At 58.6% G+C, this 57671-nt stretch carries 44 protein-coding genes, 1 other RNA gene and 1 riboswitch (1 of these 46 running past the window's edge); of the genes, 9 read left to right on the top strand and 36 right to left on the bottom strand.

The features are described 5' to 3' along the window. The 3 genes from B5E84_RS03550 to B5E84_RS03540 all read right to left on the bottom strand — a co-directional run. On the bottom strand, positions 1-543 hold the 5' portion of the coding sequence (locus B5E84_RS03550) for a TIGR03915 family putative DNA repair protein (RefSeq protein WP_162612801.1). The gene continues 246 nt to the left of window position 1, outside the view; only the first 543 of its 789 coding nucleotides appear in the window; the start codon lies at positions 541-543; the stop codon falls past the left edge of the window. Next, positions 543-1889: a putative DNA modification/repair radical SAM protein gene (locus B5E84_RS03545; RefSeq protein WP_087219357.1), complete on the bottom strand. Its 1347-nt coding sequence runs from the start codon at positions 1887-1889 to the stop codon at positions 543-545. The genes B5E84_RS03550 and B5E84_RS03545 overlap by 1 nt, the downstream gene beginning before the upstream one ends. Before the next feature lie 200 nt (positions 1890-2089). After that, positions 2090-2968 (bottom strand): LysR family transcriptional regulator, encoded by an 879-nt coding sequence (locus tag B5E84_RS03540; protein WP_087219355.1) that lies wholly within the window; start codon positions 2966-2968, stop codon positions 2090-2092. Between the two features lie 413 nt (positions 2969-3381). On the opposite strand from B5E84_RS03540, the gene B5E84_RS03535 reads away from it, so the two are divergent. After that, positions 3382-4116, top strand: coding sequence for a chromate transporter (locus B5E84_RS03535; protein WP_087219352.1), 735 nt, complete (start codon positions 3382-3384; stop codon positions 4114-4116). Then, the gene (locus B5E84_RS03530) at positions 4113-4679 is read left to right on the top strand and encodes a chromate transporter (RefSeq protein ID WP_087219349.1); all 567 of its coding nucleotides are present in this window, start codon (positions 4113-4115) and stop codon (positions 4677-4679) included. Before B5E84_RS03535 ends, B5E84_RS03530 begins: the two co-directional genes overlap by 4 nt. Positions 4680-4781: 102 nt before the next feature. Here the strand turns inward: B5E84_RS03530 and B5E84_RS03525 are convergent, their stop codons facing one another. The 12 genes from B5E84_RS03525 to B5E84_RS03470 all read right to left on the bottom strand — a co-directional run bounded on the left by B5E84_RS03525 (position 4782) and on the right by B5E84_RS03470 (position 22831). Beyond that, a complete protein-coding gene (locus B5E84_RS03525; RefSeq protein WP_087219346.1) occupies positions 4782-5735 on the bottom strand; it encodes a DUF1848 domain-containing protein in 954 nt (317 codons plus the stop codon). Beyond that, positions 5732-6367 (bottom strand): RNA polymerase sporulation sigma factor SigK, encoded by a 636-nt coding sequence (gene sigK / locus B5E84_RS03520; protein WP_087219343.1) that lies wholly within the window; start codon positions 6365-6367, stop codon positions 5732-5734. The genes B5E84_RS03525 and sigK overlap by 4 nt, the downstream gene beginning before the upstream one ends. 60 nt (positions 6368-6427) lie before the next feature. Then, positions 6428-7879: an Asp-tRNA(Asn)/Glu-tRNA(Gln) amidotransferase subunit GatB gene (gatB, locus tag B5E84_RS03515; RefSeq protein ID WP_087219341.1), complete on the bottom strand. Its 1452-nt coding sequence runs from the start codon at positions 7877-7879 to the stop codon at positions 6428-6430. Next, complete coding sequence (gene gatA / locus B5E84_RS03510; protein WP_087219338.1) at positions 7863-9401, bottom strand: Asp-tRNA(Asn)/Glu-tRNA(Gln) amidotransferase subunit GatA; 1539 nt, start codon at positions 9399-9401, stop codon at positions 7863-7865. Before gatA ends, gatB begins: the two co-directional genes overlap by 17 nt. Positions 9402-9412: 11 nt before the next feature. Further along, positions 9413-9706: an Asp-tRNA(Asn)/Glu-tRNA(Gln) amidotransferase subunit GatC gene (gene gatC, locus B5E84_RS03505; RefSeq protein WP_087219335.1), complete on the bottom strand. Its 294-nt coding sequence runs from the start codon at positions 9704-9706 to the stop codon at positions 9413-9415. 12 nt (positions 9707-9718) lie between these two features. Further along, the gene (aspS, locus tag B5E84_RS03500; RefSeq protein ID WP_087219332.1) at positions 9719-11047 is read right to left on the bottom strand and encodes an aspartate--tRNA(Asn) ligase; all 1329 of its coding nucleotides are present in this window, start codon (positions 11045-11047) and stop codon (positions 9719-9721) included. Between the two features lie 664 nt (positions 11048-11711). Next, positions 11712-12920 (bottom strand): LL-diaminopimelate aminotransferase, encoded by a 1209-nt coding sequence (locus tag B5E84_RS03495; RefSeq protein WP_087219329.1) that lies wholly within the window; start codon positions 12918-12920, stop codon positions 11712-11714. 11 nt (positions 12921-12931) lie between these two features. Then, on the bottom strand, positions 12932-13585 hold the full coding sequence (locus B5E84_RS03490; RefSeq protein WP_087219326.1) for an ANTAR domain-containing response regulator: 654 nt from the start codon (positions 13583-13585) through the stop codon (positions 12932-12934). Positions 13586-13609: 24 nt separating this feature from the next. Further along, positions 13610-14893 carry a glutamine synthetase family protein gene (locus B5E84_RS03485; protein WP_087219324.1) on the bottom strand — a complete coding sequence of 428 codons (1284 nt, stop codon included), beginning with the start codon at positions 14891-14893 and terminating at the stop codon, positions 13610-13612. Beyond that, the gene (locus tag B5E84_RS03480; protein ID WP_087219321.1) at positions 14883-16586 is read right to left on the bottom strand and encodes a glutamate synthase subunit beta; all 1704 of its coding nucleotides are present in this window, start codon (positions 16584-16586) and stop codon (positions 14883-14885) included. The genes B5E84_RS03485 and B5E84_RS03480 overlap by 11 nt, the downstream gene beginning before the upstream one ends. A gap of 3 nt (positions 16587-16589) precedes the next feature. Next, positions 16590-21200, bottom strand: a complete 4611-nt coding sequence (gltB, locus tag B5E84_RS03475) for a glutamate synthase large subunit (protein ID WP_087219318.1) — start codon at positions 21198-21200, stop codon at positions 16590-16592. Beyond that, complete coding sequence (locus tag B5E84_RS03470; RefSeq protein ID WP_087219316.1) at positions 21200-22831, bottom strand: CTP synthase; 1632 nt, start codon at positions 22829-22831, stop codon at positions 21200-21202. The genes gltB and B5E84_RS03470 overlap by 1 nt, the downstream gene beginning before the upstream one ends. Positions 22832-23695: 864 nt before the next feature. On the opposite strand from B5E84_RS03470, the gene B5E84_RS03465 reads away from it, so the two are divergent. Both B5E84_RS03465 and purF read left to right on the top strand, forming a co-directional pair. Beyond that, positions 23696-25789 (top strand): glutamine synthetase III family protein, encoded by a 2094-nt coding sequence (locus B5E84_RS03465; protein ID WP_087219314.1) that lies wholly within the window; start codon positions 23696-23698, stop codon positions 25787-25789. 192 nt (positions 25790-25981) lie between these two features. Continuing rightward, positions 25982-27451 carry an amidophosphoribosyltransferase gene (purF, locus tag B5E84_RS03460; protein ID WP_087219312.1) on the top strand — a complete coding sequence of 490 codons (1470 nt, stop codon included), beginning with the start codon at positions 25982-25984 and terminating at the stop codon, positions 27449-27451. Positions 27452-27611: 160 nt separating this feature from the next. Here purF and B5E84_RS03455 read toward each other — a convergent pair whose 3' ends face one another. The 3 genes from B5E84_RS03455 to B5E84_RS03445 all read right to left on the bottom strand — a co-directional run bounded on the left by B5E84_RS03455 (position 27612) and on the right by B5E84_RS03445 (position 30741). Continuing rightward, complete coding sequence (locus tag B5E84_RS03455; protein WP_087219308.1) at positions 27612-29051, bottom strand: amidohydrolase; 1440 nt, start codon at positions 29049-29051, stop codon at positions 27612-27614. Between the two features lie 79 nt (positions 29052-29130). Beyond that, positions 29131-29796: an amino acid ABC transporter permease gene (locus B5E84_RS03450; RefSeq protein ID WP_087219305.1), complete on the bottom strand. Its 666-nt coding sequence runs from the start codon at positions 29794-29796 to the stop codon at positions 29131-29133. 15 nt (positions 29797-29811) lie between these two features. Beyond that, entirely contained in the window at positions 29812-30741 is a 930-nt protein-coding gene (locus tag B5E84_RS03445; RefSeq protein WP_087219302.1) for a substrate-binding periplasmic protein, read from the bottom strand. Between the two features lie 581 nt (positions 30742-31322). On the opposite strand from B5E84_RS03445, the gene tnpA reads away from it, so the two are divergent. Together tnpA and B5E84_RS03435 are read left to right on the top strand one after the other, a co-directional pair. Further along, the gene (gene tnpA, locus B5E84_RS03440; RefSeq protein ID WP_087219299.1) at positions 31323-31796 is read left to right on the top strand and encodes an IS200/IS605 family transposase; all 474 of its coding nucleotides are present in this window, start codon (positions 31323-31325) and stop codon (positions 31794-31796) included. A gap of 324 nt (positions 31797-32120) precedes the next feature. Then, positions 32121-33347, top strand: coding sequence for an MFS transporter (locus B5E84_RS03435; protein ID WP_087219296.1), 1227 nt, complete (start codon positions 32121-32123; stop codon positions 33345-33347). Between the two features lie 113 nt (positions 33348-33460). On the opposite strand, the gene B5E84_RS03430 is transcribed toward B5E84_RS03435, so the two are convergent. The 6 genes from B5E84_RS03430 to B5E84_RS03405 form a co-directional block, all read right to left on the bottom strand. After that, entirely contained in the window at positions 33461-34639 is a 1179-nt protein-coding gene (locus B5E84_RS03430) for a phosphoribosylaminoimidazolecarboxamide formyltransferase (protein WP_087219293.1), read from the bottom strand. A 14-nt stretch (positions 34640-34653) separates the two neighbouring features. Further along, complete coding sequence (locus tag B5E84_RS03425; RefSeq protein WP_087219290.1) at positions 34654-35367, bottom strand: IMP cyclohydrolase; 714 nt, start codon at positions 35365-35367, stop codon at positions 34654-34656. 115 nt (positions 35368-35482) lie between these two features. Continuing rightward, a riboswitch (ZMP/ZTP riboswitch) is annotated at positions 35483-35564 on the bottom strand. A 66-nt stretch (positions 35565-35630) separates the two neighbouring features. Continuing rightward, on the bottom strand, positions 35631-36344 hold the full coding sequence (locus tag B5E84_RS03420; protein WP_087219286.1) for a hypothetical protein: 714 nt from the start codon (positions 36342-36344) through the stop codon (positions 35631-35633). Between the two features lie 32 nt (positions 36345-36376). Beyond that, a complete protein-coding gene (locus B5E84_RS03415; protein ID WP_087219283.1) occupies positions 36377-37741 on the bottom strand; it encodes an ABC transporter permease in 1365 nt (454 codons plus the stop codon). Further along, the gene (locus tag B5E84_RS03410; protein WP_087219281.1) at positions 37728-39563 is read right to left on the bottom strand and encodes a COG1361 S-layer family protein; all 1836 of its coding nucleotides are present in this window, start codon (positions 39561-39563) and stop codon (positions 37728-37730) included. The genes B5E84_RS03415 and B5E84_RS03410 overlap by 14 nt, the downstream gene beginning before the upstream one ends. Continuing rightward, positions 39564-40310 carry an ABC transporter ATP-binding protein gene (locus B5E84_RS03405; RefSeq protein WP_242963253.1) on the bottom strand — a complete coding sequence of 249 codons (747 nt, stop codon included), beginning with the start codon at positions 40308-40310 and terminating at the stop codon, positions 39564-39566. A gap of 673 nt (positions 40311-40983) precedes the next feature. Here B5E84_RS03405 and pyrB point away from each other — a divergent pair. From pyrB to B5E84_RS03390, 3 genes are read left to right on the top strand one after another with little or no spacing between them, the layout of a single operon-like run. Next, positions 40984-41907 (top strand): aspartate carbamoyltransferase, encoded by a 924-nt coding sequence (gene pyrB, locus B5E84_RS03400; RefSeq protein WP_087219275.1) that lies wholly within the window; start codon positions 40984-40986, stop codon positions 41905-41907. After that, positions 41901-42335 (top strand): aspartate carbamoyltransferase regulatory subunit, encoded by a 435-nt coding sequence (locus tag B5E84_RS03395; protein WP_087219272.1) that lies wholly within the window; start codon positions 41901-41903, stop codon positions 42333-42335. Before pyrB ends, B5E84_RS03395 begins: the two co-directional genes overlap by 7 nt. A 34-nt stretch (positions 42336-42369) precedes the next feature. After that, entirely contained in the window at positions 42370-42687 is a 318-nt protein-coding gene (locus B5E84_RS03390; protein ID WP_087219269.1) for a hypothetical protein, read from the top strand. Between the two features lie 326 nt (positions 42688-43013). Here B5E84_RS03390 and B5E84_RS03385 read toward each other — a convergent pair whose 3' ends face one another. The 12 genes from B5E84_RS03385 to B5E84_RS03330 form a co-directional block, all read right to left on the bottom strand. Next, positions 43014-43865: a patatin-like phospholipase family protein gene (locus B5E84_RS03385; RefSeq protein ID WP_087219266.1), complete on the bottom strand. Its 852-nt coding sequence runs from the start codon at positions 43863-43865 to the stop codon at positions 43014-43016. 14 nt (positions 43866-43879) lie between these two features. Then, the gene (hflC, locus tag B5E84_RS03380; protein WP_087219263.1) at positions 43880-44767 is read right to left on the bottom strand and encodes a protease modulator HflC; all 888 of its coding nucleotides are present in this window, start codon (positions 44765-44767) and stop codon (positions 43880-43882) included. Positions 44768-44779: 12 nt separating this feature from the next. Then, on the bottom strand, positions 44780-45889 hold the full coding sequence (gene hflK, locus B5E84_RS03375; RefSeq protein WP_087219260.1) for an FtsH protease activity modulator HflK: 1110 nt from the start codon (positions 45887-45889) through the stop codon (positions 44780-44782). A 245-nt stretch (positions 45890-46134) separates the two neighbouring features. Continuing rightward, an RNA gene (gene rnpB / locus B5E84_RS03370) (RNase P RNA component class A) lies at positions 46135-46482 on the bottom strand. A 36-nt stretch (positions 46483-46518) separates the two neighbouring features. After that, entirely contained in the window at positions 46519-48177 is a 1659-nt protein-coding gene (locus B5E84_RS03365) for a nucleoside kinase (protein ID WP_087219257.1), read from the bottom strand. Positions 48178-48210: 33 nt separating this feature from the next. Then, positions 48211-49017, bottom strand: a complete 807-nt coding sequence (locus B5E84_RS03360) for a Nif3-like dinuclear metal center hexameric protein (RefSeq protein ID WP_087219254.1) — start codon at positions 49015-49017, stop codon at positions 48211-48213. Beyond that, a complete protein-coding gene (locus B5E84_RS03355) occupies positions 48971-49705 on the bottom strand; it encodes a tRNA (adenine(22)-N(1))-methyltransferase (protein ID WP_087219251.1) in 735 nt (244 codons plus the stop codon). Before B5E84_RS03355 ends, B5E84_RS03360 begins: the two co-directional genes overlap by 47 nt. Before the next feature lie 13 nt (positions 49706-49718). Beyond that, on the bottom strand, positions 49719-50867 hold the full coding sequence (rpoD, locus tag B5E84_RS03350) for an RNA polymerase sigma factor RpoD (protein WP_087219248.1): 1149 nt from the start codon (positions 50865-50867) through the stop codon (positions 49719-49721). Positions 50868-50905: 38 nt separating this feature from the next. Further along, positions 50906-52675, bottom strand: coding sequence for a DNA primase (gene dnaG / locus B5E84_RS03345; protein ID WP_087219245.1), 1770 nt, complete (start codon positions 52673-52675; stop codon positions 50906-50908). Between the two features lie 10 nt (positions 52676-52685). Beyond that, a complete protein-coding gene (locus tag B5E84_RS03340; protein ID WP_087219242.1) occupies positions 52686-53690 on the bottom strand; it encodes a deoxyguanosinetriphosphate triphosphohydrolase in 1005 nt (334 codons plus the stop codon). A 196-nt stretch (positions 53691-53886) separates the two neighbouring features. Beyond that, positions 53887-55587, bottom strand: coding sequence for a S8 family peptidase (locus B5E84_RS03335; RefSeq protein WP_087219239.1), 1701 nt, complete (start codon positions 55585-55587; stop codon positions 53887-53889). Positions 55588-55745: 158 nt separating this feature from the next. Further along, on the bottom strand, positions 55746-57671 hold a 1926-nt coding region (locus B5E84_RS03330), incomplete at its 5' end, for a doubled motif LPXTG anchor domain-containing protein (protein WP_087219235.1).

The raw sequence follows: 57671 nt of genomic DNA, 5'->3' as shown, positions 1-57671 counted from the left end.
CGCCTTGTCCCGCTTTTCATCCCAGAGCATCCAGTTTTCCCCGGACAGCCGGTCCTCAAAATGCTCCGCCACTATGGCCAGCACGTCGTTCTTCGGGCCAATGCTCCCCGCCAGGATCCCCTCCGGCAGCCTGGCAAACCGCACAAATCCCGTGAGCAGATGGGCCTCATTCCCCACCGCCCGATCATACTCCACCATCTGAAACACCGACGGAAGACTCAGCATATGCACGATCTTCGGCCCCTGGCGGAACCCGTCCACCAGAAAGCGGTACATCCAGTCCGCCTTCTCTCCGTCTCCAGATAAGGAAGCCGTCCACAGCAGGCGGCAGGCCTCCCCGGAAATCCGCTCCCGCACAGTGCCCATCACCGACTCCGCTTTCCGTTTCTCCGGCTGCACCTCCAGATACCGGCAGAACAGCTCCGGCTCCCGCTGTCCCTTTAGCTCCAGCCTCTGCTCCCTGCTGGGCCGCCCGCTGGTCCCGGCGTCATAGATCCCGGACAGGATGGAGCAGAAATCGTCCTCACACACATAGACATCCATCACATCACCCCCCATACCGCTCCGCTCACATCCTCCGCCGTGGGCGGGACGGTGATGTGAAAATCGTCAAACAGGGACATCTGCCGGTAGGCATTTCCCTCCCCGATCTCCCAGGCCCTCCGCCTCTCCTCCCCCGCCAGGCTGGCGGCGATGGCATCCTGATCCTGGCGGAAGGGCATCATCACCCTGCCGCTGCAAGTGATAAAGTACATGGCCCGCTTTAGCACCACCCCGAACCGTTTCAAATCGGGGAAATCCAGGGCAGCGTGGCGCCTGGCCTCCACAATCCGCCTGGCGGACTTCACCCCCATCCCCGGCACCCGCAGAAGGGTATAGTAATCCGCCCGGTTCACCTCCACCGGAAACTGCTCCAAATGGCGCACAGCCCAGTCGCACTTCGGGTCTAACAGCACATTGAAATTCGGGCGGTCTTCCGACAGCAGCTCTCCCGCCTGAAACCCGTAATAGCGCAGCAGCCAGTCCGCCTGATACAGACGGTGTTCCCGCAGCAGAGGCGGGCCGCCGGGCAGGGCCGGCAGCAGACTGTCATCATTGACCCGGACGAAGGCGGAGTAAAAAACTCGTTTCAGTCCATAGCTCTGGTACAGGGCCTCCGCCACCGACAGCATCTGGTAATCGCTCTCCGGCGTAGCTCCCACAATCATCTGAGTGCTCTGTCCCGCCGGCACAAAGGCACTGTCCCGGCGGTAAGGGATCAGCTCCTGTTTCCCGGCCTCTATCCCCCGCTGAATCTGCCGCATGGGCAAGAGAATCTTCTCCCGCGTCTTTCCCGGCGCCAGAGTGCGCAGCCCTTCCGCCGTGGGCAGCTCCAGATTGACACTCATACGGTCTGCCAGAAACCCGGCCTGCTCAATCAGGGCAGGGTCTGCCCCCGGTATGGCTTTTACGTGGATATAGCCCCGGAAATGGTGCTCATGGCGCAGTTTCCACAGAGTCCGGCAGATCAGCTCCATAGTATAGTCGGGGCTGTGGAGGATCCCGGAGCTCAAAAACAGTCCTTCGATATAATTCCTCCGGTAAAACTCCATGGTGAGAGTGCAGACCTCCTCCGGCGTGAAGGAGGTGCGTACCACGTCATTGGAGCGGCGGTTCACACAGTAGCGGCAGTCGTAGATACACTCGTTGGTAAAGAGAATCTTCAGCAGGGAAATGCAGCGTCCGTCCGCGGAAAAGCTGTGACAGATCCCCGCCGGGACCGCGCTCCCCATGGTTCCCTTTTTCCCCTTCCGATCCGCACCGCTGGACGTGCAGGCCACGTCGTACTTGGCCGCGTCCGTGAGAATCTCCAGCTTTTCCCTCAGTGTGAGATGTTCCTGTATCAGCATTCCTCTCCGCCTCCCGTCTGTGCTTGCAGAATATCGAACATTTGTTCTTGATTCGTATTCTACCACAGAGAAACGGAATATGCAAGCATTTTTTCGAACTTATGTTCCTTTTTCTGTGAAACCCCCGGATGGCGGCGGTATAGATGGGCGCGCTCGCGCACAGATATACCGGCATCAGACGGATTTGTCTTAAATGCCCGCTACCCCTCACACTTTTTCAACAATTCCAACAGCCGCCCCATCTGAGGGCTCATGGACTTCTCCCGGATCCAGGCCGCCTTCATCCGGTTCTCCATGGAAAGCCCCGTCACCGCCACCTCCCGCAGCGTTCCCGCCTGTAAAGCCGGTTCCGCCACCGGCACCGGCAGGACGGCCGCTCCCAGTCCCTTCTCCGCCATCCGCACCAGAGCCTGGGAATTGACGCTGATGCAGGCTGGTTCCGCCGTCAGGCCCAGGCCGTAAAGGGCATGGTCGAACACGTCCCGCACGGCGCTCCCCGCCTCCCGCAGCAAAAGCCGGTGGCCCAAAAGCTCCTCCGGCCCGCAGGTTCCTGGTTTTCCCAGAGGATAATCCGGCGACACGAACACCCCCACCCGGTAGGAGCCAAACTCACAGCTCTCCAGCAGGCCGGAGTGGATATTTCCCTCCAGCAGGCCAAAATCCAGCCGGTGGCCTAAGAGCAGCTCCTCGATCCGGGAGGCGCTGTCCACGGTGACCTGCACCGGAGTGTGGGGATACAGGCAGGAAAACTCCGCCCACACCTGGGGCAGCCAGTAATTGGCGATGGTGATGTTGGCCCCCAGGGAGATGGGATTTTGCTCCTCGGAGTCGGAGAAGTGCAGGGACAGCTCGTCAAACAGCTCTAAAATCTGCTCTGACTTCTCCAGAAACCTCCTCCCGGAGGCGTTTAAATACAGCCTCCTGGAGATCCGGTCAAAGAGGGGGCAGCCCGCCTCCTCCTCCAGGGCGTTGATCACGTGGGTGACGGCCGGCTGCGTCATATAGAGAGCCTTCGCCGCTTTGGTGACGCTCCCCTCCCGGCACAGGGTGCGGAAAATTTCCAGCTGTCGGATGTTCATATCCTTCCTCCTTATCGCTGACCATTATCATTTACAGCATTCACAAACATTTACAAACAAAACAAAGCAAATAAAAAAATAAAAAAACAGATCCCATTCTCCCAAAATCTGCCAAAAACAAGCAAACAAGAAAATTACAAAGAAAACCTCGCCGGAAAGGGTTCTTTCTGCACTTTGGGTATCCGCATAGTCTCAGTATTTGCTACAACTATTAAATCGGCTTAGTAGTGCAAAATTGAGAATCGCTGAATTACCCAAACCTAAGAAAGAACCCCGGAAAGAGAAATCTCCCCGTCCTCTACTTTTCATTATTTTTTAGTAATGAATTATATAAAATAATAACATTTTACTTATTATCTTTCAAGGGTTATACTGTCCTGGACAGAAAAAAGACGAACGAAAGGAAATAAGATATGGAAAAGAAATCTCTCAGCCTCTATCTCTGGCTGTTCAAGGTCAACTTCTTCATCAGCGCCTTCACCTTCGGCGGCGGATACGTGGTAATTCCCATGATCCGGAAGTATTTTGTGACGGAAAAGCATCTGTTTTCCGAGGATGAGCTCATGGACATGGCGGCCATCGCCCAGTCCTCCCCCGGCGCCATCGCCATCAATCTGGCAGTGCTGGCCGGTTACCGGACGGCCGGTTTTTCCGGGGCCGTGGTCAGCGGCATCTCCTCCGTGACGCCCCCCTTCCTCATTCTCTCGGTCATCTCCTCCTGCTACCAGGTCTTCCGGGATCTACCCATTGTGGCAGCCGTTTTAAAGGGTATGGAGGCGGCTGTGGGCGCTTTGATCGTGGACATCGTGGCGGACATGGGAGCCGCCGTTTTAAAGGAGAAAAAGCCCTTCTTCGCCTGCCTGATGCCGGCGGCCTTCGCGGGCAGTTTCCTCTTTGGCATCAATGTGATGGTGCTCCTTCTGCTGTGCACCGGCGCCTGCCTGGTATACTACTATGCCGCAAACCGCACCCGCGGTCTCAAACCGGCGGCCGCGAAGGCAGACCGCCCATTTAAACGCCCCGTTCCCGCGCCGGTGCGGGCAGAGCATTCCGACTATCACCCATCCAACAACAGCGTTTCGGGAATGTCCGTATCTGGCGGACACTCCCGCCGCGCCCGCAAGGACCGGAAAGGAGGTTCCGTATGACCTGGCTCACATTGCTCCTCAGCTTTTTACAGATTGGATTTTTCAGCATCGGCGGCGGATACGCCACCATTCCCCTGATCCAGGAGCAGGTAGTGGATAAATACCACTGGCTGTCCATGCAAGAATTTACAGACATTATCACCATTTCCCAGATGACCCCAGGCCCTCTGGCGGTGAACACCTCCACCTTCACCGGGATCCGCATTCTGGGGCTATTTGGAGCCGTTCTCACCACCTTTGGCTGCGTGATCTCCGGCTTTGTGATCTGCCTCTGCCTCTACCGGTTCTTCTCCAAATACCGGAACGCGGGGCCGGTATTTACTGTGCTCAAAGGGCTGCGGGCCGCCTCCATTGGACTGATCGCCGCCTCCGCCGGCACCATTCTCACCATGGCCTTAGCTGGCACCACCGTCCTCGGCTCTGTGACCCTTCCTGTAAACGGGATCGCGGCGGCGCTCTTTGCCGTCTCCCTGTTTCTCCTGCGGAAATTCCGCTGGAACCCCATTCTGGTCATGGCCGTCAGCGGCGTGGCGGGCGCGGTGATCTACTCTCTGCCGGTTTAAAAACGGCCTGTCTGAAAACCTGGAAAATCTGAAAGGCCAGAAAAGAATATAACAGCCAGACAAAAAAACGGACGCCGGAGAGAACCCCTCTCCAGCGTCTCACTATTCAAACAAACTCATCTGCCCTCCGTCCCCCTTTCCCAGGACGGAGGGCATTTTCCGTTCCGTCACCCGCTCGTCCCCCTCCAGCCGGTCGCAGAGGAAGGGGGAATCCGCCTGATACCGCCTTCTGGCCCCCTCCACCGCCTCCCGCCCCAGGTTGGCGTAGCAGTAGGCGCAAAAATGGGCGCAGGTGTCGTAAGTGCCGATGTCCACGCTGCGCGCACATCCGCAGCCAGGCCGCTGCCCCGGATCCTTTCCGGCCGTCACCGGCCGCCCGGTGATCCGCTGAATGAGCTCCGGGTCGATGCAGGCCCCCTGTTTTACCCCAAAAGCCAAAAAGTCCTGCTCCTCCGCGCAGGTCTGCACCGAAATCCCCCTGGCCGCCGCCATGGGGCCAAACTCCGCCATGAGCCGGAGCCGTTCCTCATGGTCCGGCGGACGCAGGTTCAGCCGCTCTAAGGTTTTTGCTATTTTTCGGTAGCCGTCCAGAAAGCTCACCACGCAGGTTTCCGTCTTTCCCTCCAGCCGGGCGCAAAACCGCTCAAACTCCGCCAGATGACGGGAAATCCCCCACTCTCCCGACAGGAAAATGGGGTCGTAGCGCCACACGGTGCGCTCCGGCCCCAGCCTGTCCGATAGGGCCAAAAACTGCTCCAAAAGCCTGTCCTTTTCCGGCAGCCCCGGCTCCAGATCCCTCCCGTAGGGAGTGAGGGTAAACTGGAAATAATAGGGAAATCCCATGGCGTCCAGGGCTGGAAGACGGGGCTGCATGGGGCCTGGATGTTTCGTCCAGAACACCATGCAGTCCACCGTCTCCCGGTTTAAGGGGATGCGGCTCACCTGCCTCCGGTTCATGGGATTTCTCACGTATACAAAGCCTTCCTCCAGCCGTTTCATCAGCCATTCACTGTAAAAAGCGGGAATATCCGTTCTTCTGCTGGCGCTCACAATCATGACGTATTTCCTCTCTCGAATTCCGTTCTCAGTTTCTCGATGGCCCTCTTTTCGATCCGGCTCACGTAAGACCGGGAGATTCCAAGCACCTCCGCGATCTCCCGCTGGGTGTGCTCACGCTTTCCAAACAGCCCGTAGCGGAGGCTGATCACCTGCTTTTCATTGTCCTTTAAGCAGGCCTCGTAGGCCTCATACAGCTCCGTCACGTCCTGGCTTAAAATGATGGTTTCCAGCACCTCCCGGCCTTCCACCTCAATCACATCCACCAGGTTCACCGCCTCCCCGTCCTTATCCACCCCGATGGGTTCAAAGAGGGACACCTCCCTGGAAAACTTCCGGCTGGCCCGCAGGAGCATGAGAATCTCATTCTCCACGCATTTCGCCGCGTAGGTGGCCAATCGGGACCCTTTCTCCATTTTAAACGTATTCACTGCTTTTATCAAGCCGATGGTGCCCACCGAAAGCAGGTCCTCCGTGTCGTAGTCCGTGCCCTGGTATTTTTTTACCACATGGGCCACCAGGCGCATATTCCGCTCGATCAGCACGTCCCTGGCCCCCTGGTCGCCATCCCTCAAACGTCCCAGATATTCTCTCTCCTCGCTGGCAGTCAATGGTTTTGGAAAAGTTTTCAAAGGAAGCCGCCTGAAAAGCTGTTTATTTTAGTCTATGCCGGGACGGCTTCCTTAGTGCTTTTACAACTTTTTTTCCGTCTGTCCCAGATGGGCCTGCAGCATTTCCCGCACCTGTCCGGCGTCCGCCTTGCCCTTCATCTGGCGCATCACCTGGCCCATGAGGAAGGAAAATACCTTCTCCTTGCCGCCGCGAAACTCCTCCACGGAGCCTGGGTTGGCGGCCAGGACCTGGCGCACCGCCTCCTCTAAGGCGGCCTCGTCCCGCACCACAGCCAGGCCGTTTTCTTCTATATAATGATCAGGGTCAGCCCCCTCCCGCACCATGGCGGCAAACACCCGTTTTGCGGAATGAGGCGTGATCCGCCCTTCCTCCTCCAGGCGGATGAGCCGGGCCAGGTTCTCCGGGGACAGGGAAAGCTCCGATGGCTCCAGCCCGTCCTCCTTCATCAGACGCATGGCCTCTCCCATGAGCCAGGCGGCGGCCCGTCTGCCGTTTCCGCACCGTTTCGCCGTCTCCTCAAACAGAGCCGCCATATGGACGGAGGCGGTGAGGACGGAGGCGTCGTACTCCGTCAGGCCGTATTGCTCCGCAAACACCTGTTTCCGCTCCTCCCGGAGCATGGGGCGGCTCTCCCGCAGCTTGTTTAACCACTCCTCGCTCACCGTCACCGGGGGCAGGTCGGGATCCGGGAAATAGCGGTAGTCCTTGGCGTCCTCCTTAGAGCGCATGGGGCGGGAGGACTCTTTGTTCTCGTCCCAGCGCCTGGTCTCCTGGAGGACGGCCTTTCCCTCCTCTAAAAGCTCGATCTGCCGCTCTCTCTCCCCTTCCACCGCATGGGCGATGGCCTTGAAGGAGTTTAAGTTTTTCATCTCCGTGCGGACGCCGAAGGTCTCAGAGCCCACCTCCCGCACAGATAAGTTCACATCCGCCCGCATGGAGCCCTCCTGGAGCTTACAGTCGGACACCTTCAGATACTGGAGAATGTCCCGCAGTTTCTCCAGATAGGCGATCACCTCGTCGGCACTCCTCATGTCCGGCTCCGACACGATCTCGATGAGGGGGACGCCGCTGCGGTTAAAGTCCACCAGGGAGCACTCCCCCCACTCGTCGTGAATCAGCTTTCCCGCGTCCTCCTCCATGTGGATCTCGTGGATGCGGATCTTTTTCTTTCCCGCCCCCGTGTCGATCTCCACCCAGCCGTCGTGGCAGATGGGGAGGTAGAGCTGGGAAATCTGGTAGTTCTGCGGGTTGTCCGGGTAGAAATAGTTTTTCCGGTCAAAGCGGCTGTAGCGGTTCACCTCACAGTTTAAGGCCAGGCCGGCGGACAGGGCGTACTCCAGCACCTTCTTATTTAACACCGGCAGGGCACCGGGGAAACCGGCGCACACCGGGCAGGTCTGGGTGTTGGGTTTTGCGCCAAACCGGGTGGAGCAGCCGCAGAAAATCTTCGTCCTGGTGGCCAGCTCCACATGGACCTCCAGGCCGATCACCGTCTCATACTGTTTTGCCATCGCTGATTCCTCCCTCTCTTTTCCAGACTTCCTTCCAGGGCCCTCTGGCCGCCTCGCAGGCAAAAGCCGCCCGGAACACCAGATCCTCCCGGAATCGGTTTCCCATGAGCTGCAGGCCCACCGGCAGGCCCTGTCCGTCTAAGCCCCAGGGCAGGGACAGTCCCGGCAGCCCCGCCAGGTTCACCGCCACGGTGTCAATGTCTCCCAGGTACATTTTTAAGGGATCTGCCAGGCTCTCCCCCAAAGGCACCGCCGTGGAGGGAGCCGCTGGGGCTAACAGCACGTCGTAGCGCTCAAAAACCCGGTCAAAGGCCTGCCGCACCAGGGCCCGCACCTTTAACGCCTTTAAATAGTAGGCATCGTAGTAGCCGGCGCTGAGCACGAAGGTGCCTAAGAGGATCCGCCGTTTCACCTCCGGGCCAAAGCCTTGGGAACGGCTCCGCTTGTACATTCCGTGGAGATCGCTCTCCTCCTGATCCGCCCGGAATCCGTATTTTACCCCGTCAAACCGCTCCAGGTTGGAGCTGGCCTCCGCTGAGGCGATGACGTAGTAGGCGGGGATCACATACTCCTCCAGCCCCAGGGAACAGGGCTCCACCGTGGCTCCCATAGCTTTTAACCGCTCTGCCGCTTCCCGGATGGCTGCCTGCACCCCAGGCTCTGTCCCCTCTCCCAGGAAGGCCTCCGGGATGCCCACCCGCAGGCCGCGGGCCGCCACTTCCCCGCCTGCCTCCCCGGTTTCCGAAGATGTGGGGGCATATTTTAAAAAGGAATCCATGCTCTGGTGCGCTCCTGGAACCGCGCTGGTAGCGTCCTTCGGATCCCGTCCCACCAGCAGCCCTAAAAGGGCGGCGCAGTCCGCCGTATCCCGCCCGATGGGCCCCACCTGATCCAGGGAGGAACCGTAGGCGATGAGCCCGTACCGGGAAACGGCGCCGTAAGTGGGCTTGATGCCGGTGACGCCGCACCAGGAGGCCGGCTGGCGGATGGAACCGCCGGTGTCTGAGCCCAGGGCCGCGGCGCATTCTCCCGCAGCAACCGCGGCGCAGGAGCCGCCGGAGGAACCGCCCGGCGCCCGGCTAACATCCCAGGGGTTTTTCGTGGGGCCAAAGCAGGAGGTCTCTGTGGTACTGCCCATGGCAAACTCGTCCATGTTGGTCTTTCCCAGGATTACCGCTCCGGCGTCTGTCAGCCGTTTCACCGCCTCCGCTGTGTAAGGAGGCACAAACTGCTCTAAAATGCGGGAGCAGCAGGTGGTGGGCATCCCTTCCGTACAGAGATTGTCCTTCACCGCCACCGGAACCCCCGCCAGAGGGCTGTCATACCGCCCTTCCCGGATACCCCGGTCCGCCGCTCTCGCCGCCTGGATGGCCCTCTCCCCGTCCAGATGGACGAAGGCGTGAACGTCTGTTTCCACCTGCTTTGCCCGCTCCAGGCAGGCCTTTACGGCCTCCTCGCTGCTGATCTTGCCGGCCCGGATACTCTGCCCCAGGGCCAATGCTGTCATTTCCCATATTTCCATCGTTCCGCCTCCTATTCCACCGTCTTCGGCACCACGTACTGGCCGTCCTTTTCCTCCGGCGCCCCCGCAAGCAGGGCCTCCCTCCGGTCGGGATTTGTCACCTTATCCTCCCGGAGCGCCGTTTCAATCTCGTAGGGATGAACCATGGGCTCCACCCCGGAGGTGTCCAGCTCATTTAATTTTTCCACGTAGTCCAGCATCCGCTTCATTTCCATCTCCGCCTGGTCCTTCTCCTCCTCGGAAAGCTCCAGCTTTGCCAGGATCAGCACATTTTCCAGCACGGCTCTGTCCATTTTCTCTGCCATTTTTTCCTCCTCCTAAGGGGTCAGCCTGCCCATATCTCTGGGGAACAGGCAGCCCTCTCTCACATTGTCCTCTCCCAACAGCTGGGTGGTCAGCCGCTCCAGGCCGATCCCCAGGCCCCCGTGGGGCGGCATCCCGCACCGGAACGCCTCCAGGTATTCCTCCATGCCCTCGCCGGTCATGCCCCTGGACTCCAGCTTTGCCATCAGGCTGTGGTAATCGTGGATTCTCTGGCCGCCGGTGGTGATCTCCAGCCCCTTGTAGAGCAGGTCAAAGCTCAGGGTGTAGCGGCCGTCCTCCGGGTCGTCCATGGCGTAAAAGGGCCGTTTTTTCGCCGGGTAGTGGGTGATAAACACGAAGTCGCTGCCCAAATGCTCTTTGGCGTACCGGCCGATCAGGCTCTCCTCCTCCGGCTCTAAGTCGTAGGGGGCTCTGGCGGGGCGGCCGTAGGTCTTTGCCGCCAGCTCCTTGGCCTCGTCAAACCGCAGGGCCGGGATGGAGGAAATCTCCGGCGGCTCGCAGCCAAGCAGGGACAGCTCCCTGCCGTACTCCCGGCGCAGCAGCTCCATCACGTACCGCAGCATCTCCGTCTCCATGCCCATCACATCCTCCATGCCCCGGATGTAGCCCATCTCAAAGTCCAGGCTGGTGTACTCGTTTAAATGCCTCCTGGTGTTGTGCTTTTCCGCCCGGAACACCGGCCCCGTCTCAAACACCCGGTCAAACACTCCCACCATCATCTGCTTGTAAAACTGCGGGCTCTGGGCCAGCACCGCCGGTTTGTGGAAATAGCTGAGCTTGAAAATGTTGGCTCCGCCCTCTGCTCCCTTGGCGCCGATTTTGGGGGTGTGGATCTCTGTAAAGCCCTGGCTGTAGAGGAAATCCCGGAATCCCCGGACGATCCCCTCCTGGACGCGGAACTTCGCCCGCTCCCTCACGTTTCGCAGGGAAATGGCCCGGTGGTCCAGCCTGGCCTCCAGGGACGCCTTTAACACCAGACGGTCCACGGGAAGGGGCAGGGGGGACGCGGGGGAGGATAACAAAACGGCCTCTTTAACGGCAATCTCGATGCCGTGAGGCGCCCGCGGCTCCTCCCGCAGGGTACCTGTCACCTGGAGAGCGGCCCCTTCCCGGATCTCCCCGGCCTTCTCAAAGGTCTCCCGGTCAAACACGGCCTGCAAAAGCCCTTCCGCCTGGCGCAGCACCACAAACACCACCTCGCCTAAGTTCCGGACCCGGTGGACGGCTCCCTCCGCCTCCACCGCCGTCCCCACAAGCTCCGGGGCGGTCAGCTCTGAAATCCTTCTGGTGGTTTTTTCTGTCATTCCTGTAATTTCCTTCATTGTGGTTCCTCCTTTTCTCGTTCCGGGCTGGTACGCCTCGATGGGAGGCTTTTGTGTTGCAGGAAACAGAGTTTCTTGTGAAACAAAAAAAGTCCCGGAACATCCATTTTTCAATGAATCTTCCGGGACGGGAATTCTGATTTGTCGTTCCCGCGGTGCCACCCGCATTGTCTGCCGCTCCCCTTTTCCCTGCCGTTTCGATCTCCTGGCAGTTCTAAACGGGTCAGCGTTTTCAGACCTCTCATGAAAGCGCCGCACGCGCACCGGCCGAAAACGACAGTTTCCCCATCGTTTATCAGACCTCTTTGCCTGCTGCCGGGCCAACACCCGAAACGCTTTCCCGCTTAACGCGCAGTACACGTGCCGCCCTACTTCCCGTTCAGACGGCCGGCTCCGGAGTGTTCCCTTCCCTTTTCCTTCCTGCAGACGCTCTCAGTCGGTGACGTCCGCTTCCTGTCGGCGCTCCAAGGGCGAGTCTCCTTCTCTGCCTTTGGTTTTGTTTGATTTTCTTTATGGCTCCGTATTATAGTGAGGAATTTCCCGATTGTCAAGTGGATTTTTTGAATTTTCTTCTGGAAATTTTGACCGAAACTTTGAAAATCCCAAAATGGATCCCACGGATCCGGTCACCGGGCCCCATCGCCGGACCGTTTCTCCCGCCGCCTCACATTTTCCGGATCCGCTCCACCGCTTCCAGGGTGTTTTCCCGGTTTCCAAAGGCCGTCAGCCGGAAATACCCCTCTCCCGACGGGCCGAACCCGGAGCCGGGGGTGCCGATGACTCCCGCCTCGTTTAACAGGCGGTCGAAAAATTCCCAGGAGGTGAGGCCGTCCGGCGTCTTCATCCAGATGTAGGGGGAATTGACGCCGCCGGAGGCCTCATAGCCGCAGGCCAGCAGTCCCTCCCGGATCACCGCCGCGTTCTCCATATAGTAGCCGATCTGGGCGCGGATCTGCCGCTGTCCGTCTGGGGTGTACACTGCCTCCCCGGCCCGCTGGACGATGTAGGGAGTTCCGTTGTACTTTGTCCCCTGTCTGCGGAACCACAGCTGCCGCAGGCTCACGCCCTCCCGCACCAGCTCCTCCGGCACCACCGTAAATCCTAAGCGGACGCCGGTAAAGCCGGCGTTTTTGGAAAAGCTGCGGAACTCGATGGCGCAGGTTTTCGCCCCCTCACACTCGTAGATGCTGTGGGGAATGCCCTCCTCGGTGATGTAGGCCTCGTAGGCGGCGTCATAGAGGAGAATGGAGCCGCTTTCATTGGCAGCGTCCACCCACTTCTGCAGCTCTCCCTTAGAGATGGCGGCACCGGTGGGGTTGTTGGGGAAACAGAGGTAGACCAGCTCCGGCATTTTTTCCGGAATCCGGGGCAGAAAGCCGTTTTCCAGGGTGCAGGGCATATAGGTGACGCCGCCGTAGCGCCCCGTCTCCGGGGAGTAGTCCCCCGTCCGTCCCGCCATCACGTTGGTGTCCAGATATACGGGGTAGACCGGGTCGCAGACGGCTACGGTCACGTCGCCGGAGAAGATCTCCTGGATGTTTCCGCAGTCGCATTTGGCTCCATCGGAGATAAAGATTTCATCGGCGCTGATGTGGCAGCCCCGCGCCCGGTAATCCTTCTCGGCGATCACGGAACGTAAAAATTCATAGCCCTGCTCCGGGGCGTAGCCGCGGAAGGTCTTTTCCCGGCCCATCTCGTCCACTGCCCGGTGCATGGCGTCCGTCACCGCCGGTGCCAGAGGCAGGGTCACGTCGCCGATCCCCAGGCGGATGAGCCTGCGGTCCGGGTGGGCCTGCTGGAAGGCCGCCGCCCGCTTTGCCGTTTCGGAGAACAGATAGCTCCCCTGTAGTTTCTCGTAATTGTGGTTGATCATGTCATCTCCTCCTAGTCATTTTCAAATAGCATCAGCACCATCCGGGCGGATTCCGCCATGGTTCTGCCCGTCTCCATGCTCCGTTTCTGCAGGTAGCGGTGGGCCCCCTCCTCCGTCAGCCGGTTCCGCTCCATGAGGAGCTCCTTGGCCTGGCGGATGGCCCTCTGGTCCGCCTCGCTGCGTGTCTTTGTGGGACGGACATTCGGCTCGAAATAAGAACTGCTTTCAGATGTCTTTGTATGACGGACACTCTCCGAAGAACCTCCGCCCGGCTTTCCCGGGACAGAGCCGGCCCGGCCCTCCTGTTTTTTCCGTTTTTCCGGAACATTCCGCCCCAGCATCATCCCCACCGTGTTGGCCAGCTCGTACACCCGCACCGGCGCCGTCACCGCCATCAAATCCGGCGGGCAGTCCGCCAGCCTGGCCTCTGTGCCCACCACCAAAAGCTCCACCCCCGGAGGGAGGTACTCCCGCAACTGAGTACAGTGCATATCCTTCAGCCGGACGCCGCAGATTAAAAGCCCACGTTCCAGAAAGGCCGCCTCCCGGAGGGCCTGAGCCCCGGTCTGGCAGAGGACCATGTCCTCAAAGCCGTTTCGCTCCAGCGCCCGTCTGATATTCCTTCCGTCCTCCAACCTGGAAAACGCGATGATGATGCCCTTCATCCTTCTCCTCCCATCCCGGCAGAATCAATACCGGTATAGATACTCCAAAAGCTCCCAACCGGTCACCTGCCTTTCGTAACGCCGCCATTCCTCCTCCCTGCAGGCGCTGTAGCGGCGGCAGAGCGCCTCACCCAGGGTATCCTTCACAAAGGAATCCCGGTTAAAATGTTCCATGGCAGCCAAAAGGCTCCCCGGCAGCCGTCCGCCAGACTGTCCCTCCGGAATTTCCCTGTGGTTTCGGATTCCGTCCAGGCCCGCTTCCAGACAGAGGGCTAAAAGAAGGTAGGGATTGGAGGAGCCGTCGGCCCCGCGGTACTCCACGCGTGTCCGCATACCGCGTACAGGCGGGATCCGCAGCAGGGCGTTTTCCCGGCGGGAGGACCAGAGCAGATCCGTGGGAGCCTTCGTCCCCGGCACCAGGCGCTTGTAAGAATTCACCAGAGGGTTGGCCACCGCCGTCATGGCCTCCATGTGATCCAGCAGCCCGCAGGCAAACCACACGGCCTCCCTGGAAAATCCTCCCTCTTTATCGCCGGAGAACACGTTTTTTCCGTCCCGGCAAAGGGTGAAATGGAGATGCACGCCGGAGCCCTCCGCGTCGCTCAAAGGCTTTGGCATGAAGGTGGCGTGAAGGCCGTGGCGCTTTGCCACGGTGCGCACCACAAACCGGAAGGTGGCGATCCCGTCCGCCGCCTCCAAAAGTCCCATCCGCCCCAGGTCAATGCCGTGCTGGCCCGGGGAAATCTCATGGCGGGACGCCTCCACCGTCACTCCCATTTCCTCCAGGGTGTGGACCATCTCCCGTCTGGCGCTCTCTCCCAGGTCCACCGGACTGGCCTCCAGGTATCCGGCACGCTCATGGGTCAGCACGGTGGGCTGGCCGTCATCGTCGGTGTGAAAGAGGAAAAACTCGCATTCCGGGCGGACGGACAGGCGGTAGCCTTCCGCCTCCGCCCGCCGCTCCGCCTCCGCCAGCACAGCCCGGGAATCCTCCGGGAAGGGAGTCCCGTCCTCCTGGCACAGGCTGCAGTAGAGGCGGGCCACCTTGCCCGTGTACCCCTTCCAGGGAAGGATGGAACAGGTGGAAAGGTCCGGCTTTAGGAGCAGCTCCACCCCTTCCTCCCCGTCCCGCCCGGCCAGGAAACTGCCGTCCACAAACAGGGGTTCCTCCCCCAGGCTCCGCAGGCGGGCGGGGGTGACGGCCACACTCTTTAAGGTGCCGTTGATGTCTGTAAACTGGAGGCGGACAGCCTCCACCTCCTCGTCCTCCATCTGCTCCAGCACCTGGGCCAGCGCTCTATCTTCCATGCTTTCTCCTCCTTCCCATTGTCTCCAGATTGGAATATCCCATGAGGGACTCGTCCACCTGGGCGGCCGCTTCCAGCCCTTCCCGGATAGCCCAGACCACCAGGGACTGGCCACGCCTCATGTCCCCGGCGGCAAATATGGCCGGGTCGGCGGTGCGGTGGCTGTCTTCGCCGCAGGGGATCCGTCCCCTGCCGTCTAAGGAAATGCCAAAGGCCGCGGCGGCGTACTCCTCCGCTCCCGTAAACCCGGCGGCGATCAGCACCAGATCGGCGGGAATCTCCTGCTCCGAGCCTGGCTTTGGCACCATGCGGGGGCGGGATGCCGGTTTTGCCGGTTTGGGGGCGGGAACGACGGTTTCTGCCGGTTTGTCAGCCGTTGCGGTATCGGCGGTTTCTGCCGTCACGTCAGCTTTTGCGGCCCCGGCGTTTTTTACCGCCTCGTCAACCGTTGTAGTTCCGGCCGTTTTTGCCGTCCCGTCAATCTTCGCGGCTCTGGCTGTCTCAGAGCCTTCCGCGGTCCGCTCCTCCTCCAGCTCCACCGTCCTCACCTTTGCCACATTCCCGTCCTTTCCGGCTAAAAACGCGGCTACGGTGGTACAGAACCGTCTGGGGTCGGCGCCGTAGGCCCAGGCAGCCTCCTCCTGGCCGTAATCCGTCTTTTTCACCCTGGGCCACTCCGGCCAGGGATTTTCCTCTGTCCGGGAGGCGGGAGGCTCCGGCATCAGCTCCAGCTGAACCACGGATTTCGCCCCCAGGCGGACGGCGGTTCCCACACAGTCATTTCCCGTGTCACCGCCGCCGATGACCACCACCCGTTTTCCCTTCACCGTCGGACAGCCCTTGCCCGGCGTTCCCGTGTCCAGCAGGCTCTTTGTCACCGCGGAGAGGAAATCCACCGCGAACCAGATCCCCTTCGCCTCTCTGCCGGGGGCCTCAATATCCCGGGGCCGTCCCGCTCCGCAGCAGAGCACCACCCGGTCAAATTCCTTCCGGATGTCCTCCGCCGCCACCGTGCGGCCCACGTCCGCTCCCGTAACGAAGGTCACGCCCTCCGCCTCCATGAGGCGGATTCTCCGCTCCACAATGGACTTATCCAGTTTCATGTTGGGGATCCCGTACATCAGCAGGCCGCCGGGGCGGTCGCTTTTCTCAAACACCGTCACCTGATGGCCACGCCGGTTTAAGAGAAAGGCGGCGGCCAGTCCAGCGGGACCGCTGCCGATGACAGCCACCCGTTTTCCCGTGCGCACCGCGGGAGGCTCCGGGCGGACCTGACCGGAGTCAAAGGCCCTCTCAATGATCTGAAGCTCATTTTCCTTCGTGGACACCGGTTCCCCGTAAAGCCCGCAGGTGCAGGCCGCCTCGCAGAGGGCGGGGCAGACCCGCCCTGTAAATTCCGGAAAGCAGTTGGTCTTTGCCAGCCGCCGGTACGCCTGCTCCCAGTTTCCCGTGCAGACCAGGTCGTTAAACTCCGGCACCAGGTTCCGCAAAGGGCAGCCGGAGACCATGCCGCCCAGCTCCGCCGCCGACTGGCAGAAGGGCACGCCACAGGCCATGCACCTGGCTCCCTGGAGCTGCTGCCGCTCCCTGGGCAGGGCTCTGTGAAACTCCTTAAAATCCTTGATTCTCTCCTCCGGCGGGCGGACGCTGCCGGTCTCTCTCCTGTAATCTAAAAATCCCGTTGGTTGTCCCATCGCTCACGCCTCCCTCTTATTTCCTGTGCTCTCATAAAACGCCTCGATCTGCGCCTGTTCCCCGGAAAGGCCCTGCTCCTCCAGTCTGGCGCAGAGCAGCATCACCTTCCGGTAGTCGTTGGGGATGATCTTTTTAAATTTCGGCAGGTATTCCCGGAAATGCTCCAGCACCTCTCTGCCCTTCTCCGACCCGGTGCGCTCCACGTGGGCCTGGATCAGGGATTTTAACTCCTGCCTGTCATAGCGGTTTTCCACCGGCTCCATGGAGACCATCTCCCGGTTTAAATGGCGGTACAGCTCATTTTTCTCGTCCAGCACGTAGGCGATGCCTCCGCTCATGCCGGCGGCGAAATTCTCCCCGGTGCGGCCAAGGACCACCACCCGGCCGCCGGTCATATACTCACAGCCGTGGTCGCCCACGCCCTCCACCACCGCGTATGCCCCGGAGTTTCTCACGCAGAACCGCTCCCCGGCCACGCCGTTAATGTAGGCGGCTCCTCCCGTGGCTCCGTAGAGGGCCACGTTGCCCACGATGATGTTTTTGTCCGGCTGGTAGGCCGCACCCTCCGGCGGGGTCACCGCCAGAATGCCGCCGGATAAGCCCTTGCCGAAGTAGTCGTTGCTGTCTCCTGTTAAGGACAGGGTCAGTCCTTTCGGGATAAAGGCCCCAAAGCTCTGTCCCCCGGCTCCCCGGCAGAGGACGGTGCAGGTGTCCTCCGGCAGGCCGTTTTTATGGTATTTGGTGATCTCCGAGCCTAAGATGGTGCCGAAGGCCCGGTCTGTGTTGGAAACCTCCACGGAGACCACAGCCCTTTCCCCCCGCTCCAGGGATTTCCGGAAGGCCGGCAGCAGCACCCGGCAGTCCAAAGACTGCTCCAGGTGGAAATTGTAGGCCTTTTCCGGATGGAAAACGGGGCGTCTTTCGGAGGAAACTTCCTTTCCGGAGCCGGAATGGGATGGGGCAGTTCCTTCTGTTTTCCCCTCCCGGCCCTCTGTCCCGGAGACCAGGATGCCGCTCACATCCACCTTTCCCTGACGGCTCCCCTCCGGGAAGGCTTTCTTTCTCAGCCGGTCCGTCCGGCCCACCAACTCCTCCACAGTGCGCACGCCTAAAAGGGCCAGATACTCCCGCAGCTCCATGGCGATGAACCGCATGAAATTCTCCACGTGCTCCGGCTTTCCCGCAAACCGTTTCCGCAGCTGGGGATTCTGGGTGGCAATGCCCATGGGGCAGGTGTCCAGGTTGCAGACCCGCATCATCACGCAGCCTAAGGCCACCAGGGGCGCCGTGGCGAATCCAAACTCCTCCGCCCCCAGCATGGCGGCCACCGCCACATCCCGGCCGGTCATCAGCTTTCCGTCCGCCTCGATGGCCACCCGCTCCCGCAGGCCGTTCTTTAACAGGGTCTGGTGGGTCTCCGCCACGCCCAGCTCCCAGGGCAGTCCCGCGTTGTGGATGGAGCTGCCGGGAGCGGCCCCCGTTCCTCCGTCGCTGCCGGAGATGAGCACCACCTGGGCCCCGGCCTTCGCCACGCCGGCGGCCACCGTTCCCACTCCCGCCTCACTCACCAGCTTTACAGAAATCCTGGCGTCCCGGTTGGCATTTTTCAGGTCAAAAATCAGCTGGGCCAGATCCTCGATGGAGTAGATGTCGTGGTGGGGCGGCGGGGAAATCAGGCTCACGCCGGGGGTGGAATGGCGGGTTTTCGCCACCCAGGGATAGACCTTTCCCCCCGGCAGGTGGCCGCCCTCGCCGGGCTTTGCCCCCTGGGCCATTTTGATCTGGATCTCCTTGGCGCTCACCAGGTAGCGGCTGGTGACTCCGAACCGTCCGGAGGCCACCTGCTTGATGGCGGAACAGCGGTCGTTTTCCGTCCCGGCGGAATCCAGGCGCTCCTCGCTCTCTCCGCCCTCTCCCGTGTTGGACTTTCCTCCCAGCCGGTTCATGGCCACTGCCAGGGCCTCGTGAGCCTCCTGGGAGATGGAACCGTAGGACATGGCTCCCGTTTTAAACCGTTTCACAATGCTCTCCACCGGCTCCACTTCCTCCAAGGGCACAGGATGGTCCGCCGGCACCAGCTCTAACAGGTTTCGGATATTGCCATAGCATTCCCGGTCCGCCGCCTCCGTATACTGCTTAAAGAGGCCGTAGTCCCCGGTGCGCACCGCCTGCTGCAGCAGATGGATGGTCTGGGGATTGTAGCGGTGGGTCTCCCCCTGGCTCCTCATCTTGTGGTCTCCCACGCTGTCAAAAGTCAGATCCGTCCACAGTCCCAGGGGATCGAAGGCCCTGGAGTGGAGTTCGTCCGCCTCCCGTTCGATGTCCTCCAGGGTGATGCCGCCGATGCGGCTCACCGTCCCGGTAAAATACCGGTCGATCACCTCCCCGGACACGCCCACAGCCTCAAAAATCTTCGCTCCCTGGTAGGACTGGATGGTGGAAATGCCCATCTTTGAGGCGATTTTCACGATCCCGTGGAGCACGGCGCTCCGGTAGTCCGCCTCCGCCGCCTCCCGCTCCTTCCCAAGCATCCCTTCCTCCACCAGCTGGTCCACGGTCTCCAGGGCCAGGTAGGGGTTTACGGCGCTGGCGCCGTAGCCTAAAAGGGTAGCGAAATGGTGCACCTCCCTGGGCTCCCCAGACTCCAGGATCACGGACATGGCCGTGCGCCGTTTCGTCTGCACCAGGTGCTGATGGACAGCGGACACCGCCAGGAGGGAGGGAATGGCCACGTGGTTTTCATCTACGCCCCGGTCGGTGAGGATTAAAATGGCCGCCCCGTCCCGGTAGGCCTTGTCCACCTCCACGAACAGCTGTTCCATGGCCCGCTCCAGGGGGGCGCTCTTGTAGTATAAAATGGGCACTACCGCCGTTTTCAGCCGCCCCTCCTTCAGCTCCTTCAGTTTCAGCATATCGGTGCTGCTGAGAATGGGCTGGCTGATCTTTAATACCTGGCAGTTCTCCGGCCGGTCCTCTAACAGGTTTCCGTCCCGCCCCACGTACACCGCCGTGCTGGTGACGATCTCCTCCCGGATGGAGTCGATGGGGGGATTGGTCACCTGGGCAAAGAGCTGTTTAAAGTAGGAAAACAGGGGCTGCCGCTCCCCGGAAAGGGCGGCTAAGGGCGTGTCCGCCCCCATGGAACGGATCCCCTCCGCCCCCTTTAGGGCCATCTCCCGGATGGAGGTGCGGTACTCCTCATACGTATAGCCGAAGGCCTTCTGGAGCCTGGCCCGCTGGGCGGCGGTGTGGACGGGCACCTTTTTGTTGGGGATTTTTAAGTCCTCCAGGCGCACCAGGCCGCCGCTTAACCACTCCCCGTAGGGTCTGGCCGCCGCGTAGTGGCCCTTGATCTCCTCGTCGTGGAAAATCTTTCCCGCCCTGGTGTCCACCAGGAGCATTTTTCCCGGGTGGAGCCGTTCCTTCATGACGATCTCCTCCTCCGGCACCGGCAGGACGCCCACCTCCGAAGCCAGGATCACCGTCCCGTCTTTCAGCACGTAATAGCGGGAGGGGCGCAGCCCGTTGCGGTCCAATACCGCTCCCATCACGTCCCCGTCGGAGAACACGATGGAGGCCGGGCCGTCCCAGGGCTCCATCATGGTGGCGTAATACTGGTAGAGCTCCCGTTTCCGCTCCGCCATGGCCCTGTGGTTCTCCCAGGGCTCCGGGATGGTCACCATCACCGCTAGGGGTAAGTCCATGCCGTTCATCATGAGAAATTCCAGGGTGTTGTCTAACATGGCGGAGTCAGAGCCTTTGGCGCTCACCACGGGAAGGATCTTGTGCAGCTCCCCGTGGAGGCAGGGGGACTCCATGGTCTCCTCCCTGGCCAGCATCTTGTCGGCGTTTCCCCGAATGGTGTTGATCTCCCCGTTGTGGACGATCAGGCGGTTGGGATGGGCACGCTCCCAGCTGGGCTCCGTGTTGGTGCTGAAACGGGAATGGACCATGGCGATGGCGGAGTCATAGTCCTCCGACTGCAGATCCCGGTAAAAGGTCCGCAGCTGTCCCACCAGAAACATCCCCTTATACACCACGGTGCGGCTGGAGAGGGAGGCCACGTAGGTGCCGTCGTTGCTCTGCTCAAACACCCGGCGCACCACGTACAGACGGCGGTCAAAATCCAGCCCCCGGTTTACGCCCTCCGGCCGTTTCACAAAGCCCTGCTCGATGGCAGGCATACACTCTCTGGCCTTGTGCCCCAGCACCTCCTCCGCCACCGGCACCGGCCGCCAGCCGAGGAATTCCATCCCTTCCTTTTCCACAATCACCTCAAACATCTTCTTTGCCTGGTTCCGTTTCAGCTCATTCTGCGGGAAGAAGAACATTCCAATGCCGTAATCCCGCTCTCCTCCCAGGGAAATGCCTGCCGCTTTGCAGGCCTTGGAGAAAAAGCGGTGGGAAATCTGCAAAAGGATGCCTACTCCGTCTCCGGTCTCCCCTTCCGCGTCCTTTCCGGCCCGGTGCTCCAGATTCTCCACGATCTTTAACGCCCGTTCCACGATCTCCCGGCTCTTTCTTCCCTTCCGGTCCACCACGGCACCGATGCCGCAGTTGTCATGCTCAAACTGTGGCCGGTAAAGGCCCTCTCGTTCCATACTCTGCCCCATTACGCGTCTCCTCCTTTTTTCTCATCCTCTTTCCGTTTATTCTCCCGCAGGGCGGCCTGCACCAGCCCCACAAACAGGGGATGGGCATGGTTCGGCCGGGATTTAAACTCCGGGTGGCCCTGGGTGGCGATAAAATACGGGTGCTCCGGCAGCTCCACCATTTCCACGATCCGCCCGTCGGGGGACAAGCCGGAAAGGCGCAGGCCGTGGGACTTCAGGATGTCCCGGTACTCATTGTTAAACTCATAGCGGTGACGGTGGCGCTCCGTGATCTCCCTGGTGCCGTAGAGCTGCTCCGCCAAAGAGCCTTCCTCCAGCACGCAGGGGTAGGAGCCCAGACGCAGGGTGCCTCCCAGGTCTGTGACGCCGTTCTGCTCCGGCAAAAGGGCGATTACCGGGTGGGAGGTCTGCGGGTTTAACTCGGTGCTGTCCGCATCGGCAAAGCCGATCACGTCCCTGGCAAACTCGATCACCGCCAGCTGCATCCCCAGGCAGATACCAAGATAGGGGATGCCCTTCGTCCTGGCGTAGCGGACGGCCTGGATCTTTCCCTCAATGCCCCGGTTTCCAAAGCCGCCGGGCACCAGGATGCCGTCGGCCCCTCCTAAGAGGGCCTCCGCCGTGGCCTCCGTCACCTGCTCTGAGTCCACCCAGCGGATGTTCACGCTGCACCGGTTCTCGATGCCCCCGTGCTTTAAGGCCTCCGCCACGCTTAAGTAGGCGTCGTGGAGTTGGACGTATTTTCCCACCAGGGCGATGGTGACAGACCGCTCCGGGTGGCGCAGCCGCCACACCATCTCTTTCCAGCCCTCCAGATCCGGCGTCCCGCAGGGAAGGTTTAAGCTGCGGCAGACCACCTCCGCCAGATGCTCCTTTTCCATGGCCAGAGGAGCCTCGTAAAGGTATTCCACGTCCAGGTTCTGGAGCACGTGATCCACGGGCACGTTGCAGAATAAGGCGATTTTTTCCTTTACATCCGTTCCCAGCTCCACCTCCGAGCGGCAGACCAGGATGTCCGGCTGGATGCCCATGCCCTGGAGCTGTTTCACGCTGGCCTGGGTGGGCTTTGTTTTCAGTTCCCCGGACGCCCGCAGGTAGGGGATCAGGGTCACGTGGATCAAAATGGCGTTCTCCCGCCCCACCTCCATCTGAAACTGACGGATGGCCTCTAAAAAGGGCTGGCTTTCAATGTCGCCCACGGTGCCGCCCACCTCGATGATGGCGATGCAGTCCTCCTTGTCCGAGCGGTAGAAACGGCTCTTGATCTCGTTGGTGATGTGGGGGATCACCTGCACCGTCCGGCCGCCGTAATCTCCCCGACGCTCCTTGTGGAGGACGGACCAGTAGATTTTTCCTGTGGTCACGTTGGAATGGACGCCCAGGTTCTCGTCGATAAACCGCTCGTAATGGCCCAGATCCAGGTCCGTCTCCGTCCCGTCCTCCGTCACGAACACCTCCCCGTGCTGGATGGGGTTCATGGTTCCCGGATCCACATTGATATAGGGATCCAGTTTCTGCATGGTCACCCGGTAGCCCCTGGCCTTTAAGAGCCGGCCCAGGGACGCTGCCGTGATCCCCTTTCCCAATCCGGATACCACTCCTCCTGTGACAAATACATATTTTACTGACATTGACCTGATCTCCTTTCTGCCGGCAGTCATAAAAACGGAACCTCCGTCCGCGGGCCTGCCGCGCCGCCGGACGTTTCCGGCTGTTGTAAGCGTTTGGATGGGAACATTTGGAAACGGAGCCTCCCGCCGGAGGCTTTTCGTAACGGGAAACGCAGGTTCCCATGGCTACGGATACGGGATTGCTCCGTGCTCCGCACTCCCGCAATCCCGCCGGAACCATTCATAATCCGCTCGTTTTTCTGCGAAAAACGGCTCCTTATTCATGGTTCCGGCAGGTTCCAAGGTCAACCACCCGTTCGCAAGCAAGCTTGCAACGAATATTCGACTTTGGAACCTTTGTATCCTACAAAAAGTGTGCGCTATTGCGCACACTCGCGCCGGAGCGCGGCTGCATTAGCAGCCATCTTCCTTTGCGCGGAGTGCGCCTCCTGCCGGAGGCCTTTCGTAACGGGAAACACCGTTTCCCGTTACGAAAAAAGGGGCCTTAACCCCAGAACCGCCGGTATGCCCGGCCGTCCGGTTTTAAGACGCCCTTGTCTCCAAATGCTCTTTTATAAGCGAATATCATATTCCAATTTGTCCGATTTGTAAAGCCCCAATTTATTCATTTTTTTAATATTTGTAGCAAAAGGCGGAAAATCCGTCCCATCTTTTTTTCCATCTTTTTTCTCCTTTTAAATTTCAAAAAAACTCTTGACAATCGAAAAATTTCGAGTATACTACACCACATAAAGCAAGGGTGCTTTGGTCAATGACGGCCAAGCACCCTCTTTTTTTGTTTCGTTTTCCGGAAGATACGCGACAATCAATCATGAAAGCGCCCCTGCCTGCATACAGGCAGACGGAAAGGAGAGGATTCCTATTATGATGAGACAAATCCCAGAATTATACGGCAGTTTAGTGTTCAACGACCGCGTCATGCGGGCCAAACTTCCCAAAGATGTATACAAAGCGCTGAAAAAGACCATCCAGAACGGCACCCATCTGGAGCTGGACGTAGCCAACGCCGTGGCCGTGGCCATGAAGGAGTGGGCGGTGGAAAACGGAGCCACCCACTTCACCCACTGGTTCCAGCCCATGACCGGCATCACCGCGGAAAAGCACGACAGTTTCATTTCCCCCGTAGCCACGGGAGAAGTGATCATGGAATTTTCCGGGAAAGAGCTGGTAAAGGGAGAGCCGGACGCCTCCAGTTTCCCCTCCGGCGGACTCCGCGCTACCTTTGAGGCCCGCGGCTACACCGCCTGGGATCCCACCTCCCCCGCCTTCATCAAGGACGGCACCCTCTACATCCCCACCGCCTTCTGCTCCTACACCGGGGAGGCCCTGGACAAAAAGACGCCCCTGCTCCGTTCCATGGAGACCTTAAACCGGGAGGCGGTCCGCCTTCTCCACCTGTTAGGCAGAGAGGACATCTCCCGCGTCTCCACCACCGTAGGCCCGGAGCAGGAGTATTTCCTCATTGACAAGGAGCTGTACCGCCGCCGCAAAGACCTGGTGTTCTGCGGCCGCACCCTCTTTGGCGCCGCCGCCCCCAAGGGCCAGGAGATGGAGGATCACTACTTCGGCGTACTCCGCCCGAGAGTGGCCGCCTATATGCACGAGCTGGATGAGGAGCTGTGGAAACTGGGCGTCCCCGCCAAGACCAAGCACAACGAGGTGGCCCCGGCCCAGCACGAGCTGGCCACCGTCTACGACACTGCCAACATCGCCGTGGACCACAACCAGCTCACCATGGAAATGATGAAAAAGGTAGCCGACAAGCACGGCCTGGCCTGCCTCATCCACGAAAAGCCCTTTGAAGGCATCAACGGCAGCGGCAAGCACAACAACTGGTCCCTGACCACCGACACAGGGGAAAACCTGTTAAATCCCGGCAAAAACCCGGCAGAAAACATCCCCTTCCTCCTGTTTTTGGCCGCCACCATCCAGGCAGTGGACGAATACGCCGACTTAATGCGGATCTCCGTGGCCAGCGCCAGCAATGACCACCGTCTGGGAGCAAACGAGGCCCCGCCGGCCATCGTCTCCATTTTCTTAGGAGATGAGCTCACCAAGCTGCTCACCTCCATCGAGAAAGGCACGGATTTTGCCGAGCCGGAGGCGGTGCAGATGGAGACCGGAGCCCGCGTCCTGCCCCACTTTATGAAGGACAACACGGACCGGAACCGCACCTCCCCCTTCGCCTTCACCGGCAACAAGTTTGAGTTCCGGATGCCCGGCTCCTCTCTCTCCGCCGCCGGCCCCAACGTGATTTTAAACACTGCCGTGGCCGAGGAGCTGCGCCGGTTTTCTGAGGAGCTGTCCACCGTCGCCCCGGAGAAACTGCATTCCGCCGCCAAAGACCTGGTGCGCCGCACCGTAGAGGCCCACAAACGGATTCTCTTTAACGGAAACGGCTACACCGACGAGTGGGTGGAGGAGGCAGAGCGCCGCGGCCTGTGGAATCTCGTTTCCACCCCCGACGCCATCCCCCACTTCCTAGATGAAAAGAACGTGGAGCTGTTCACCAGACACCACATTTTCAGCTCGGAGGAGATCCACGCCCGCTACGAGATCATGCTGGAGAACTACAGCAAGGCCCTGCAGCTGGAGGGCCGCACCATGGTGGAAATGATGGAGAAGGACCTTCTTCCCGCCCTCCTCACCCACACCGGGGCCACTGCCACCGCCGTGGGCGCAAAACAGGCCATGGGACTCTCCACCGGCTGCGACAAAGAGCTTTTGCAGGAGCTCTCCTCCCTCTACGAGTCCATCACGGTAAACACGAAGGCTCTGACCGCCAACCTGGCTGCCGTATCCTCCATCACCGATGTGCTGGAAACCGCCCGGTTCTGCCACGACTCCATTCTGGCGAACCTGGAAACCATCCGCTCCTTCGCGGACCGGGCAGAGGCGCTGATCCCCGACCGGCTCCTTCCCTACCCCACCTACGACCAGCTGCTGTTTTCCGTATAAATCATATGAAAACGCCAGTACAGGGCGCCGGATCTCCCGGCGCCCTGTGCCATTGGCGTTTTAAAAAGTGTGCGCTTGGCGCACACTCGCGCCGGAGCGCGGCTGCGCCAGCAGCCATTTTCCTTTGCGCGGAGTGCGCCAAGTACACACTCCGTTTCCCCCTTATTTCATTCATTCCAGGAGGTTTTCCTTATGAACCATCAAAATCACAACCAGTTCCCTTCCCCATCCTGCAGTGAGTCCGCCGCCCCCATCACCGGCCTGCGGGAGGAATGCGGCGTCTTTGCCCTCTTTGACCCTTCCGGCCAGGACGTGGCCGCCCACATCTGCCTGGGCCTCTCCGCCCTCCAGCACCGGGGCCAGGAATCTTGCGGCATCGCCGTCTCCTCCACCTCCGGCCCGCCGAAAAACATCTGCTTTCACAAAGGGCTGGGCCTGGTGAGCGAGGTCTTTGACAGCGCCACCCTCTCCTCCCTTAAGGGAAACCTGGGCGTGGGCCACGTACGCTACTCGACCTCCGGCTCCACCTCCCTGGAAAACGCCCAGCCCCTGGTCTTAAACTACATCAAGGGCACCCTGGCCCTGGCCCACAACGGCAGCCTGGTAAACGCCGCCGAACTTCGCCGGGAACAGGAGTACGGCGGCGCCATCTTCCGCACCACCATCGACTCCGAGGTGATCGCCTACGGCATTGCCAGGGAGCGGATCCACTCCGACTCTGTGGAGACGGCGGTGGAAAAAACGGCGAAACGCCTCCAGGGCGGCTACGCCTTAGCCATCGCCAGCCCCCGAAAGCTCATCGGCGTCCGCGATCCCCACGGCTTAAAACCCCTCTGCCTGGGAAAACGGGGAGACGCCTACGGCCTCTCCTCAGAAAGCTGCGCCTTAACCGCCCTGGGCATGGAATTTGTCCGGGACCTCCTTCCAGGGGAGATCCTCACCATCACGGAACAGGGCCTTTCCTCCCGCTTTCTCCCCTCCGTCCCGGAGCGGACGGCCCGCTGCGTCTTTGAATACATTTACTTTGCCCGCTTAGACAGCGCCATTGACGGCGTCCCCGTCTACAGCGCCCGGCTAAAGAGCGGGGAGTGTCTGGCCCGCTCCTGCCCCGCCCAGGCAGACCTGGTGGTGGGCGTCCCCGACTCCGGCCTGACGGCCGCCGCCGGTTTTGCCAAAGAATCCGGCATCCCCTTTGCCCTGGCCTTCACCAAAAACAGTTATGTGGGCCGCACCTTCATCCGCCCCACCGACCAGGACCGCCAGAGTGCCGTGCGGATGAAATTCGGCATTCTGGAGCCAGTGGTGCGGGGAAAACGGCTGGTGCTGGTGGACGACTCCCTGGTGCGGGGCACCACCATGTCCGTGCTGGTGAAAATGCTCCGCCAGGCGGGGGCGGCGGAGGTTCATGTGCGGATTTCCTCCCCGCCCTTCCTCCACCCCTGCTACTTTGGCACCGATGTCCCCTCCAACCGTCAGCTCATCGCCTCCTCCCACTCCCTGGAGGCCGTCCGCTCCCTCATCGGAGCCGACTCCCTGGGCTACCTGCGGCTGGAGGACTTGGACACCATGGCCGGCGGCCTGCCCCTGTGCAAAGCCTGCTTTGACGGCCATTACCCCATGGATGTGCCCGACGGGGACATCCGCAACATCCTGGAACAGTAGGGGAATGTAAGGAAACATTTTCAATCAGAAACCAGAAACCAAACACAAAACAGAGAGCCGGAATCCTCGGAATGGATCCCAGCTCTCTGTTTTGTTTCCACGCACTGTCTATTTTTCTGTTCTTGACATTCTTTCCTGCCTGCACCCAGGCAGGTACATATTAATACGTATCCAACGGAGGCTGCACAGAATCCGGCAGGGGACACTCATATTTTCCGCCGTTTCGTCTGGCCACCTCGGCCTTGGCCTTCTCCATCACCTCCGGCTGCTCCATGGTGCGGACGCAGCTCAAGGCGATGGCCTTGGCTGCCGTCAGCAGGCCCTTGTGGGCCAGGGGGCTGCAGGACTGGGCCGTCATCTGCCAGGTGTGGCCCACATTTCCCACGCAGGCGGTAGCCACCTGCAGATTCAGGGTGGGAACGGCGTAGCCCACGTCCCCCACATCCGTGGAGCCGGCCTGGAGCCGGATCTTCGCCGGGTCAAAGGGGTGCACCTCGCTGTCCAGAGGACGGGCCAGCACTTCCTCCGCCCGCTCCCCGTAAAGCTCCTCGGCGCTCCGTCTGATCCTGGCCTTCGTCTCCTCGTTGTAGGTGTCCAGATACGCCTTGGCCAGCCGGTAATCCTCCTCACTCCACTTGGGAGCTCCAATCTCCCTCATGCAGGCGTCCGCCACCGACGCCAGGGCGTTGTTTGGCAGGTACTCCGTAAACGCCATGGCCAGCTCGCACTCCATGGTGGTTCCCGTCATGATAGCGGCGCCTCTGGCCACCTCCTTCACCCGCTCAAACAGCTCCTTCACCTGATACACGTAGGGGGCCCGCACCTCGTAGCGGACACAGGCGTGATCCTGCACCACGTTGGGGGCCGTTCCGCCGGTGTCGATGTAGGCGTAGTGGATCCGCGCCTCCGGGATCACGTGCTCCCGCAGATAGTTGCAGCCCACGCCCATGAGCTCACAGGCGTCCAGGGCACTTCTGCCCAGGAAGGGCGTGGAACCGGCGTGGGAGGACACTCCCTTAAACCGGAAATTGGCTCCCATGATGGCGTTGGAGTGAACCGCCTCCACCTGGTTCACCGTGGCCGGATGCCAGGTGTAAACGAAGTCTACCCCATCAAAGGCTCCCGCTCTGGCCATAAACTGCTTGGAGCCGGCCCCTTCCTCCGCGGGGCAGCCAAAGTAGATCACCGTGCCGTTCTTTCCCGTCTCCCGCAGGTACTCCTTCACCGCCACAGCCGCAGCCAGAGAGCCGGTTCCCAGGGCGCAGTGGCCGCAGCCATGACCGGCCCCACCCGGCTCTCTCTCCCGTTTTTCCGTGACTCCCGCCTCCTGGCTCAGTCCCGCCAGGGCGTCGTACTCTCCCAAAATTCCCATCACCGGCTTTCCGCTCCCCTGGCGGTAGGTGCCGGTAAAGCAGGTGGGAATCCCTGCCACTCCCGTCTCCACCTCAAAGCCCCAGTCCTTTAACATGGACTCCAGCCGGGCGGCGGATTTCTCCTCCTTAAAGGCCAGCTCCGCGTAGGACCAGATGTCATCGTTGGCCTTTACAAACTGGTCCTGGTTTTTTTCTATAAACTCCTCGATCCACGCTCTGTCGTTCATGGAAATGTTCCCCTTTCTGTCCTGTTTTCAGGGATTTGGCCCCTGTATGTCTGTTCAAACAGCTGTTTCCGAAACGCGGTCAGCCCTCGCTCAGACGGATCTTATACTCCATCACGCCCACTGCCTGGGACAGCACCGTAGTCACCAGCAGATAGATCAGGCCCGCGATAATGATGGGCTCGATGGGAATGTAGGTGGCCGCCTGCACCGTCTTATAGGAAGTGGTCAGCTCATTGATAAAGAACACAGACGCCAGGGACACCTGCTTGATCATGTTCACAAATTCATTTCCCAGGGCCGGAAGAATGTTTCTCACCGCCTGAGGCAGGACCACCTTGCGCATGGCCTGGGTTCCCGTAAGCCCCAGGCTTCTGGCGGCCTCCATCTGCCCGGAATCCACTGCCTGGATTCCGGCCCGGATAATCTCCGCCACGTAAGCGCCGGAATTGACGATCAGGGCAATGATGATGCTGGCCACGTCAGAAATCTTAAACGGCACCACCTTCGGCAGCAGGATCCAGAAGAAATACAGCTGCAGCAGGATGGGCGTCCCCCTTAAAATCCAGATATACCCCTTTACGAAAAGCTCCAGGGGGCGGATCTTCGTCATCCGCATCAGGGCCAGGGCCGTTCCCAGGGCCGTTCCAGCCACAATGGTGATCCCTGCCAGGCAGAGGGTCCCCGCCAGGCCCTGGACATACACAAAGCCATATTTATTTAAAATTTTGATGATCGTCTCCAGCATGGTGTTTCCTCCCTATTAATTGATGCCCAGGCTCGTGGCATATTCTGAATACTCCTGATACCATTCCTTGTAAAGACCCTTTTCCGTCACCTCGGCGATGATGCGGTTTACTTCCGCCGCCAGCTCCGTCTCGCCCTTTTTCATGCCGATTCTCGTTCCCTGGGTAGTCTCATCCACCACAAACCGGAATCCGTCTACCAGGGCCATCCCGCAGTCGGGATTGGCGTCTAAAAACAGCTGGGCGGTGGTGGCTGCCGTGATGCAGGCGTCCGCTTTCTCCTCCTGAACCATCAGGAACCCGTCGGTGGTGGCGGAAACCCGTTTCTCCTCCTTGCAGGCCGGAACCTGCTGCTGGAGGAACAGCTCCTGCAGGGAACCGCTCTGCACCACTACGGTCTTATCGCCTAAGTCGTCGGCGCTTTTGATCTCATCCAGGTCCTCCTCCCGTACCAGAAGGCCGTACCAGGTGGCGTCCGCGTCGTAGTAATATCCATCAGAAAGCTCCATAGCCTCCGCCCTCGTGGGGGTGTAGGCCAGAGCGGAAATGGCCATGTCGTATTTTCCCTCCGTCACGCTGCTGAGCACTGCGGTGAATTCCAGAGGTACGATCCGGCACTCCACACCCAGGGAATCGGCGATGTAACGGGCCAGCTCGATGTCCGCTCCCACGTACTTATCGTCTCCCTGTCTGGTAGGATCAATGAACTCATTGGGAGCGAAATAGGGCTCCGTGGCTACCTCCAGGTATCCTCTCTCCTTGATCTGCTCCAGCCGGTTTCCGCTGGCCGCCGCCGTCTCCTCCGCGCTCTCCTGGGTGGTCGCCAGCACTTCGCCGGTTCCTGCCGGCGGAGTCTCCACCGTTCCCAGAGCGGAACAGCCGCTCATCATCAGCCCTGCCATCACCACTGCCGCCAGTCCCCATCTATTTCCCAATCTTCTTTTCATACCATATCCTCCCTGTTTCGTCCATCACTTTAGTCTGCTAATATGGTAACATTATAAAATATCCATCGCCCCATGTCAACCATTTTCTCACTTTTTTTCCAGAACAATCCGCGGACAGCTCGATTTTCTCCTATTTTTCCATCCGTTCTCCTTTTTCATTGGATTTGACATTCCGCCAATTCTGTGCTATGCTCGGAAAAGCATAAAAGAAAGGGAGGTGGCTTGATGTCGTCTGTTCGCTAAATACGGGACAATAAAACAAGCGAAAGGTTTCGCCCCATCATATATGGATGGGCTGTTTTTGTCGTACTTATTTTGCGGACAGAGCCATGAATCACCCTCATATCCAGGCGTTTTTGCGCGCCTGGCAGCTTTGCGTGAAATGATCCGTGCTCCCTGGCGCGAGGGAGAACAGGCAGGCAGACGGCCCATCTGGGACGCTGCCTGCTTTTTATTGTGTCACAGAAAAAATAAACCCCCTGCTATGCAGGGGGAGGGAAGATCTTTAGATAAAAGTAACTCCTGTGCTAGAATAAAAGTAGGTCTGCCAACCACAAATATAAAAGCACAGGAGGTCCAATATGGACAAAAATAGTTTAGCGCATACAAAATGGGAATGCAAGTATCACATTGTATTTGCACCGAAATATCGTAGACAGGTAATATATAAAGAAATTCGAGCAGATGTAGGGCAGATACTGGGAACGTTATGCAGAAGGAAAGGAATAGAGATCATAGAGGCAGAGTGTATGCCAGATCATGTGCATATGCTGGTAAGGATTCCCCCCAAATACTCAGTATCAGAAATCGTAGGGTATTTGAAAGGGAAATCGAGCCTAATGATCTTCGAAAAACACGCAAATTTGAAATATAAGTATGGGAATCGACATTTCTGGTGCCGTGGGTATTTCGTAGATACAGTGGGAAAGAATGTGTCAGCGATAAAGGCGTATATCCAAAATCAGCTGAAAGAAGATCTAGAATATGACCAGATGTCGATAGTAGAGTACATAGACCCGTTTACGGGAGAGCCGGTAAGGAAACACAAGAAATAAACCACTTGGAGTGGTAGTAGGAAGTCAAAGCAAACCAGCAAGCCCCATATGGGGCTGCGCCGGAGGAAGGGAGCACTGAGAAAGGCCCTTAAGGGCCAGCTGAGAATGTGGTGCAGTAGGCAGACCGTCAGTGCGCCTTCCGGGCGCAGGCAGGTAAAAGCCCCTTATAGGGGCAGTGCAAGCCACCGGCTAAGCCGGTGGTCTTGACTTAACAGGAAACTGCGTTTCCCGTTAAATAAAAATGCTCCGCAAGGAGGCGCACACTTTTTTATTGTCTCCATAGTTGGAATTTGAGCAAAAACAGCAGTAGAAAGGATCAGAACTATGTTTGAGAAACAAAATTGGAAACTGAAATTTTTTATGGTGGCATTGGGACAGGCCGTCTCCATGCTGGGCAGTCACGGCGTCCAGTTTGCCTTGATCTGGTGGCTGGCGGAACAGACCTCCTCCCCCTTCATGCTGGGACTTTCTGGTTTGGTGGCCTATCTGCCCATGAGCCTTTTCAGCCCTCTGGCGGGAGTCGCCGCCGACCGGCTGAACCGGAAGTGGGTCTGCATCGTCTCCGATATGGCCATGGGCCTCATGGCGGCGGCTTACGCCCTTTGCCTGGCCTTCTTTGACCTGCCGGCGTGGACCGTGCTCCTGATGCTGGGGGCCAGAGGAGCCGGAAATACCTTCCAGCAGCCAGCCATCCAGTCCATCATCCCCCAGCTGGCCCCAGCCGACCAACTGGTAAAAACCAATGGTTGGATGCAGCTTTTAAACGCCGGCTCTTTCCTCTTAGGGCCAGTCATCGGCGCCGCCCTCTACGCGGCCCTTCCCCTGTCCGCAGTCCTCTTAAGCGACGTGGCCGGGGCGGTGTTTGCCAGTGCCATGCTGGCGGTGGTGCCGGTGCCGGAGCTGAAAAAGAAGGAGGAGCGCCCCCTTCCCATAACCGCCCAGGTGCGGGAGGGCCTGGAAGTATTCCGGAAGGACCGGGAATTGTTCTTCCTGGTGATCGCGGAGGCACTGTGTATGTTTTTCTACGCACCCCTCTCCTCCTTTTATCCCCTTATGACCAGCAGCTATTTCTGCCTGTCAGCCATGCACGGAAGTGCCGTGGAACTGTCCTTCGCCGTGGGGATGCTTTTATCCTCTCTGCTCTTTTCCAGCGTTATGACAGTGAAACGGAAACTGCGCGCCTCCTACCTGGGCCTGGCCGGTATCGGTCTCATGTCCGCCCTAGGCGGAATGCTGCCGCCCACTTTTTCCGGCTGGCTTCTGTTTGCCGCTGTCTGCGTAGGGCTGGGGGCCTTTGGAAACGTCCATTCTATCCCTCTCACCGCCTATATCCAGGAGACAGTGGAGCCGGAGAAAATGGGCCGCGCCTTCTCCATGCTGACCCTGATCTCCTCCGTCACCATGCCAGTAGGCCTGCTCTTTAGCAGCCCCATCGCCGAGGCGCTGGGCGTCTCCTCCTGGTTTTTCCTCTCCGGTGCCGCCATCCTGTTTCTCACCGGCGCCGTTTTGCTGGTGCGCCGCGCGCATCCGTCAGAGGCTTTCCTGTCATAGGAAACAAGGGAGGGGCCTCTCATGAGGCATCCCTCCCTTGTCTTAATTCTTCTTAATATACACAGCGCCGTCCACGGACACCCCAAAGCGTCCGTCTCCCGCCCCGTTTCCCCTTAGTGATGGAACAGGCGGATTCCCGTAAACGCCATGGCCATCCCGTACTGGTTGCAAGTCTCGATCACGTTGTCGTCCCGCACGGAGCCGCCCGGCTCGGCGATGTACTTCACACCGCTCTTGTAGGCCCGGTCGATGTTGTCCCCGAAGGGGAAGAAGGCGTCAGAGCCCAGGGCCACGCCGGTCATCTGATCCAGCCATGCCCGTTTCTCCTCCCTGGTAAACACAGGCGGTTTCACCTTAAACGTCTGCTCCCAGCGGCCGTCCGCCAGCACGTCCATGTACTCCTCGCCGATGTAGACGTCGATGGCGTTGTCCCGGTCAGCCCGCTTGATGCCGTCCACAAACTGAAGGTTCAGCACCTGGGGCGCCTGGCGCAGGAACCAGTTGTCTGCCTTCTGGCCCGCCAGCCTGGTGCAGTGCACCCGGGACTGCTGTCCGGCGCCGATGCCGATGGCCTGGCCGCCCTTTACGTAGCAGACGGAGTTGGACTGGGTGTATTTTAAGGTGATCAGGGCGATCATCAGGTCGATTTTGGCGGAATCCGGGATGTCCTTGTTCTCCGTCACCACGTTGGAGAGCAGCTCCCGGTTGATGGCCAGCTCATTTCTGCCTTGCTCGAAGGTGATGCCAAAGACCTGCTTGCGCTCGATGGGATCGGGGCGGTAGGCCGAGTCGATCTGGATCACGTTGTAGTTGCCGTTTTTCTTGGAGCGCAGGATCTCCAGGGCCTCCGGCTCGTAGCCGGGAGCGATGACGCCGTCAGACACCTCTCTCTTGATGAGCTTTGCGGTGTCCGCGTCGCAGACGTCGGAGAGGGCGATGAAATCCCCGAAGGAGGACATCCGATCCGCTCCTCTGGCGCGGGCGTAGGCGCTGGCCAGGGGAGAAAGCTCTCCCATATCGTCCACCCAGTAGATTTTGCGCAGGGTGTCATCTAAGGGCAGGCCCACAGCCGCTCCCGCCGGAGACACGTGCTTAAAGGAGGTGGCGGCCGGAAGTCCGGTGGCCTCTTTCAGCTCCTTCACCAGCTGCCAGCCGTTGAAGGCGTCCAGGAAATTGATGTAGCCCGGTCTTCCGCTGAGTACCTGGATGGGAAGTTCTCCCTCTCCCTCCATGTAGATCCTGGAAGGTTTCTGATTGGGGTTGCAGCCGTACTTTAATTCCAATTCCTTCATAATTGAACTCCTCCTCACTGATTCTTATTCACAATCCTGGTCTCATAGGCTCCCGTCTCGATGTCGATGTAGCGGACAAAGAGGGATACCTTGTTCTCCTCGTTTAAGCTCTCCCACAGAAGGGCGGTAAAGCTGTCGATGTCTCCTGCGATCTCCACCCGTTTCGGCTCGCCCTCAAAGCTGGGCAGGGGATTTCCGTCGTGCATATAGGTGTGGATGAACCGTCCCTCGCCGTTTGCCGGGTTCTCGTAGGCGTAGGTGAACCGGCAGCAGCTATTCGGATCCCCGTTGTTGCTCTTTAAGATGGACATGGCGTAGTTGTATCTGCCGTTTTCGATGTGCAGGATTCCGGAGATCCTGGGAGTGTAGTTGGGGCCGTCCGGCTCAAACTCCCGGCTCCGAAGGGACTGCTCAAAGGTGAGCTGGCGGTCCATTCCCTCATAAATGGTGTCGGTCTGGTCTCCGTTTGTCACAATGGTCTTGTTTCCCAGCACCCGCACCGGGGCATAGATGATCAGGCTGGGATCCGTCAGCTTGGCCGGGTCGAAGGCCTGGGTGCGGATGCCCTCGCCGTCCTCCACGAATACCCGGTTGCGGCTGTTCTCGCTCCGTCCCATGATAAAATAGGCGGTCACCGCCTTTTTCCCGTCGCCGGTCTTTCCGATCACGATTCCCCGTCCCGGATAGGCATTTGACTTCAGTTCCTGCTCCATTGATACGATTTCCATGAATCTTCCTCCTGGTTCTTGTGTGAGTGGTGAAATGGCTGGCAGAGCGCGCGTCCCGCCGGGCGGTTTTGTGCCAAGAACACAAAAACCGCCCGGACAGCCTATGGTCCTTCCATAGTGCTGCCCAGACGGTCGACAATTCTGCTTCCACGTGCTCCCTGTGGTTCCCCACTGATCCGTCAGTCGCACGTCCTGACCTTATCTTAGCCGAAAGCGGGAAAAATTGCAAGTATTTTTCTTAAGACATCCTTTCGGCCTCCGTCCTACTCCGTCTCCCGGGTCTGTACCGCCCCGTCCACGATCCACTGGCCGTCCTCGTTCACCTCCCAGCCGTCCGGGGTGACCGTGTTTCTCGCCAGCAGGCCGCTGTCGTCAAAATAGTAGCAGGCCCCGCCGATCCAGACCCATTCCCCGCGGTAGATGGTGCCGTTTCTGAGGAGATACCGGTTTCCGTCCGCGGTCCAGCCCAGACGGCCGGAATCCAGGTCATAAGCTCCGGCGCTCTTGTCCGACGGCTGTCCTCCGTCGATGAGGGGGACCAGGTTTCTCTCCCCGTTCTCCAGCGCCCCGTATATGGGGGACGCCTGCCCGTAGTCGTAGCCGTACCAGGAAATGTACTTGGCCTCCAGCTCCTCCGACGGCCGGGTCTGTACCACCCCGTCCACGGTCCACTGGCCGTCCTCGTTCACCTCCCAGCCGTCCGGCGTCGTCCCTCCCGCGATCAGCTCATAGCCGAAATCTCCTCCAAAGAGGTAGCACTCCGCCGTGCCGTCGTGATTTCCGTCGATCCAGTACCAGCCTTCCCGGACGTTTTCTCCACCGGCGCAGTAGCCCCATTCTCCCACGGCGTTCACCCACCAGTAGCTTCCGTCCATCGCCCCGGCCATCCTGGCCAGAGCCGGTTCCGGACACAGCACCGCTCCCAAAAGAGCCGCCCCCGCCAGGGCGATTCCCCGCATTTTTCCCATTCTGCTCATGTCAAACCTTCTTTCTCCATCCTCAAAACGTCCTACTCATTCCGGATCGCCGCCAGGGGGCTTAATTTCATGGCCCGCACCGCCGGGAAGAAACCGGCCACCATGCCCACCACAATGGCAAACACCAGGGCCATCCCCGCCAGCCACAGAGGGATCCGGGAAATGTTTCCCTCCGTCCCCATCATTCCCATCACCTGGCTCACCGCCGGCAAATGGTTCATGACGTAGGACAGGCTGTAGCTCAGGATCAGCCCCACCATGCCTCCCATGAGGCCAATAAAACCGGATTCCATGAGAAACATATTGCGGATATTTCCCATATCGCAGCCCAGCACCTTCATGACGCCGATCTCCTTCGTCCTCTCGTAAATGGACATCATCATGGTGTTGGCGATGCCGATGGCCGCCACGAACAGGGACACCGCCCCGATGCCTCCCAGGACCATCTGGGTGATCTGGGACTGTTTTTTGCTCTGTTCCATCCACTCGGAGTTGCTGCTGGCCTGGAATCCCATGTCGCTGATGACGGTCTGCACATCCTTTACGTTGTCGATCTCGTCCACGTAGACCACGGCGCTGCTGTATATGAAGTAGTTGTAGGGCTTTCCCTTTTTGTTGGTGGGCTGTCCGGGGATGGGATTCTTCTTAAACACCTTTCTCAACTGCGTCTTTAAAGCCTCTAAGTCAGTGTACACATCCCAGCTGTACATATTGTAGTCCGTGGGGCCGCCCTCCACGATTCCCGCCACGGGAACCAGATACTTCTTCGGCGGTTTCACCGACGTGCCGTCGGCATTGGTTCCGCCGTTCATGGACTGGTAATAGGCATCCATGTCGTAAACCACGAAAATGGGCTGTCCCATGAGATCCACATCCGGCAGCTCTCCCGTCTCATAGTAGCTGCCGCCCCGCTTTCCATTGGAAAAGTTCTGGATTACCATGTTTCCAAACAGCAGCTCCACCTCGCTGCCGTCCATCTTGGGATACGTCCCCTCTCCCACGCTGATCTGTTCCATATAGTCCCTGGTAACCCCGATCAGGTTCACGTAAGAGGCGGTATACTGCCCTTGGCGCATCATCACAGAGTAGTTCAGCAGAGGAGACACCCCGGTCACGTGCCCCAGCCGTCTAAACTGCTCGATGACATCGTCCGTCATATAGTTGGGATCGGAACTGCCGTCCTGCTGGTAGTAGGCATCGCTGTACACATTGATGGCCGTCATACTCCCGTAGGATTCCAGGATCTCCATCTGCATCTCGCTCATGCCGATTCCCAGGGACATCATCACCACGATGGAGGCCGTGCCCACGATCACTCCCAGGACCGTCAGCGCCGTCCGCAGCTTTCTGCGCCTCAAATTATTGACGCTCATGACCAGAAGGTCAAGAAATCTCATCGTCTATCTCCTCCGCCTCTGCCTGCAGTCTCTTTTTGCGCCTCTGTTTTCTCCACACCGTAAAGCCCGCGATGCCGCCGGCCGCCAATACGGCCGCGGCGATCACTGCCACCTTATGGCGGGCGAAAAAGCCCTGCTCCGGCTCTACCTCCACCATGTTTCCCACGTCGATGGAGTCAAAATCCATGGGCACCTCCTCCGTGACAAAGAGGGTCATCTCCTTTTCCATGGTGGAAACCACCCCGTCCTCATCCTCGTAGGACACGGTGATCTTGATTTTTCCATCGTCCATGGTGGGAGCGGCGCCCTTTACCATGGCATCCACGTTTCCCGTCTCTCCCGGCTTGATGTTTCCCACGTAGCTCTCCGTGGTGACGATGGAGTCGCCCTCAAACTTGGCGTTTACATTGTAGAGGGTGACACGGCCGGTGTTGTTGATGGGGAACATGACGTTGCTCTCGGAGCCCACGGTGATGCTGTCCGGCATCACGTCGATGGTGCCGGTGCTGAGCCTGGGAATCTGCCGCACGGGGATGTCCACCACCACCTTATTGGTGGCGTTTTTAAACTCCGGGCTGTCGTAGGTCTCATTGATGGTCAGGGCGTAGGAGCGCTGGTCCACGCCGGCCCTGGATTTCATCATAATCCGCAGCTCCGTCACCTCCCCGGCGCCCATCCGGTTCACCGTAAAGGAGGAGGAACCGCTCTCCGTGGTAAACACGGCGCTGTCCGACACCTTCTCCGACTCCAGGGAAAACAGGATATTGCTGGCGGGAATGTCGGAGGAAGCGTTCTTCATCCGCAGCACCAGCTCAAACTCCTGCCCCGCGATAATATCCGCCGGAATCGTCTCAAAGCTGTCTACAATGAGTCTGGCCTGGGTTCTGTCGTTTTCGTTGAAATCTCCCAGATCGTCCTCCTTGTCTTTATTGTGGATGCGCACGTAGAAGGTGCGCTCGATCTTTAAATAGTCCCCGGTGTGGGTGGAATTGTCCCGGTACTGGATGATGGCCTTGATGGGATAATAGCCGCTGTAGGTGTCCTCCCGGATCGCCATGCTGTAGCCCAGCTGCACCGTCTCCCCGGCCTCCACCTTCTCAAACCGCCGGTCATAGTTGCCATCGTTGATCTCGAAGGGGTATTTGGTATCGTCCTCGCTCATCTCCAGGCTCACCACCACATCGTAGGCGGTGAAGGTGCTGGCGTTTCTCATGTTGACAGCAAAATTCATCACGTTGGGGTAGGTGCCGTCCGGCGTGTTCTGCCCCTCTCCCAGCACCATATCCAGATCTCCCGTATCCTCGTCATCGTCCTCGTCAGAGCTGGTGGCCACGCTGACCCAGATATTGACGTATTCGTCCGTCATATCAAAATTGTCTCCGAAGGCCTTGACGGGGAAACAGTAGTACCCTTCCTCAATATCCCGGCGCACCTTGGCGGAAAGGGTGACGTTTTTGGACTTTCCCGCCTTCACCGTGCCCAGCTTTTTCATGTTTTCTTCTTCAAACATCCCCTTGGTGATCTCGAAGGGGAACTGGAAATTGCTCTCCAGGGTCTCGCTGTCGTCCAGAAAATCCACGTCGTAGTCGGAAAAACCGATCTTCACGTTCTCCAGGTCGTAGTCGCTGGTATTGGTAAATTTGAAGGTGATATTGGCCGTTTTTCCCGTCTTGGCGGCGGTGATCTTCTCCACGGAGATAAACTCGTTGTCATTCATATTTTTATAGGCCGCCCAGGTTTCCCTGGCGCCCGTGACCGGCACGCTCCCCAGCGCCGCCAGCCCGGCCATACAGCCGATCATCCATCGTTTCCACTTTTTCACTTACAGTTCCTCCTCATCCTCATGATGCTGCTCCTCGATTTTCAGTATTTTCCCGTCCACAATGTGGATTTGCTTGTCCGCGAACCCCGCCAGATAGTTGTCATGGGTGACCATGATCAGGGTCTGCTTCTGCTCCCTGACGATCCGGCGCATGAGCTTTAGGACCTCCTTTGTGGTCTTGGAGTCCAGGTTTCCCGTGGGCTCGTCCGCGAAAATGATCCTGGGATTTACCACCAGCGCCCTGGCGATGCCCACCCGCTGCTGCTGTCCGCCGGACATCTCGTTTGCCATGTGGTTCATCTGCTTTTCCAGCCCCACTAATTTCAGGTATTTCCTGGCCTTTTCCAGGCGAATCTTTTTGGGAATGCCGCGAAAGGACAGGGGGAGAGCCACATTCTCCACCGCGTTCATGGTCTTTAACAGGTTGTAGGACTGGAAAATAAAGCCCACGTTCTCCCGCCGGAAGGTGACCAGCTCCTTCTCCGTCATCCGCTCGATGTGGGTGCCGGCGATGATGATTTCTCCCTTGGAGGGCTTTTCCAGACCAGCCATCATATTTAACAGGGTGGATTTTCCGGAGCCGGACGGGCCGACCACGGCGCAGAATTCCCCCCGGTTTAAGGAAAAATCCACTCCGTTTAAGGCAAATACCTTTGACTCCCCCACCCGGTACACCTTGTAAAGATTCTTCACCCGGATGATGGGGGGTTCTTTTTTTTTCTCTGTCGTTTCCGTTATTTCCGCCACGTCTCCTACCTCCTGTCGCTGTACCCCTATCATACTATGATTCCGAAAAAATGTCTTTAATAATTTGATAGAAAATACTTACTATTTCCTTACACCTTTCTATCCGGCGCAAAAACCCCTGGAAACCGCCCAGCCTCCCTTCTCCTTTACGGCAAACGCCCATTTTCCGGAAACGGAATCCATTTCCCCTTTCCCTGAGGAGCACATAAAAAATGGGAAATCGAGAAAAACAAAAAAATTTTTTCGATGTATTTTAAAAAAGACTGGAAATCTTTCTCCGCCTGTTATATAATGGAAAAAATTTCAGGAGGTTTCCCCATGCTGCTAAGACGGGATTTTGCCGGGTCTGGTTTTACATCGGTTGTCCATATTTCCATCACAGCTCACTGACGAGTGTAGATTTCTCTCTCATCAATGGGTGTGGTGGTTTTTTTTTGCAGCGGCGGGGATTTCCAGCTGAAAGCACCAATACTGTAACCGTCCGGCTATGCCATTCACCATTTGACAGATGCTACATAATCCGCTGACTGGAAATGCCGGTCAGCCGTCAAATGATTTCCACCGGGCGTCTGCCCCGCAGAAACGCATGGCAGCGCTGCTTGGCGCCCAAGCTCCCGCAGCGTTTCCCCCATGTTTTCGCATGGTCAAACGGTTACCAAATAAGGAGGAATTTATGAGACATTTACTGAATCCACTGGATTTTTCCGTGGAAGAAATCAGCCAGCTTTTGGATCTGGCAAGCGACATCGAACACAATCTTCCGAAATATGCTCACGTATGCGACGGCAAAAAGCTGGCGACCCTGTTCTACGAGCCCAGCACCCGGACACGGTTAAGCTTTGAGGCCGCTATGTTAAACCTGGGAGGAAACGTGCTGGGCTTTGCCTCCGCCGACTCCAGCTCCGCCGCCAAAGGAGAGAGCGTGGCAGATACCATCCGCATCATCTCCTGCTACGCCGACATCTGCGCCATGCGCCACCCCAAGGAGGGCGCGCCTCTGGTGGCGTCTCAGTTTTCCTCCATCCCGGTGATCAACGCCGGTGACGGCGGCCATCAGCATCCCACCCAGACCCTGACGGACCTGCTCACCATCCGCAACCTGAAGGGACGGCTGGACAACCTGACCGTGGGCCTCTGCGGCGATCTGAAATTCGGACGCACCGTCCACTCCCTCATTGAGGCCCTGGTGCGCTACACCGGCATCCGGTTCGTGCTCATCTCCCCCCAGGAGCTGCGCATCCCCGACTACATCCGCACCGACGTGCTGGACAAAAAGCAGGTGGAGTACAAAGAGGTGGACAACTTAGACGAGGCCATGCCGGAGTTAGACATCCTCTACATGACCAGGGTACAGAAAGAGCGTTTCTTCAACGAGGAGGATTACATCCGCCTGAAGGATTCCTACATCCTGGACCGCCAGAAGATGAAACTGGCCAAGAAGGATATGTTCGTCCTCCATCCCCTTCCCCGGGTCAACGAGATCTCCGTGGAGGTGGACAAGGATCCCAGAGCGGCCTATTTTAAGCAGGCGCAGTTTGGGGTGTACGTGAGAATGGCTCTTATTATGACTTTACTGGAGGTGGAAAAACCATGTTAAATATCAGCGGAATCAAGGACGGCATCGTGCTGGATCACATTGCGGCAGGCAAAAGCCTGGACATCTACTATCACCTTGGCCTGGATCAGTTAGACTGCGAGGTGGCCATCATCAAGAACGCCAGAAGCAATAAGATGGGCCGCAAGGACATCATCAAAATCGCCGGGAACTTAGACAACCTGGATCTGGACGTGTTAGGCTACATTGACCACAACATCACCGTAAACATCATCGCCGACGGCTCCATCGTGGAGAAAAAGGCCCTGAAGCTGCCGAAAAAAATCGTCAACGTCATTCGCTGCAAGAACCCCCGGTGCATCACCTCCATCGAGCAGGAGCTGCCCCACGTGTTCAAGCTGGCGGACGAGGAGAAAAAGGTGTACCGCTGCCTGTACTGCGAGGAGAAGTATGGGAAGATAAAGAAATAAAAGGGACTGCGGGACTGAAATCGAGGTGGTAAATTTGCTGAAACAGGAGAACCATAAACAGCTGACAAAAAGAATCCTTGCCGTAGCCCTCCTGTTTCTGGGCATCCTGTTGGGAGGCACCTGGAAACGCACAGGGTTTTGTTTTGGAGACAGGGTATTTTCCGCCCTTGGATTTCCCATTTGGTCTAACGGGACAGAGGGCACCCATTACCCGGCGATTGCCGGTATGGTTATGATCCTGGCCGGGATCGCTGTACTCCATATGACATTATCAAAAAAAGCACGGGTTTGGGTGTGGGGCATTGCCATCTTCCTCCTTCTTGTGATCAATTTCAGCTGTGCTTATGTGTAAACGCGGCTGCTCCGCAAAGGCGGCTAAACGGGACTGACTGTTCCCATAATCTCCAAAACGGCTCTGCCCCCCGGGAATCTTCCCAGGCGCAGAGCCGTTTTCTTTTTTCATCCTTTTCTCTCCGCCATTTTCGTAACCGTTCAGCCATGCCATTCATAATTTGACGGATTCTACAAAATTGACTAACGTTAAATATTATTAGCCGTCAAATGATTCATGCCGGGCGTCCGCCCTATAGAAACATATGGCAAAACACTGCTTAGTGAGCAAGCTCCCACGCAGTATTTCGCCATATGTTTCTGCATGGCTGAACGGTTACCCATTTTCTAGGCTTTCAGATACGCCTCCAGCCGCTCCATGGCCTCCCGCCCGTCGGACTCGCCCAGGCGGTACATTTCCATCAGCTTTTCCCGCCGTTTCTCCACCCGGCTGATCTTCACCGTCCGGGATGGGCGGATCACCAGGATCCGGCCCTCCTTTTCCAGGCGGGACAGCTCCTCTACCGTCTCATTATAGACCCGATAGCGGGACAGGATGCTCTCCGTCAGCTCCTCCAGATGGCCGTATTTCCGGCGAATGGCCTTTTCCGCCGCCGGCCCGAAGGGCTTTTTCCGGTATTCCAGGGGCCTGGTGAGCACCACCGCCACCTTGTCATAGCCCATATCCAGGCATTTTTTTACCGGGATGCTGTCGGCGATGCCGCCGTCCAGATAATACTCTTTCCCGTATCTCACCGGCTTGGACACAAAGGGCATGGCGGAAGTGGCCCGCAGGACCTCCATCTGCTCAAACACATTGTCAATTTTTACGTATTCCGCCTGTCCGGTGCGGACATTGGTGATCACCGCGTAGAACGCCCCGCCGGAGCGCTCAAAGGCCTCCTCGTCGAACACGTCCAGGGTAAAGGGCACCTCGTAGAAGGCAAACTCCCGGCCGATCAGGTTGCCGGTGCGGATTAAGGAACGGACTCCCATGTACCGCTTATCCCCGGCGTATTTTAAATTGTAGCGGATGGCCCGCCCCCGCTGGCCGGAAAAATAGTTGACGCCAAAGAGGGCTCCCGCCGACACCCCCAGGATGCCGTCCACGGGGATCTCCCGCTCCAGCATCACATCCAGCACGCCGGAGGTGTACATCCCCCGCATTCCTCCGCCTTCCAGCACAAGCGCTGTGCTCATGTTTCCACTTCCTTTCACCAATTCCCTTCTAAGAGCCTGGCAAGCTCGCTGTCCCCGTCCAGGATCACCGTCTTGTCGCCTCCCTTTAAAGATGCCTTTAAAGCATCCAGGGAACGGACATAATTATAGAAATCCGCCTTCGACGCATCGTTGTAGGCGTCGCTTAAAATCTGCATATACTGGGCCTCGCCGGCGGCCTTGATCTGCTCTGCCTCCGCCTCCGCCTTGGCCACCGTCTCCTTTACCGTGCGGTCCGTCTCGTTCTTGATCAGATTGGACTGGTACTCGCCGTCCGCCTTGTAGCCGGCGGCGATGTTGTTCCGCTCGGAGATCATGCGCTGGTAGACCGCCTCCTTGTTGGAATCCGGAAGATCCAGCTTTTTCGTCTCCACGCTGAGGATACGGATGCCGTAGGAATCCATGGCTCCCCCGATGTTGTCGGTGATGGCCTGGGCCAGCTCTCCGTTCCGCCCGGATATGATGTCCTGCTGGTCGGTGGCGGACATCACCGTCTTGATGGAGTTATAGACCACGTTCCCCAGACGCACCTCGGCGTTTTCCTTGCTGGCGTTTAGAGAGGACAGATACTTCACCGGGTCGCTGATCTCCCAGATCACAAAGCTGTCCACGGTCATGACCTTTTTGTCCTTGGTGGTCACGTCGCTGGGGTATAAGTCGGAAATCATCTTATATTTCGGAATGCTTAACGTCGTCTGAATAAAGGGGATCTTGATCGACGGCCCCGGCTGGTCCTGAATCCGCACCACCTGGCCGAACTGGGTGATCAGCTTGTACTCCCTGGCGGAGGTGGTCACCACCGCGTTCAGTCCCACTACCAGAAGAATGGCCGCGATGACCACAATCTTTGCCGTCCGGCCTGCTGCTTTTGAAAATCCGTTCATGTCCATCCCTCCTTACTGTCCGGCCCCGCCGGACTGGCTGGTCTCCCCATTTCCCTGGGCGGCTGACCCGCTCTGGGTGACGCTCATGGAAAAGGGCTCCAACGGCAGCAGTTTCTGCGTCCCGTCCCCAGAGTCGATGATCACCTTTAACTCCGGCAGCAGCTCCTCCATGGTCTCGTAAAACATCCGCTTTTTCGTGATCAGGGGGTATTTCTGGTACTCGGCGTACATCTCGTTGAAACGGGCTACCTGGCCTTCCGCCTCGCTGATGCGCTGCTGCTTGTAGGCTTTCGCGTCCTGCTTTACCTTGTCTGCCCTGGCGTTGGCCGTGGGGATCTGCTCCGACTGGTATTTTTTCGCCTCGTTCACCGCCGTGTCCATGCCCTGTTTGGCGTCCTCCACCGCCTTGAAGGCGTTGTTTACCTCGTCTGTGGGCGGCTGGGCGTCCTGGATGGTCACGTTGTAGATGCCGATGCCGATGTCCTCCGCCATCACCCGGTTAGAGAGCTGCTCCTTGACCTTGGCCTGGATCTCCGCCTTTCCCGTGGTGATCACGTCGTCCACATTGTAGACGCCTACGGTGTCACGGATGTAGGACTGGGCCAGGTTCTTTAAAATCTCCGTGGCCGTGTCCCGGTTCACGTAGTAGCGGATGGGATCCACCACCTGGTACTCAATATAAAAATCCACATCCACAAAGTTGAAGTCCTTGGTGATCATCTCCGACTCTGACTTCACGGAAATGGGGCTGTCCTCGCCGCCAGCGTAGTCTGCCGAATCGTACTCCGGGTTGTAACCGATGGCCATACCCACGATGTTTTTGGAAATCTTGTGGACCTGCTGGATATAGGGCAGCTTAAAATGCGGCCCCGCCTCGCTCACCGCCTTGGGAATCCCGAAGGTAGTCACCACCGCCATGGTATTTTCATTCAGGGTATAAAAGCTGTTCACCGCGGAAAACCCCAGAAACAGCAACAACAGCACAGCCCCCGTACCTTTCAGGGCCTTCTTTCCACCGCCTGACGGTCTTCTTCCATTTCCCTCCTGCCCCTCCTGGCCTTCCGGCGGCACCTCCCGCCAGCGTTTCCGGGAAAAGCCGGAAAACTGAAAATGACTGTTCATTTCCTCTCTCCTTCCATTGTATTCAGAAATTTATCTTTTTTAAACTACGTATGGAATATCATATCACAGGCGTCTCAAAAAGTATATCATTTCCCCTGTTTATGGGAGAAATTTCAGAAAAATTTAAGAAACGGACTTATAAAAAAGTGCGCCTCCTTGGGGAGTATTCTTGTTTAACAGGAAACGCATTTTCCTGTTAAATAAGAAAAACGCCCCCAAAGTTCCCTTCAGAGAGCGTTATCATTGGCATGAGCAAGACGATAAGCCGGGTTATGTCGTTGGATGGTCATCTATCTAGGCCTGGCGTCACCGCCAGGCTCCAGCGGCCTACCCGGAAGCGGACGGGCCGCCTGTGCTTCCTGTTCGGCCTTGCTTCGGATGGGGTTTACATATGCCCTTCCTGTTACCAGGAAGGCGGTAGTCTCTTACACTGCCTTTCCACCCTTACAGGGAATGTCCCTGCGGTTTATTTCTGTTGCACTGTCCTTGGAGTCGCCTCCACCAGACGTTATCTGGCATCCTGCCCTGTGAAGCCCGGACTTTCCTCTCCTGCAGCCTTTCGTCTCTGCAGCAGCGACCATCTGTCTTACTCAAAACTTCATCATTTTACCATACTTTTTCCCATCTGTCTACACATGAAAACAGCTCCCGCCAATAAATTCCCGGATCAGGGAATTTCCCGGCACCTGGGTGCTGTCCACTCCCAGGAAATAATCCAGGAATTTTAACAGCCGTTTCGCCTCCACATACTCTCCGCTGTCTCTGGGCACGGAGAACAGAATGGGCTCGGCGTACTGCTTTAGCACCGCCAGCTCGTAAACCAAAGAGGAATTAAACATCACGTCCGCCTCCTCCTGGAAGGGGAAAATGTTTTTCTCCTCCCCGCGGCGTACCGACGGCCACATCCGGATGGTCTCCTGGGCCGTGTTCCCCCTGGTCCTGGCGTCCCGCACCATACGGCGGATCAGGCGCCCGTCGGTGGTGGGGATCCGGTTGTGTTCGTCCACATTTAGCTGGGTCAGGGCGCTGATGTAGATTTTAAATTTATTCTCCTTGGGGAGGTGCTCTGACATCTTATCATTCAGGCAGTGGATGCCTTCGATGACCAGGATGTCGTTTTCCCCTACGGTGAGGAAATCTCCCTTGTACTCCCGCTTTCCGGTCTTAAAGTTGAACCGTGGCAGCTCCACCGTCTCTCCCGCCAGAAGGGCTGTCATATCCCGGTTGAACTGCTCTAAATCAATGCACTCCAGGGCCTCGAAATTGTAGTTTCCCTCCTCGTCCCTGGGGGTGAGCTCCCGGTCCACAAAATAGTCGTCCACGCTGATGGGGTGGGGCGTCATGCCCTGGGCCCTCAGCTGGATGGAAAGCCGTCTGGCAAAGGTGGTCTTTCCGGAGGAGGACGGGCCGGCGATCATGACAAACTTTTTGTTGCCCGCCGCCACGATGGCCTCGGCGATCTCGCCGATCTTTTTCTCCTGCAAGGCCTCCTGAATCAGGATCAGGTCCCCGCACTTTCCCGCGGCGATCTGCGCGTTGAGCTCGCCCACACAGCCGGCGTGGAGCCGTTTGCCCCACTCGTCGGACTCCTCCATCACACGGAACAGCTTTTTCCGGTCCGCCGCGAACTCCGGGACCGTCTCCGGCGCCGTCTCGTCGGGGAGCACCAGCACAAACCCGTTTTCATAGGCCAGCAGCCGGAAAACCTTCAGGTAGCCGGTATCCGGCACCATGTAGCCGTAGTAATAATCCTCGTAGTCGTCCAGCCGGTAAATGTTCACCCTGGACACCCGGCGGTAGTAAAAGAGCTTTTCCTTGTCGGTCATGCCGCTTTTGCGAAACAGCTCCACTGCCTCCTCCGTGTGGACGCTGCGCTTTTCGATGGGGACGGCGTCCTCCGCCAGTGCCCGCATCCTGGCCTCCACCCGGGCCGCCAGCTCCGCCGTGGGCGCCGGCCCGCCTTTTAAGCGGATAAAGAGGCCTTTTCCCAGGGAAAATTCCACCGAGGCCCTTCCGGCTGCCTCCAGTCCCGCCACATCCCGCAAAGCCTTCATAAACAGGAAGGTGACGCCCCTCTGGTACGTCTGGATGCCGGGCTTGTCCCTCCCAGTGAGGAAGGTGATCTCCGCCCCGTTCTTTGCCCGTTTAAACAGCTCCCGCAGCTTTCCGTTCATCACTGCCAGAAGGATCCGCTCTCCGTACGCTCCCTGCACCTCCTCCGCCAGGGTTCTTAAGGAGGTGCCGTCGGGATATTCTCTCCTCTTTCCGTCTACCGTCACTGTGATCATGCCTGTCCCTCCTGTCTGCCTTTCCATCAGCGCCTAAATCACCGCCTCCGGGAACTCCACCGGGGCCGTCTCCACCTGGATTTCCTCCCCCAGCCGTTCCCGCAGATACCCGGCCATAAACTCCATAAACAGATGCTCCAGCCCGTAGTGGCCCGCGTCGATCACCGCCAGGCCGCAGGCGGCCGCGTCGATGCCCTCGTGGTGGCCGATGTCCCCGGTGACCAAAATCTTCACCCCGGCCGCCACGGCCGCCTGGATCATGCTGCCGCCGGAGCCGGGGGAAATGGCGATCTCCTCCGTTTTCCCGGTGACCTCCGAGAGGCCGTAACCTGTCACAAAGGGCAGTCCGAACCGCTCCTTTACCAGCTCCCCCACCTGGGCCGCCGTCATGGCCTCCTTTAGCCGCCCCACCGCGCCGATGCCCACCGGCGTCATCCCGTCCTGGAAACTCACGCCGGTGACCTCCAGGGGCCGTTTTTCCGAAAGCCCCAGCCGCTTTGCCGCCAGATCCGCCATACAGCCGGGGGCAATGTCAAAATTGGTGTGCATGGCGTAATAGGAAATGTCCTTTCCCATAAGGGTCAGCAGCCGCCTGCCGATAAAATCCCCGTCGTTGATCTGCTTGATCGCCCGGAAAATCAGGGGATGGTGGGTGAGGAGCAGATCGGCTCCCCGTTCCGCCGCCAGATTCACCACCTGGTCGGTGGCGTCCACGGCGATAAGGATGGTCTTCACTTCCTTGTCCCCCCGGCCGGCTAAAAGCCCCGGATTGTCCCACTCACAGGCGTAGGCCTTAGGCGCCAGCTCCTCCAGAACCTGTATCACTTCCCTGCACTTCATCATATGCCTCCTTTGCCAGGGCTAACTCCGCCTCCACCTCCCGGAAACGGGCTGCCGCCTTCTCTGTCCCCGACTCTCTCAGAGTGTCCGCAATCGCCTCCAGCTTTTGCCTCTCCTCTGCCAGAAATTCCCGTAAAACGGGATCCTTCCGTTTCAAAAGCACGGGGCCGTATTTTAACTGTGCGGGGCTGGGCCTCTCCTCTGTCTGCTGCCCTTTTCTCCCGCAGCGCATCACGGTGTAGTATTTTCCATCCTCCAGCACCATGGCCTCGTCCTCCAGGGAAAACCCGTTTTCCCACAGAAACAGGCGCACGGCGGAAAGCTCCGACTGGGGGGAGAGCACCCATTCTCCCACCTGGTCCCAGAGGCGCCTGCCTCCCTCCAGAATGCGGCAGATCAGCTCCCCGCCCATGCCGGCGATCACCACCGTGTCCGCCTCGCCTGGCGCCAGATTTTCCAGGCCGTCTCCCAGCCTGGTCTCGATTTTTCCTTCCAGGCCCCGCTCTCTCACGTGCTCCCTGGCACGCTCCAGGGGCCCTTTTCGCAAATCCATGGCAATGGCTGAGGGGGCGATCCCCTCCTCCACCAGAAAAATGGGTATGTATCCATGGTCCGTTCCAACATCGGCAACAATGCTTCCTTTGGTCACAAAGGAAGCAACTGTCTCCAACCGGTATGATAATTTCATATATTCTCCAACCTTAATCCAGATAGTCCTTTAATTTCTTGCTGCGGCTGGGATGGCGGAGCTTGCGCAGGGCCTTGGCCTCGATCTGGCGGATCCGCTCCCTGGTGACGTTAAACTCCTTGCCCACTTCCTCCAGCGTCCTGGGCCTTCCGTCCACCAGGCCGAACCGGAGCTTTAACACCTTCTGCTCCCGCTCTGTCAGGGTGTCCAGCACCTCCATGAGCTGCTCATGAAGAAGGGTAAAGGCCGCCGCGTCCGCCGGCACCGCCACGTGGTCGTCCTGGATAAAGTCGCCTAAGTGGCTGTCCTCCTCCTCGCCGATGGGCGTCTCCAGGGAAACCGGCTCCTGGGAAATCTTCATGATCTCCCGCACCCGTTCCACCGGCAGCTCCATCTTGGCGGAAATCTCCTCCGCCGTAGGCTCCCGCCCCAGCTCCTGGAGGAGCTGCCTGGAAACCCGAATCAGCCGGTTGATGGTCTCCACCATGTGCACCGGAATGCGGATGGTCCTGGCCTGGTCCGCGATGGCCCGGGTGATGGCCTGGCGGATCCACCAGGTGGCGTAGGTACTGAATTTGTAGCCCTTCTTGTAGTCGAACTTTTCCACGGCCTTGATCAGGCCCAGATTCCCCTCCTGGATCAGGTCCAGAAACTGCATCCCGCGGCCCACATACCGCTTGGCGATGCTCACCACCAGCCGCAGATTGGCCTCCGCCAGCTGCTGCTTGGCCGCCTCGTCCCCCAGCTCAATCCGCTTGGCCAGCTCGATCTCATCCTCCATGGACAACAGGGGCACCTTTCCGATCTCCTTTAAATACATCCGGACCGGGTCCTCCATGTTGACCCCCTCGGGAACGGAGAGGTCGATATGCTCCATATCAATGTCCCCGTCCTCTATCCCTTCCTCCAGGAACAGCTCGGGATCCATATCCCCATTGTCCTCTAAGTTCAGCACATCGACCTTATTGTCCTCCAGGAAATCGTAGATCTCGTCCATCTTTTCGGCGTCCAGCTGCTCGCCCTTGAAAAAATCCAGGATCTCCCGGTCTTCCAGCACGTTCTTCTTTTTCCTGGCCTCCTCCAGAAGTTTCTGCAGCTTCGCCGCAAATTCCCGTCCGTCTTCGCCCTGCTTCTTATCCAGCTCCGTGTTTTTTTCTACCATGTCTTTCCACCCTCCGCAGCATACCTTTAGTGTGTCCTTCAGTCCAGGGAAATATGCAGGCTCCTGAGAGCCGCCTGTTCCTGAATGAGCCTCTGCAGCTGCGCCACATCCGTCACGCGGCGGCTCTGCTCGTCCAGGCTGTTTTTCTTCACCTTGACCACTGTCTCTGAAAATGCCTTCTTTTGTTCCTCATTGTTCAGGGATTCGCTTAAGGAGGCGTTGAAAAGCGCCGCCGCCTCCCGGTACTGGTCCCCGTCGTCGATAAAGCGGTTTAAGATGGCCGCCGGATTTAAGGTGCCGTTTTTATGGCCCTCAAACACCAGCTCTGCCACCTGATGATACAGCGGCTCAATAAAGTCCTCCGCCGTGATCACGCCCTCGATTTTGTCAAATAAGCTTTCATTCTCAATGAGCCACGTGAGCAAAAGCCTCTGGGATCTGCGGATCCCGTCTTCCTTCTCCCGTTTCTGTTTCTGGCGCTCCTCATTCCGTTCCCGGCTGCTCATCCCCCCGGAAACCGCCCCCAGGCGGTTCCCCATGCCGTTCACCAGGCGCCTCAAATCCTCATAATTGATAAAATATTCCGCGGCTACCGCCTGCATATAGTTGTCCCGCTCCAGGGCCTCCGGGAATTCCAGGAGCTTTTTCGCCACCTGGTTGTGAAACTCCGTTTTCTGCTCCGGATCCTGCATACTGTAGTTCCGTTTCAGCACGTCAATCTCAAAGAGAAAGCTGTTTCTCGCCCCCTCGATCCGTTTGCGGAACTCCTCCGCCCCCAGATTCTTGATAAACTCGTCCGGATCCTTGTAGGGCTCCATATTGAGCACCCTGGTGGAGATCCCCGCCTCCTTCAAAATGGGGATCGCCCGCAGCGCCGCCTTCACGCCCGCCCCGTCGCTGTCGTAGGTGAGCACCACCTTTTCCGTATAGCGCTTTAAGAGGTTGGCGTGCTGGCTGGTGAGGGCCGTCCCCAGGGACGCCACCGAGTTGGTGAACCCCGCCTGATGGAGGGCGATCACATCCATATACCCCTCGCACACCAGCAGATACCCCTCCCTGGCGGTCCTGGCGTAGTTTAAGCCGTAGAGATTGCGGCTCTTGTCAAAGATCTTCGTCTCCGGGGAGTTTAAATACTTGGGCGTCCCGTCCCCCATCACCCGGCCGCCGAACCCGATCACCCGGTTGTTCACGTCCATGATGGGAAACATGACCCGGTTCCAGAACTTGTCCCTGGCTCCCCGCTCCTCAATGGTAAAAAGGCCTGTCTCCTTTAAAATGCCGTCGTCGTAGCCCTGTCCCTTTAGATACTGGTACAGGCCGCCGCTCTTTCCCGCAAATCCCAGGCCGAACCGTTTCATGGTCTCATCCGTCAACGCCCGGTTTTTAAAATACCGGTAGCCGATCTCTCCCTGGGGCTGATGGAGCTGCCAGTAAAAATAATTGGCCGCCTGCTTATTGATCCGCAGCAAAATGGTCCGCAGCTCCTCCCTGGCCTTCGCCTCCCGGGAGGTGTCCTCCTGAGGCAGGGTCACTCCTGACCGGTCCGCCAGCACCTTTAAGGCCTCCGCGAAGGTGTAGTTTTCATATTCCATCAGGAAGGTGATCACGTTCCCGCCGGCCCCGCAGCCAAAGCAGTAATACATCTGCTTTCCCGGGGACACGGAAAAGGACGGGGACTTCTCATTGTGAAAGGGGCAGAGCCCGAAATAGTTGCTCCCCTTTTTCTGCAGCCGGACATAGCCGGAAATAATGTCCACGATGTCGTTCCGGGACCGTACCTCCTCCACGATTTCATCCGGATAGTACATTTCAAACCTCCTAAACCTTCCACGCCTTGGGCACAAACAGCCTCTCAAACGTGTCAATGGCATAAATATCGCTCATTCCCGCGATGTAGTCACAGACCACCCGCTCCCGTTTCTGCCCCCGGTCCATGAGACGCTGGTATTCCGGCGGCAGCTCCTTGATATGTATATAGTAGTAATCGTACAAGCTGGTGATCAGCTTCGCCACCCGGCCGTCCTCCGCCTTGGCCACGGGGTTGGTGTACACGTGGGCGAACATCCAGGCCCGCAGGCCCTGCATGGCCTCCTCCATCCCCGGCGACATGGTGACCTGAGGCTTTTCCAGACTGTTTAAAATCAGGTCGTGGATCATGGTGTTCAGCCGCTCCCGCACGCTGTGTCCCAGCACGTTTGTGTACTCCCCCGGCAACTCCTCCTCTGTCAGGAGCTTTGCCCGGATGGCGTCGTCAATGTCGTGATTGATGTAGGCGATCTTGTCCGAGAGACGGACCACGCAGCCCTCTAAAGTGGAAGGATGGCCGCTGGTGCGGTGATTTAAAATGCCGTCCCGCACCTCCCAGGTCAGGTTCAGCCCCCGGCCCTCTTTTTCCAGCACCTCCACCACCCGCACGCTCTGCTTATAGTGGGCAAAGCCATCCTGGCAAATCTGGTTTAACACCCGCTCTCCGGAGTGGCCGAAGGGCGTGTGGCCCAGATCATGGCCCAGGGCGATGGCCTCCGTCAGGTTCTCGTTCAGCCGCAGCGCCCGCGCCACGGTCCTGGCGATCTGAGCCACCTCCAGGGTGTGGGTCAGGCGGGTCCGGTAGTGATCCCCCTCCGGGGCCAGAAAGACCTGGGTCTTGTGTTTCAGCCTGCGGAAGGACTTGCTGTGCAGGATCCGGTCCCGGTCCCTCTGGTACTCCGGCCGGATGTCACAGAGTGTCTCTTTCCTGTCCCGTCCCTTTGTATGTTTGCTCAGGGAAGCATAGGGACTTAAAACCTGTTCTTCCCAAAGCTCCGCGGTTTCCCTGATATTCAATCCATATCCTCCTTCGTATTCACAGAAATCCTCTCTTTATTATATGACGATTGGACAACAGTTATGATTATTGTATCACACTTTTGTGATTTTCACAGCTTTTTTTTGTGGGATAGGTAAAGTTGCCCAGGGGAATCTGATTGCTGGATGTTCTGTGGTTTGAAGGCAGGCCGCCGGGCCAGGTCAGGCGACTGAGCTACAGCGGCAGACTGTCCCGGACGCACAGGGTTCCGTAGCCCAGTTTCTCATTGGGCCACAGAGGTTCTCCCGGCAGACGGCCGGCGCCCCGGCGCAGGTAGGCTTTCATCTTTTCCCCGTAGAGATAAGGATCGTTTCCCAGCACGATCCCCCACTGCATCAAAAGGGCCGCCGCCCCGGTGACAAAGGGGGCCGCAAAGGAGGTTCCCGTAAAACTCCCGTAGCCCCCTCCCGCCCGCGGCGCCGTAATGTCCACTCCGGGGGCGGCCAGGTCCGGTTTCACCTGGTTGGTCAGGCGGGTATAGCCTCGGCCGGAAAAATCGGCGTAGGCCCGGTAGGCGCTGTCGTAGGCCCCGGCGGAAATGGCCAGGGCGGAGGTGGAGGGAATAGTCAGGGTGATCTCCGGGTCCGGCTCCAGAAAACGGGTGGACACATTTACCGTGGAAACGGGAGGCAGCCACAGATCGTACCGCCCGGTGACGATCCGCTCCCCCCGCACCAGCACCTGCCAGATCCCGCTGTCCACGTAGTCCTCCGTGGGAATAAAGTCAAAATAGATCTCCTGGGCCTGGCTGTAGGGGCTGGGAAAGCCGTGGTAGACGAGAATGGAGGTATTCCGGTACCGCAGTCTCTGGGTTCCCATCTGTTCCTTTACCCAGCCCACAATCTCCCCGGAGGGGGCCATAAGCCCCACGGTCATCCCGTCCACATAGGACTTCCAGAACTGAAGGCCGAACCCGGTCTCGTAGACTCCCACCGCCAGCTCCACCGCCTCCGTCCGCCCGTCCGCCGCCGTCCCGGAGGCATGGCCGTTTCCCACCCCCTCGTTTCCCGTGCCCACGATGATGGAGGTCCGGCCGTAGCCGGAAACGGTGTTGACATACGTCTCCACCAGGCTGGTGCCGTCGTGAGAACCGTAGGTATTGCCAAAGCTTAAATTTACCGCCAGGGGCATCCCGTAGCTCTGGGCCCGCCGCACCACAAAGTCCAGGGCCCGCATCAGCTCTGTGGTCCAGGGAAAGGAGCCCTCGCCCCGTTCCCCCAGTTTCACCGCCAGAATGGAGCTTTCGTAGGCCACACCCCGGTAACGCCCTCCGGAGGCCCGCCCGTTTCCCGCCGCGATCCCTGCCACCGCGGTGCCGTGGCCGCTCACATCCACGGAAGGGACGATCCGCCTCCGCTCTGTCTCCGACGCCAGGGCCGCGTCCAGCTCCTCCTTTGTAAACACCTGCCCCAGGCTCTGGTCCCACAGCTCCAGAATGCGGCTGCTCCCGTCCTCGTTGCAGAAGTCCGGGTGGGTGAAGTCGATCCCGGAATCAATCACCGCCACCGCCACTCCCCGGCCGGTAAGCCCCCGGCCGCCTCCCGGCTGCAGAGCCGTGACGCAGGAGGCCGCCCGCCCCTGGCTGACGGAGAAAAACAGCCGGTTGGGCTTTTCCACGTACTCCACCTCCGGCTGTCCGGCGATGTAGGAAATCAGCCGCTCCGGCGCCGTGACAATGGCGTAGCCCCCCAGCAGAGGCTCCACGGAGATTTCCTCGCTCTCCAGCCTGCGGATGTCTCCAAAATGTTTCACAATCAGCTCCCAGCGCCTTTCCTCCGGCAGATACCCGGTGCTCAGCGACGGGGAACGCTCCCGCTCCCCAGTCCCCGCATCCAGAGCCAGATTCAGCATATTTTCCAGTTTTTGGCTGTTCAATGGTGTGTCTCCTTTCGTTGGGTTTTGCCTTTACCGTATTTTTATGAGGCGGATGGGGGACGCATGACGGGGGATGGGAACGGATAAAAAAGTTTCCTACTACATAAGAAAAAGGAGCCGCTGCTTTCGCAACGGCCCCATTTCCTCAGACACGGCAATTAGGATTCTTCCTCCCGCCGTCTCGTGAGAGACGCAAGAGCTAAGAAAATGCCGGTCAAAAGCATGGTTACCGGAATCCTTGAGGATTGCTGTCCGGTTTTCGGCAGCGGCGCTAAGGGCACGCTGTCCTCGTCGATGACAAAGCTTTCGCCTTCCTGCTGTGGCAGCGGCGCTAAGGGTACATTGTCATCATCAATCATCACCGTTCCAGGTCCCGGTGCGTCGGGATTGTATGGGTTCCCGCCGGATCCGCTGGAACTTCCTCCGCCGCTTCCATTTCCATTACCGCTGACATAACGGAAATGAGCGGTGAAGGTGGCGTCTGCTGTAAAGGTTGCTGCCTGGAGCTGGGAGGTGGAATAGGTATTTCCTGCCTCGTCGGTCCAGTTCTCAAAACGGTATCTGCCTAAAGCATCAACGGTCACATTCACGCTGGGGCTGACTCCCTTTTCCATGTCGTAGCTGCCGTCGCTGTTTCTCGGCCGGTCAACCACCTCCACTGCCGCGCTTGCGCCGTCAATGGTTCCATGGGTGGAATCCTCCGTCTCGTAGGTGAATTTGATCTGATACTTATCCGGAACTCCATCCGGTTTCTCCGGATCTTCTTTTCCGATCTCGTCGGTATCAAAGTAGGCCACAAATGTGGTATCCGTGTCGTACGCTGTCTGCTTTAAGAACGTCATATCCCTGGTGTAATCCGGGTCGTCCTCTTTGCCTTCCACTACCCAGTAGTCGAAGGCGTAGTTGGCGGCAGGAGCCGCGGTGACGTTAGCCGCCGGGTAGGTAGGCTCGATGGGAGTGTCAATGAAATTGTAAACCTCCACCGTCTTTCCCGTCACCTCGCCGGTGTTGGGATCGGCTGACTGGTAGGTGAATACCAGCTGGTATTTGTCCGGAATGTCATCCGGGCCGTCCTCGCCTTTTTCGTCCTTGCTGTAGTATACGAATACGTAGTTGGTCTGATTGTCGTCGGTTACCCAAAGCTCGGTGGCGTGGGTGAAGGCGTAGCCCTCAAAGGCAATCGCGTGATCCGCACCGTTGATGTAATCGCCGAATTTCGCGCCGAAGGTATCCTGTTCTTTCAGGCCCTCGTTGGTGTCCTCGTCGATGTACTGCACGATGTAGGTCTGGTCTGCCGGGCTGAAGGTTACTACGAAGGTGACTTTTGTATCCTTATCGGTATCAATCACAGCTCCAACCGGATTTACATCCCACTCCTTGGTGCTCTGGGCGTATCCCGTGGCGGCTACGGCCTTCGGGATGTCCTCCTCGGTCAAGGTGTAGCTGCCGGTCTCGGACCAGTTGCCGTCGCTGTCGGTCAGGGTGACCACTTTTTCTACCTGGGTGGCGCCGTCTACGGTTCCGTTGACGGCGGCGAAGACTACGGTGGTTTGGTACTTATCAGGAACGTCGTCTCCATTTTCATCCGTATCGTAGTAATATGTAACCTTCACATTTCCAGTTGGCATACGGAACATTAAAGCATCCTGATCGGTATACGTCACCGTCTTTTCCTGATCATCCACTTCATAGGTAATCAGATTTGCAAACGCATATCCTTCCTGATCTCTCTTTTCTGTCTGGATCAACGTATTGTATGCCTTCTCTCCACTCAGGGCATCCGGCACTACTTCTTCGGTTCCATCCGCATTCCGGTATACGTGCTCCACGTCCAGCTGATAGGACTCGATGTCGTAATAATACGTTACCTTCACATTTCCAGTTGGCATACGGAATGTCAGGCCATCCTGATCCGTAAACGTAACCATTTCTTCCTGATCGTTTGCCTCATAGGTGATCTGGTTAGCAAATGCGTATCCTTCCCGGTCTTTCTTTCCTGTCTGGATCAACGTATCATATACCTTCTCTCCACTCAGGGCATCCGGCACCACTTCTTCGGTTCCGTCCGCATTCCGGTATACGTG

The organism is Lachnoclostridium sp. An14 (assembly GCF_002160755.1).
Classification (GTDB): Bacteria; Bacillota; Clostridia; order Lachnospirales; family Lachnospiraceae; genus Lachnoclostridium_A.
The sequence above is the reverse complement of the archived record's forward strand: the minus strand, read 5'-3'. Positions and strand labels throughout refer to the sequence as shown.

Coding starts and splice junctions, on each gene's coding strand:
- B5E84_RS03545 (WP_087219357.1), bottom strand. CDS start 1,889: ATGCTGATACAGGAACATCTCACACTGAGGGAAAAGCTGGAGATTCTC.
- B5E84_RS03540 (WP_087219355.1), bottom strand. CDS start 2,968: ATGAACATCCGACAGCTGGAAATTTTCCGCACCCTGTGCCGGGAGGGG.
- B5E84_RS03535 (WP_087219352.1), top strand. CDS start 3,382: ATGGAAAAGAAATCTCTCAGCCTCTATCTCTGGCTGTTCAAGGTCAAC.
- B5E84_RS03530 (WP_087219349.1), top strand. CDS start 4,113: ATGACCTGGCTCACATTGCTCCTCAGCTTTTTACAGATTGGATTTTTC.
- B5E84_RS03525 (WP_087219346.1), bottom strand. CDS start 5,735: ATGATTGTGAGCGCCAGCAGAAGAACGGATATTCCCGCTTTTTACAGT.
- gatB (WP_087219341.1), bottom strand. CDS start 7,879: ATGGCAAAACAGTATGAGACGGTGATCGGCCTGGAGGTCCATGTGGAG.
- gatA (WP_087219338.1), bottom strand. CDS start 9,401: ATGGAAATATGGGAAATGACAGCATTGGCCCTGGGGCAGAGTATCCGG.
- gatC (WP_087219335.1), bottom strand. CDS start 9,706: ATGGCAGAGAAAATGGACAGAGCCGTGCTGGAAAATGTGCTGATCCTG.
- aspS (WP_087219332.1), bottom strand. CDS start 11,047: ATGAAGGAAATTACAGGAATGACAGAAAAAACCACCAGAAGGATTTCA.
- B5E84_RS03495 (WP_087219329.1), bottom strand. CDS start 12,920: ATGATCAACCACAATTACGAGAAACTACAGGGGAGCTATCTGTTCTCC.
- B5E84_RS03490 (WP_087219326.1), bottom strand. CDS start 13,585: ATGAAGGGCATCATCATCGCGTTTTCCAGGTTGGAGGACGGAAGGAAT.
- B5E84_RS03485 (WP_087219324.1), bottom strand. CDS start 14,893: ATGGAAGATAGAGCGCTGGCCCAGGTGCTGGAGCAGATGGAGGACGAG.
- B5E84_RS03480 (WP_087219321.1), bottom strand. CDS start 16,586: ATGGGACAACCAACGGGATTTTTAGATTACAGGAGAGAGACCGGCAGC.
- gltB (WP_087219318.1), bottom strand. CDS start 21,200: ATGGGGCAGAGTATGGAACGAGAGGGCCTTTACCGGCCACAGTTTGAG.
- B5E84_RS03470 (WP_087219316.1), bottom strand. CDS start 22,831: ATGTCAGTAAAATATGTATTTGTCACAGGAGGAGTGGTATCCGGATTG.
- B5E84_RS03465 (WP_087219314.1), top strand. CDS start 23,696: ATGATGAGACAAATCCCAGAATTATACGGCAGTTTAGTGTTCAACGAC.
- purF (WP_087219312.1), top strand. CDS start 25,982: ATGAACCATCAAAATCACAACCAGTTCCCTTCCCCATCCTGCAGTGAG.
- B5E84_RS03455 (WP_087219308.1), bottom strand. CDS start 29,051: ATGAACGACAGAGCGTGGATCGAGGAGTTTATAGAAAAAAACCAGGAC.
- B5E84_RS03450 (WP_087219305.1), bottom strand. CDS start 29,796: ATGCTGGAGACGATCATCAAAATTTTAAATAAATATGGCTTTGTGTAT.
- B5E84_RS03445 (WP_087219302.1), bottom strand. CDS start 30,741: ATGAAAAGAAGATTGGGAAATAGATGGGGACTGGCGGCAGTGGTGATG.
- tnpA (WP_087219299.1), top strand. CDS start 31,323: ATGGACAAAAATAGTTTAGCGCATACAAAATGGGAATGCAAGTATCAC.
- B5E84_RS03435 (WP_087219296.1), top strand. CDS start 32,121: ATGTTTGAGAAACAAAATTGGAAACTGAAATTTTTTATGGTGGCATTG.
- B5E84_RS03430 (WP_087219293.1), bottom strand. CDS start 34,639: ATGAAGGAATTGGAATTAAAGTACGGCTGCAACCCCAATCAGAAACCT.
- B5E84_RS03425 (WP_087219290.1), bottom strand. CDS start 35,367: ATGGAAATCGTATCAATGGAGCAGGAACTGAAGTCAAATGCCTATCCG.
- B5E84_RS03420 (WP_087219286.1), bottom strand. CDS start 36,344: ATGAGCAGAATGGGAAAAATGCGGGGAATCGCCCTGGCGGGGGCGGCT.
- B5E84_RS03415 (WP_087219283.1), bottom strand. CDS start 37,741: ATGAGATTTCTTGACCTTCTGGTCATGAGCGTCAATAATTTGAGGCGC.
- pyrB (WP_087219275.1), top strand. CDS start 40,984: ATGAGACATTTACTGAATCCACTGGATTTTTCCGTGGAAGAAATCAGC.
- B5E84_RS03395 (WP_087219272.1), top strand. CDS start 41,901: ATGTTAAATATCAGCGGAATCAAGGACGGCATCGTGCTGGATCACATT.
- B5E84_RS03385 (WP_087219266.1), bottom strand. CDS start 43,865: ATGAGCACAGCGCTTGTGCTGGAAGGCGGAGGAATGCGGGGGATGTAC.
- hflC (WP_087219263.1), bottom strand. CDS start 44,767: ATGAACGGATTTTCAAAAGCAGCAGGCCGGACGGCAAAGATTGTGGTC.
- hflK (WP_087219260.1), bottom strand. CDS start 45,889: ATGAACAGTCATTTTCAGTTTTCCGGCTTTTCCCGGAAACGCTGGCGG.
- B5E84_RS03365 (WP_087219257.1), bottom strand. CDS start 48,177: ATGATCACAGTGACGGTAGACGGAAAGAGGAGAGAATATCCCGACGGC.
- B5E84_RS03360 (WP_087219254.1), bottom strand. CDS start 49,017: ATGAAGTGCAGGGAAGTGATACAGGTTCTGGAGGAGCTGGCGCCTAAG.
- B5E84_RS03355 (WP_087219251.1), bottom strand. CDS start 49,705: ATGAAATTATCATACCGGTTGGAGACAGTTGCTTCCTTTGTGACCAAA.
- rpoD (WP_087219248.1), bottom strand. CDS start 50,867: ATGGTAGAAAAAAACACGGAGCTGGATAAGAAGCAGGGCGAAGACGGA.
- dnaG (WP_087219245.1), bottom strand. CDS start 52,675: ATGTACTATCCGGATGAAATCGTGGAGGAGGTACGGTCCCGGAACGAC.